The 57,671-nt window shown below is 40.8% G+C and carries 41 protein-coding genes, 3 tRNA genes and 1 CRISPR repeat array (1 of these 45 running past the window's edge); of the genes, 22 read left to right on the plus strand and 22 right to left on the minus strand.

The features are described from left to right. Positions 1–156: 156 nt before the first annotated feature. From VF06_RS23945 to VF06_RS23975, 7 genes are all read right to left on the minus strand, one after another. Positions 157–1,047 carry a DUF928 domain-containing protein gene (locus VF06_RS23945; RefSeq protein ID WP_099084283.1) on the minus strand — a complete coding sequence of 297 codons (891 nt, stop codon included), beginning with the start codon at positions 1,045–1,047 and terminating at the stop codon, positions 157–159. A 12-nt stretch (positions 1,048–1,059) separates the two neighbouring features. Beyond that, positions 1,060–3,384: a CHASE2 domain-containing protein gene (locus tag VF06_RS23950; protein ID WP_099068193.1), complete on the minus strand. Its 2,325-nt coding sequence runs from the start codon at positions 3,382–3,384 to the stop codon at positions 1,060–1,062. 153 nt (positions 3,385–3,537) lie between these two features. Continuing rightward, positions 3,538–4,785, minus strand: a complete 1,248-nt coding sequence (locus VF06_RS23955; RefSeq protein WP_099068194.1) for a DUF1822 family protein — start codon at positions 4,783–4,785, stop codon at positions 3,538–3,540. A gap of 13 nt (positions 4,786–4,798) precedes the next feature. Next, positions 4,799–6,442: a sigma-70 family RNA polymerase sigma factor gene (locus VF06_RS23960; protein ID WP_099068195.1), complete on the minus strand. Its 1,644-nt coding sequence runs from the start codon at positions 6,440–6,442 to the stop codon at positions 4,799–4,801. A gap of 174 nt (positions 6,443–6,616) precedes the next feature. Continuing rightward, positions 6,617–9,364, minus strand: a complete 2,748-nt coding sequence (locus VF06_RS23965) for a CHAT domain-containing protein (RefSeq protein WP_099068196.1) — start codon at positions 9,362–9,364, stop codon at positions 6,617–6,619. A 219-nt stretch (positions 9,365–9,583) separates the two neighbouring features. Further along, entirely contained in the window at positions 9,584–11,716 is a 2,133-nt protein-coding gene (locus VF06_RS23970) for an NHLP family bacteriocin export ABC transporter peptidase/permease/ATPase subunit (protein WP_244918245.1), read from the minus strand. 129 nt (positions 11,717–11,845) lie between these two features. Beyond that, a complete protein-coding gene (locus VF06_RS23975; RefSeq protein ID WP_099068198.1) occupies positions 11,846–13,285 on the minus strand; it encodes an NHLP bacteriocin system secretion protein in 1,440 nt (479 codons plus the stop codon). 359 nt (positions 13,286–13,644) lie between these two features. Here VF06_RS23975 and VF06_RS23980 point away from each other — a divergent pair, with 359 nt between their 5' ends. Both VF06_RS23980 and VF06_RS23985 read left to right on the plus strand, forming a co-directional pair. Continuing rightward, the gene (locus tag VF06_RS23980; RefSeq protein ID WP_099068199.1) at positions 13,645–14,256 is read left to right on the plus strand and encodes an NHLP leader peptide family RiPP precursor; all 612 of its coding nucleotides are present in this window, start codon (positions 13,645–13,647) and stop codon (positions 14,254–14,256) included. Positions 14,257–14,582: 326 nt separating this feature from the next. Further along, positions 14,583–15,155, plus strand: coding sequence for a calcium-binding protein (locus VF06_RS23985; RefSeq protein ID WP_099068200.1), 573 nt, complete (start codon positions 14,583–14,585; stop codon positions 15,153–15,155). 501 nt (positions 15,156–15,656) lie between these two features. Here VF06_RS23985 and VF06_RS23990 read toward each other — a convergent pair. Next, positions 15,657–16,073 carry a helix-turn-helix domain-containing protein gene (locus tag VF06_RS23990; protein ID WP_099068201.1) on the minus strand — a complete coding sequence of 139 codons (417 nt, stop codon included), beginning with the start codon at positions 16,071–16,073 and terminating at the stop codon, positions 15,657–15,659. Next, on the minus strand, positions 16,054–16,356 hold the full coding sequence (locus tag VF06_RS23995) for a type II toxin-antitoxin system HigB family toxin (protein WP_099068202.1): 303 nt from the start codon (positions 16,354–16,356) through the stop codon (positions 16,054–16,056). Before VF06_RS23995 ends, VF06_RS23990 begins: the two co-directional genes overlap by 20 nt. Before the next feature lie 848 nt (positions 16,357–17,204). Here VF06_RS23995 and VF06_RS24000 point away from each other — a divergent pair. The 3 genes from VF06_RS24000 to VF06_RS24010 all read left to right on the plus strand — a co-directional run bounded on the left by VF06_RS24000 (position 17,205) and on the right by VF06_RS24010 (position 23,900). Continuing rightward, complete coding sequence (locus tag VF06_RS24000; RefSeq protein ID WP_099068203.1) at positions 17,205–18,197, plus strand: phytanoyl-CoA dioxygenase family protein; 993 nt, start codon at positions 17,205–17,207, stop codon at positions 18,195–18,197. 85 nt (positions 18,198–18,282) lie between these two features. Further along, positions 18,283–20,520 carry a prenyltransferase/squalene oxidase repeat-containing protein gene (locus VF06_RS24005; protein WP_099068204.1) on the plus strand — a complete coding sequence of 746 codons (2,238 nt, stop codon included), beginning with the start codon at positions 18,283–18,285 and terminating at the stop codon, positions 20,518–20,520. An 11-nt stretch (positions 20,521–20,531) separates the two neighbouring features. Continuing rightward, complete coding sequence (locus VF06_RS24010; RefSeq protein WP_099068205.1) at positions 20,532–23,900, plus strand: type 2 lanthipeptide synthetase LanM family protein; 3,369 nt, start codon at positions 20,532–20,534, stop codon at positions 23,898–23,900. Positions 23,901–24,170: 270 nt separating this feature from the next. On the opposite strand, the gene VF06_RS24015 is transcribed toward VF06_RS24010, so the two are convergent. Both VF06_RS24015 and VF06_RS24020 read right to left on the minus strand, forming a co-directional pair. After that, positions 24,171–24,614, minus strand: coding sequence for a type II toxin-antitoxin system VapC family toxin (locus VF06_RS24015; RefSeq protein ID WP_099068206.1), 444 nt, complete (start codon positions 24,612–24,614; stop codon positions 24,171–24,173). 8 nt (positions 24,615–24,622) lie between these two features. Continuing rightward, positions 24,623–24,862, minus strand: coding sequence for a hypothetical protein (locus tag VF06_RS24020; protein ID WP_099068207.1), 240 nt, complete (start codon positions 24,860–24,862; stop codon positions 24,623–24,625). Between the two features lie 413 nt (positions 24,863–25,275). On the opposite strand from VF06_RS24020, the gene VF06_RS24025 reads away from it, so the two are divergent. Then, the gene (locus VF06_RS24025; RefSeq protein WP_099068208.1) at positions 25,276–28,980 is read left to right on the plus strand and encodes a two-partner secretion domain-containing protein; all 3,705 of its coding nucleotides are present in this window, start codon (positions 25,276–25,278) and stop codon (positions 28,978–28,980) included. An 89-nt stretch (positions 28,981–29,069) separates the two neighbouring features. Beyond that, on the plus strand, positions 29,070–29,774 hold the full coding sequence (locus VF06_RS24030; protein WP_099068209.1) for a Crp/Fnr family transcriptional regulator: 705 nt from the start codon (positions 29,070–29,072) through the stop codon (positions 29,772–29,774). 87 nt (positions 29,775–29,861) lie between these two features. Then, a CRISPR array of direct repeats spans positions 29,862–31,263; the repeat unit is 37 nt; unit sequence GTTTCAATCCCTAATAGGGATTAAGAAAAATTGTAAC. Positions 31,264–31,343: 80 nt separating this feature from the next. Here the strand turns inward: VF06_RS24030 and VF06_RS41195 are convergent. Next, positions 31,344–31,490, minus strand: coding sequence for a hypothetical protein (locus tag VF06_RS41195; protein ID WP_180267381.1), 147 nt, complete (start codon positions 31,488–31,490; stop codon positions 31,344–31,346). Positions 31,491–32,767: 1,277 nt separating this feature from the next. On the opposite strand from VF06_RS41195, the gene nifB reads away from it, so the two are divergent. The 8 genes from nifB (at position 32,768) to nifD (ending at position 40,760) form a co-directional block, all read left to right on the plus strand. Next, positions 32,768–34,201, plus strand: a complete 1,434-nt coding sequence (gene nifB, locus VF06_RS24035; protein ID WP_099068210.1) for a nitrogenase cofactor biosynthesis protein NifB — start codon at positions 32,768–32,770, stop codon at positions 34,199–34,201. A gap of 214 nt (positions 34,202–34,415) precedes the next feature. Then, entirely contained in the window at positions 34,416–34,769 is a 354-nt protein-coding gene (locus tag VF06_RS24040) for a 4Fe-4S binding protein (RefSeq protein ID WP_099068211.1), read from the plus strand. Between the two features lie 169 nt (positions 34,770–34,938). Next, positions 34,939–36,147: a cysteine desulfurase NifS gene (gene nifS / locus VF06_RS24045; RefSeq protein ID WP_099068212.1), complete on the plus strand. Its 1,209-nt coding sequence runs from the start codon at positions 34,939–34,941 to the stop codon at positions 36,145–36,147. Positions 36,148–36,313: 166 nt separating this feature from the next. Next, a complete protein-coding gene (nifU, locus tag VF06_RS24050) occupies positions 36,314–37,213 on the plus strand; it encodes a Fe-S cluster assembly protein NifU (RefSeq protein ID WP_099068213.1) in 900 nt (299 codons plus the stop codon). Between the two features lie 281 nt (positions 37,214–37,494). Continuing rightward, a complete protein-coding gene (locus VF06_RS24055; protein ID WP_099068214.1) occupies positions 37,495–37,851 on the plus strand; it encodes a group I truncated hemoglobin in 357 nt (118 codons plus the stop codon). Positions 37,852–38,036: 185 nt separating this feature from the next. Then, a complete protein-coding gene (locus VF06_RS24060; protein ID WP_099068215.1) occupies positions 38,037–38,258 on the plus strand; it encodes a hypothetical protein in 222 nt (73 codons plus the stop codon). Continuing rightward, complete coding sequence (nifH, locus tag VF06_RS24065; protein WP_099068216.1) at positions 38,251–39,144, plus strand: nitrogenase iron protein; 894 nt, start codon at positions 38,251–38,253, stop codon at positions 39,142–39,144. The genes VF06_RS24060 and nifH overlap by 8 nt, the downstream gene beginning before the upstream one ends. Positions 39,145–39,305: 161 nt before the next feature. After that, positions 39,306–40,760 carry a nitrogenase molybdenum-iron protein alpha chain gene (nifD, locus tag VF06_RS24070; protein WP_244918148.1) on the plus strand — a complete coding sequence of 485 codons (1,455 nt, stop codon included), beginning with the start codon at positions 39,306–39,308 and terminating at the stop codon, positions 40,758–40,760. Between the two features lie 283 nt (positions 40,761–41,043). Here nifD and VF06_RS24075 read toward each other — a convergent pair whose 3' ends face one another. Next, positions 41,044–41,376, minus strand: coding sequence for an immunity protein TriTu family protein (locus VF06_RS24075; RefSeq protein ID WP_099068217.1), 333 nt, complete (start codon positions 41,374–41,376; stop codon positions 41,044–41,046). Positions 41,377–41,466: 90 nt separating this feature from the next. Between VF06_RS24075 and VF06_RS24080 the strand changes: the two genes are divergently transcribed. Together VF06_RS24080 and VF06_RS24085 are read left to right on the plus strand one after the other, a co-directional pair. Beyond that, on the plus strand, positions 41,467–42,129 hold the full coding sequence (locus VF06_RS24080; RefSeq protein ID WP_099068218.1) for a type II restriction-modification system restriction endonuclease: 663 nt from the start codon (positions 41,467–41,469) through the stop codon (positions 42,127–42,129). Next, positions 42,126–43,568, plus strand: coding sequence for a class I SAM-dependent methyltransferase (locus VF06_RS24085; protein ID WP_099068219.1), 1,443 nt, complete (start codon positions 42,126–42,128; stop codon positions 43,566–43,568). Before VF06_RS24080 ends, VF06_RS24085 begins: the two co-directional genes overlap by 4 nt. A 124-nt stretch (positions 43,569–43,692) precedes the next feature. On the opposite strand, the gene VF06_RS24090 is transcribed toward VF06_RS24085, so the two are convergent. From VF06_RS24090 to VF06_RS24115, 6 genes are all read right to left on the minus strand, one after another. Continuing rightward, positions 43,693–45,219: an SPFH domain-containing protein gene (locus VF06_RS24090; protein ID WP_180267382.1), complete on the minus strand. Its 1,527-nt coding sequence runs from the start codon at positions 45,217–45,219 to the stop codon at positions 43,693–43,695. A gap of 520 nt (positions 45,220–45,739) precedes the next feature. Then, positions 45,740–45,815: transfer RNA gene (locus VF06_RS24095), tRNA-Ile, on the minus strand. A 170-nt stretch (positions 45,816–45,985) separates the two neighbouring features. After that, the gene (locus VF06_RS24100; RefSeq protein WP_244918149.1) at positions 45,986–47,038 is read right to left on the minus strand and encodes a reverse transcriptase family protein; all 1,053 of its coding nucleotides are present in this window, start codon (positions 47,036–47,038) and stop codon (positions 45,986–45,988) included. Between the two features lie 382 nt (positions 47,039–47,420). After that, a tRNA-Met gene (locus tag VF06_RS24105) sits at positions 47,421–47,496 on the minus strand. 1 nt (position 47,497) lies between these two features. Beyond that, a tRNA-Met gene (locus VF06_RS24110) sits at positions 47,498–47,573 on the minus strand. 419 nt (positions 47,574–47,992) lie between these two features. Further along, positions 47,993–48,571, minus strand: coding sequence for an Alr1449 family protein (locus VF06_RS24115; protein WP_099068222.1), 579 nt, complete (start codon positions 48,569–48,571; stop codon positions 47,993–47,995). Positions 48,572–48,594: 23 nt separating this feature from the next. On the opposite strand from VF06_RS24115, the gene VF06_RS41200 reads away from it, so the two are divergent. Next, the gene (locus VF06_RS41200; RefSeq protein ID WP_180267383.1) at positions 48,595–48,759 is read left to right on the plus strand and encodes a hypothetical protein; all 165 of its coding nucleotides are present in this window, start codon (positions 48,595–48,597) and stop codon (positions 48,757–48,759) included. 568 nt (positions 48,760–49,327) lie between these two features. After that, positions 49,328–49,978: a TraX family protein gene (locus VF06_RS24125; RefSeq protein ID WP_099068224.1), complete on the plus strand. Its 651-nt coding sequence runs from the start codon at positions 49,328–49,330 to the stop codon at positions 49,976–49,978. Between the two features lie 187 nt (positions 49,979–50,165). Here VF06_RS24125 and VF06_RS24130 read toward each other — a convergent pair whose 3' ends face one another. After that, positions 50,166–50,675: a DUF6653 family protein gene (locus VF06_RS24130; protein WP_099068225.1), complete on the minus strand. Its 510-nt coding sequence runs from the start codon at positions 50,673–50,675 to the stop codon at positions 50,166–50,168. A 475-nt stretch (positions 50,676–51,150) separates the two neighbouring features. Between VF06_RS24130 and VF06_RS24135 the strand changes: the two genes are divergently transcribed. After that, entirely contained in the window at positions 51,151–51,576 is a 426-nt protein-coding gene (locus tag VF06_RS24135; RefSeq protein WP_099068226.1) for a hypothetical protein, read from the plus strand. 73 nt (positions 51,577–51,649) lie between these two features. Here VF06_RS24135 and VF06_RS24140 read toward each other — a convergent pair whose 3' ends face one another. Further along, positions 51,650–52,837 (minus strand): calcium-binding protein, encoded by a 1,188-nt coding sequence (locus VF06_RS24140; protein WP_099068227.1) that lies wholly within the window; start codon positions 52,835–52,837, stop codon positions 51,650–51,652. Positions 52,838–53,162: 325 nt separating this feature from the next. Between VF06_RS24140 and VF06_RS24145 the strand changes: the two genes are divergently transcribed. Then, positions 53,163–55,361, plus strand: coding sequence for a sensor histidine kinase (locus VF06_RS24145; RefSeq protein WP_099068228.1), 2,199 nt, complete (start codon positions 53,163–53,165; stop codon positions 55,359–55,361). Between the two features lie 28 nt (positions 55,362–55,389). Here VF06_RS24145 and VF06_RS24150 read toward each other — a convergent pair whose 3' ends face one another. Next, entirely contained in the window at positions 55,390–55,569 is a 180-nt protein-coding gene (locus VF06_RS24150; RefSeq protein WP_099068229.1) for a hypothetical protein, read from the minus strand. Between the two features lie 459 nt (positions 55,570–56,028). On the opposite strand from VF06_RS24150, the gene VF06_RS24155 reads away from it, so the two are divergent. Next, positions 56,029–57,671, plus strand: partial view of a DUF4912 domain-containing protein gene (locus VF06_RS24155; protein WP_099068230.1) — the 5' portion only. The gene runs 760 nt beyond the window's last position; only the first 1,643 of its 2,403 coding nucleotides appear in the window; the start codon lies at positions 56,029–56,031; the stop codon falls past the right edge of the window.

Genomic DNA, 57,671 nt, shown 5'->3' on the forward strand with positions numbered 1-57,671 from the left:
GCATTGCCTTGCACGTTTGTTGCATTGCCTTGCACGTTTGTTGCATCGCCTTGCACCTTTGTTGCATTGCCTTGCACCTTTGATGTATCGAAGAGCAAAAATTAATTTTCTGTGTCTTAGGGAATTCCAAAAAATAAATTATTCCAATTTCTAGACTCAACGCGACTGTTCTTTCCCCCTGCCCCCTGCCCCCTGCCCCCCTGCCTTCATTGGAGTACAGCACTGTGTAATAGTTTCGCTGGCAACGTCTTCCAAGCCAACGGACTTTAACAGGTCTTGCCAGTCAGAAGCTAGGGCGGTATCTTTTGGTTTAGCAAGGCGGAGTTCGCTTAAAAGTGTCAGTGCGTCTTGCCAGATGCCCGCTTGAGCATAAAGGGCGACACGTTCTTGCGGTGTTGCTGTTCCTAAGCGACGGACTAAATCGGGGTTCGGTTGTATTCGTTGTACTAACCCTTCGACAGCAATATCTTCTGATTCTTCAGAGGAGGTTTGTGATTTGCAATCAACTAAGAAATACCAATGATAATATTTACCAATTTCTAATGGTTTTTCTGTTGTGGGAACGCGAACGCTAATTACTCCGGGCGTTCCTGATAACTTAATTAACAGAGGCTCTTTGGTGATGGAATTATTATTTTCATCTAGTACTACAAACTTGACAACATCAATATCTTTAATTTGGTAAGGAACGTAAAACCAAAAGGTAGGATATTCAGCAGTTGTTAATCCTAAAACAAATTTTGATAAGGGTTTGTCTGTGGTTGTTTGTTGCTTTAAACTCAAAGTTCTTGGTATCAAGGGTACTAATGCAGTTAGAGGTTTGCTAACATTTGGACAATCACCACGCGTTCCTGCTCCTTGGCGATCGCCAGGCGCACCCCGGTTTTCTGGTTCCTTTTCTAAAGTTGGCTGAATAAAGCGAATTTTAGTACTATTCGAGTTATTGTTAGGTGGTTGTTGGGGCTGTGCGGGTTGTGTAAGATTAACTGCTATAAAAGTAAGACTAAACGCTAATATCTGCGGAAATCGAAAATTTATTCTAGTCATAATCGAGTTTATTTAAGTATTTGGTTGATAAACTTTAGTAGAAAGACGAATTCCAAAAGCAGTTGTTATAAAAGCAAAAACAGTAGGAACAAACGGCACCCAACCACCAAATAGTAAGAGGATAAAGCAGCAGCCGTACAAGGTAATTAGTGCAACACAAATTATTGCTGCTAGTTGCGATCGCGGCCAACGATACACAGCGATTATTCCTCCTATTAATGACCAACTGCACAGCCAGAGAACTTCACCCCATGCAGGCCATACCCATAACAATGGTCGGCGATTCATAACGGCACTAAGTATCTGGCTAACCATGTGGGCGTGAATTACTATACCTGGTATTTCTTGGTAAGGCCTAGTTTTTGTACTGTAAGGTGTGAAGAAAGAATCTTTAACACTGTCAGCATCAACACCAATTAGCACAATCCGATTTCTTACCCAATCGGGATTTAATTGACCTTTGAGAACTTGTGCGAGAGTAACTTGTGGAGCAACCTGCTGTGAGGCGCGATAATTGAGTAGTAATTGGTGACCTCCGGCATCAAATTGTTGATAACCACCCGTAGGAATATCTATAGGTTTGAAGACAATTTTGCCAAGTTGCAAATATCCTTGATTGTTAATTTGGAATTGAATACCCTCTTTTGCTAGATAGTGACTTGCCAGTTGCCAACTTAAGGAGTAGCGTGTTTTACACGGGGATTGTGGATCTGGAGTTACGGCTAATAGCTGACGGCGAACTACAAAATCACTATCTAGCACAACATCACTAAAGCCGACGCGGCCGCCTGGAATTTCTGGCGGAGGTGAAATACCAGTCGCTTGTGTGTTGCCTCCACTGAGTTTACATATAGCAAAAAACTTGTCGCTTTTATGCAAGCGAGTTGCTAAATCTTTGTATTGAGGTTCTACTGTAAAATCACGATAGAGATCCAAACCGATCGCTCTTGGTTGGTATAATTCCAATTTCTGCATTAACTGTTGCAATACCTCATCTGATAACGAGGATTTTTGCCGCTGCTTTTGAGCTTGAATGTCTGCTTCTGTGATTTTAACTATTAATAGGCGTTGGTCTGGGCCTTCATCTGGTCTAATCTGCATCATCGAATCGAAAGCCGATAGTTCCCATTGCTGCATTATTCCTAGCGATCGCAGGGTTGTTGTTGCAAGTGCGATCGCTATACTTGCCACAAATGCTGTTTGCAGTTTCTTTTTTTTGAACCAAGGGGAAGATATCGCTGGTGTTTGTCCGCGTAACCCGTTCCATGTTAGCGGTTCTGCTGCTGGGTTTTGGTAAATCAATGGTAACCAAGAAGCAGTAGGAAATTCATCTTCTAGACCTTGTAATCTTTCTCGTGCGTAACGTGCTGCCAAATAGTAAGATTGACCTCCTGCTAAAGCTGAAAGGAAATTCTTTAAAAACTCTTGAGCAACAAAATCCGGCACATTTTCTCGCATGATAATCACTTCGGGAATGTGCAAATCGGCTAACTGCCATGCCAATCCCAAACCATCGCAGGAGTTAAAAATAGCAAGTTTTAGACCCTGTGCAACTGCATATTTTAAAGCGTTTTTTAATTCGGGTATGGTTAAACTGCTAGTTTGGTTAATATGTATTAAACCTGTATCTTCTTGACTTTGGCTATGCCCTGCAAAAAATAAAATATCCCAGCCTTGTTTATCCCATAACCACTTATCTAATTCTTGCCGTGAAGGTTCTACCAAAAATATTGTTGAGGCATGAGGTAATTGTTTGAGTAATGTTTGGTCTTTCTGGATATCAATACCTGTACTATTACCTAATATCGCCAAAATTCTAACTTGTCTATGATTTTTTTTCGGTAATACTTTCACTCGCTCATAACTTGGAGGAGTTAAAGCTACTTCTGCTTTTTGGTAATCGTCAAAAAAGTTCCATAGATGCCAAGGTAGTTTTCTTAGCAGGCGATCGCTTGTTTCAATAATCACCTGAAATTCTTCATCTAAAGTCAATCTGGCTCGTAATTGTTGGTCAATTTTACGAAACGAATCTGAGTTTAACCAATTATTAATTTGCCGATCTAACTCCTGACAAATTTCAGTAAAATCAGTTTCACTAATATTAGTCAAGCCAACTGGTTCCATTTCAATAAAAGCCCGACCATGAAATCGTTGTTGGAGTGCCTGATATATTAATTGATAGCGTTTATAAAGTTCAGCAATTTGTGGGGCTGGGGGTAAACTACCTGTAAATTGCATCGGCCGAGAGTTGCTATCATCCCACAATTGCGCATTCACAATTGAGAAGCCATCGTTTAAGTTACCTTTATCTAAATTTATAACAACTAACTTACCCATCGTTAAGGGAACTCCAAAAAATAAACTATCCAATTTGTCTACTCAACTAGACTTCTTTCTTCCTTGTCCCCCTTGTCTCTCTTGTCCCTCTGCGATTGAATATTTTTTACTTGGAAGTCCCTAATTATTAAACCCTCCCCTGCCTTCTAATTATCAAACCACAAAATCTTCTGTAATACTAAAATCACCTAGAATCAATTGAATACTAAAACTAGTTTCACGCATACATTTAAAACGATTTAGTGAAATATAGTAATCTTGAGTTCTAGATTCAACTACTTGTAAAGTCTCTCCTGAACTAGAAAGTGCTAGCTTTAAATGAGGTAGCAAATACTTTTGATTACCAACAGGATGCACTTGCACTAAAACACCAATTTTTCCTTCTGCTTCTTCAGTAAGAACAACTAGCAGTACTACAGATTGTTCTCCTAATTGCATTCCCAAATCGATGAGTTTAGCCCCATTAACACCAGATATCCTAGAAGTATTAAAACTTCTGGTAGCAAACGCTAAATTTCCCAACTGTGACGTATTGATTAGCGTATCAATGGATTGCCAACCTATTTCAAACACTTTGTCAAACCATTGATTCAAATTTACTTGGATTTTGTTGGGTACAATATCGGCAACAGGTGAAACCTCACTTTGCAATAAACCTAAACGCTGATTGTAAAGTTGCTGTCGCCATTGTTCGTTACCAATTAATGCTGCCCATTGGCTAAATGATACGTCTGCATGTAAACGCGGTGAATAAATAGATGGATTAGCTAAAGTTCTTAACAAATCTTGAGCTTCAACTGTTGATAAAGTTGCTAAAGGTGGCACTTCTGCTCGAAAATTCAGTCCTAGTGTAGCCAACAGTATGGTAAAATTTTCGGTTAACTCATCAACTGCTAAAGAATAAGTGCGATCGCTTTGATTATATCTAGCTTCATTCTTCAATTGACGATGAGTTGCAAAGCCACGTACCGCCATCCAACACTCATCTTCATCATCCAAATTTACCTGTACTGCTAAGTAATAGTCAGCTACCCAACTGGGAATATCTACCCACTCCTGCGGTACAGATAATTCTTCTAAATCTGTGGTTTCAGTTGGTAATAGTATTAATCGTGTTTCACCTAATTGAATAGCTATACCATTCACTACTTCTAAAATAGTAGGTAAGGTATTTTTTCCAGGCCATACTGAGGGTTGCGGCGCGGATTCTTCTTGCAGCCAATCTTCAAGCCAACTGATAAAAGAATCCAAGCAAAGATGATTGAGATATGAATTGTAACGAGCGATAGGATTAGAATGGTGTTGCTGGCTATATTGCCACGCTCTTTTTTGCTCTGTTACTCCAATCTTTAACCAAAGATGCTTTGTGTTATTACTTGCTAATTCCATTAAGTTAAACATTGATTTCACCTACTTATATTTGTTGAGATTTAGAAAAATATGCGTCAATCACGATATTAATTGTTTCTTCTCTTTCTAATTTTTGTCCTGAATTATTTCTAGTTTTGAGAATTGATTTAATTAGAGATTTATAGTGCTTGTGTAACCATTTTTCTACATACTCTTTCACCCATACATTTATCTGTTCGAGCAAATTAACTTGTACTTTATACTTAATTTGAGAAAGCTTTTCCTTGACTTTACTTTGTTCGATACCTAATTTGTTGGCAATTTTTGTTTCACTGAATTTTTGACCGTAACAAAGTTGAAAAATTTCTTTTTCTTCCCTAGATAGTTTTTTAATTGCTGAGACTAAAGCTGCTTGAATCAAATCTGAATGTAAGGGATTAGTGTAATCTTTCTCTAACCAATTTGTCACATAATCATTGACCCATTCTTGAGATTGCGATATGCCTGCTAAAGTTTCTAGCAATGTAATTGTAGACTTTTTCAAATACCGAGAAATTGTGCTTTGATTAATTTCTAACCTAGCTGCTAACTGTTGTTGATTCAGACCAAATCCATAGTAAAGCAGCAAAAGTTTTTGAGATTCAGGTTTCATCGCTTCTAGTTGTTCGCGCAAAGACAAACTAGTTTTTTTGCTGAGAAATTGCTGACTTTCTCCTACTTCTTCTGCTGAGTCGTGCCATTCCAGTTCTAAAGTCTCTTCTTGGATATCAGATTTTGCTTCATATCCACTTGTTTGTAAGGCATCAAGAGACCATTGGGGTACTATAGATTTTGGATAGTTTTGTAATGCTGCAATAGAATTTTCCATCCAAGATTGCATCTGCTTGGCGGTAATATTACTTGAAGCAGATACTTCATGAGGTGCAGAAGACAAGACTTTCTCGGCATTATAACACTGAGCAGCTTGTTCAAAATCTTCTTTATCTGGATCTGGCCATTTCTGACCATTTTTTCTGGCAGGATTTTGAACTTTGTTAAATAAATAAACTTGTTTAAAATATTTTTTTGCAAAAATTATCTGAGAAATATTAGGTTCGCTCAATCCTGATACTTGCAGTGCTTCTTTTAATTCTTTATCACTTTTTTTACATAACATTCGCCACCGAGAAAACTTTTTAACTTGCATTTCATCTTTAATACTGTTTTCTAAGGCAGTTGTTACATAGGTATCAATATTAGATTGCTGCGAATTATATTTAGACAATATTTCTGCTAATTTCAGGGGGTCATAAATTATCACTCTGGCAAAACAGAGATATTCTTCCCAATTTTCCTGATTTTGATATTTACAGATATTTTTAACTGCCCAATAACATCTTTCTTCAAAATAACTTGCTAGATGTTCTAATGCCAATTGTTGTTTATTTACCGGTTCCCATTCTGCTAATTTTTGAGATTCTTTAAGAGCTACAGTATGCCAAAAATGCGCTAGACCATTTCCTTTATCTTGTTGCCTCGATAAACTATAAACTTTCTCATTTCTTTGTACGTATAGCTCTATGTTGCGTTTTAAATAAGGTTGATATTTCCATTGCAGTGTTAACCGACCATTTTGATGGTTAAGCATGAGATAAGTAGAAAATTTATCAGTATTGTTCTCACGCTTTGGTAGTGTTGAGATGCCATCTAAGTTAACAAAGTTTAACATCTTCGTTGCTTTTATTTACTAAGTAACAGTGTTTTGTTATTTAATTTACAAGTACAAATATCATACTTCTCCGGATTAGATTCAGATTTTAATAACTTGTTGGGATTGCAATAGTTTTCAGGTAAATAGACTATACGGTAGAAGCATTTAACTTTATGCACACTTCTACGCAATTCATAACCAATTACCAACTAAAACGTAGGGGGCCCAATAAAAAGGGTGTTCTTGGTAGTTTTGGAAAATGAACTCCTGGGCACGGCGCAGGGCTTCTGATTTGCTTAAGGCAGGGTTATTTTTTAACTGGCGATAAAACTCACTCATCAACATTGCAGTGGATTTGTCGTCTACTTGCCACAAAGAAGCGAGGGTAGTACGTGCGCCAGAACGCACAGCGACACCAGCCAATCCCAAAGCAGCGCGTTTATCTCCGGTAGCTGTTTCGCAGGCACTTAAAACGAGTAATTCGATGGGAGAAGGTACTTGAGATGCACGTCCTACAACTGGCTCTCTAGTTTGCAATACCTCACGCAATTCTTTAACATTAATTTTGCCATTCCAGGTAAGAATAAATGTATCTTCCTGTTGAGAACTGAATTTGCCGTGAGTTGCTAAGTGTACCACAGGGTAAGAAAGAGAACTGACTTCCTTTTCAATGGTTTTATTGGTAAAGGCTTGGTTGATGAATTCTTTAGAGGGAATAACTGCTTGAATTTCCTTGAATTCATCGGCGACATTTGGTAGAGAACTAAAACCGAAGCGCGATTGAGTTAGTCCGCCGATTAAAGCCTCAAATCGTTTTGGTTTTGATTTGGGTTCTAGCAGTTGCAAACCAGGAGATAAGGCAACGCTGTATTTTTCTATAAGATATTGCTTGCCATTGTAGAGGGCTGCCATCGGAATATTCCGTAAGGAACCATCTAATACAAACACTAAGGTTTTGATTTGGTTTTGAGCCAAGTCTGCCTCTAAAGGCTGGATTAACCAATTGTATACTTGTTGAGAAAGCGCCTGGCGATCGCTAAATGTATAACGTTGTTTGAGTTTTTTCTGTAACTGTTCTAGTACTGTCTCTACTTCGCTTTTTGGTTTATCAGTTCTATAGTGATGAAGTTGCTCGATACGCGGCAACTTAACAATCACCTCTATACGGTCTGCCAAAATAATAGGGTAGATGACTGCTGTGGCAGGGTTAGCATTATCAACCACTTCATCAATTGAGGTTGGCTGAACAATCGAACAAGCATCTCGAAAAAAGTTGTCTAGTTGAGCTAACTGTAACGCTTCAATGACATCACGAGCTTGCTTTAAGTTTTGCAGACTCGGTTTCTCAGGTTGTAATAATAAACCAACTAACTGCCGATATACTGGTTCTACGCGATCGCGCAAATCAAACTGAATATCAGAATTAAGAGACACCAAATCAGTACGTAAAGACTTGAGAGTGGTGACTGCTTCAGTGTAAGCTGCCACTGCTGCTTGGGAATTTCCCTGTGCCAAGAGTAAACGACCCAACTGCCATTGCCATTGAAAAGCAATATCCGATGCATCAATTACCTGTGCCAGGTTCAAGGCTTGTTCGGTGTATTGTCGAGCCAGGGATAATTGTTTAGTCTGTTCGTATAGCTGACCCAAATTACCTAATGCATAAGACTCAGACCTCTGGTCTTGCAGGTCTTGGGCTTGTTGCACAGCTTTTGTTAATATCTGAGAAATTTTATCTACATTGAAGGTAGAATTTTCTTTTATTTTTTGGCTTGCTTCATTGATACATACTAAACTCCGGGTAAAGTTTACCTGAGCATAGACTACAGCTCGACTTGGGGTAAGTTCTGCTAAATTGAATTGTAATAATTCTAACTCTTCATTTGAGAGATTTTGCCCAAGAGATAGTAATACAGTTAGCCGATTTAGTTGGGCTTGAATTTTAGCGATCGCTGATGTAGATTTACTCGCACTTTTATAGTACAAGTCTGCGGCATTTTGATAATAGGTTTTAGCATTTTCTGAAATCACACCGTGGTTACAATCTAGTGGCAGAGGATTTTCCTCACTACTTGCATCACGTTGTAGACTTTTATTGCCAAAACTATATAAAGTATTACCTAAGCTCAACAAAGTAGCACTTTCTTCTTGAGGCAATTTCATATTTTGAGCCATTGCTAAACTTTGCTCAAGTAGCTGCTGAGACTTTTCTAAATCGCCCCTCACTCTTAAGGTATTGCCTAAACTACGTAATCCTAAAACTTTCAGTAGGGAGTCAGGCTGTGCTTGGAGATTTTGCTCTACTTGCTGCCAAATATTCATCATTCGGGTAGAAAATCCCAAAGATTCCAAGGCTGTCGTTTGGTTAATTAAACTACCAATATTACCTGCTGTATCGTTGATTTGAGTATAGGTTTTAGCTGCTTGTTGCCATGATTCTAAAGCTAATTCAGCTTGTCCTAACGCTAGTTGTAAACTACCTTGAGTATTGAGAGCAAGAGCTAAAATTTGTTTTGCTTCCTTAGTACTGGACTTTGCTTGAGGAAGTAACTTTAAACTGCTAGAAATTGTTGCCTTTGCTTGGTTCCATAATCCTAGTTTCTGTTGTGTTAAAGATAGATAGCTTAACGCTAAAGCTTGGTTTAACTCATCTTTTTGAGATTCATATATCTGTGCAGCCTGCTGCAAACTTTGTGCCGCCTGAGTAAATTTTTCTGTTTGGTAAAAAGTTCTGCCTTGTTGTATTAGTTGTTCGGGGTTTGTTGGTGCTGAAACTTTTTGTATAGTTGACTGTTCTGAAAAACGGGTAAGTTTAGATTCAGCCGGAAGGATATGAAAAATCAAGGTGAAAATTAGCCCCAAGATAGCTAAAAGGAGAATTTGCAATCTGCGTTGCCATATTTGGCTTGTATAGAGGTATGAACGCACTTTTTTTAGCATATATTTTTCATTTAAAGCGTTGAGAATATGAATTTAGTTCACGCAGAGGCGCAGAGTCGCAGAGAGTAAGAGTTGAGAAGAGTTGTAATACCAATTCTCTATGAAAACGCACCTAATTATCTTTAAAAAACCTCTGCGAACCTTCGCGCGAACCTCCGCGTACCTTTGCGTTGAAAAAAAGTTAAGGGCGCAAAACGGTAATGACAAAATTTTCTCACTTCACCCCTCACTACGGATTAATTGCGAATAATATCCTTCAACTTGTTGCAATTCTTCATGAGTCCCGCGTTGCATAACTTTTCCGCGATCGAGGACAATAATTTCATCACAATCGCGGATAGTACTCAGCCGATGCGCCACGATAATGCAAGTACATCCCCGCTGACGTAGTTTTTGGTCAATAATTTTTTCTGTTTCAGTATCCAGGGCGCTGGTTGCTTCATCCACAATCAGAATAGAAGGGTTGTTAACCAAAGCACGAGCAATTTCCAAACGCTGTCTTTGACCGCCGCTTAAATTAGCAGCTCCTTCTAAGAGTTTACTATCATAGCCCCCAGGTAAGGAGAGGATAACATCGTGAATCGCTGCATCTTTACATGCTTGCACCAAGGAACTTTCAGATACAGTACTGTCCCAAAGAGTTAAATTGTCCCTGACACTACCAGCAAATAGTAAAATATTTTGCTCTACGAAGGCGATAGAATTGGCTATGACTTGGCGAGGAATTTGGTTTCTAGGTATGCCATCAAACTTAATTTCTCCCTGAGTTGGTTGGTACAACCCGCATATAAGTTTGGCAATGGTAGACTTACCGGAACTACTCTTACCAATTAAGGCAACTCGCTGTCCTGGTTTAATTGATAAATTGAAGTTTTCAATTATGGGAGTTTCAACTTCGCCGTAACTAAATGTCACATTCTCCAACTTGACATATCCTTGCAATTTGGGTTGAAGGTAATTAGCAAAAACTTTCTCTTGTGCTTGTTGTGTTTCCTCTGTCAACTCAGGAACTACCGGGTTTTGCAAAACATCATCCAAGCGATTTAAACTACCCTCGACTTCTTGCAGGTCGCTACCAAGACTAACGAGATTATTCACAGGTTCCATGAAACTTTGCATCAATCCTTGAAATGCAACTAGCATTCCGATACTCAGATTACCATCCATAACCCGCATTCCACCAATCACTAAAACTAGCATTGATGTAATTGCTGACAGGAACGAAGGCAAAATTCCCAAAGTCTGGTTAGTTATATTTACTTCCTGGTATGCGTTAATCGATTTAGCATAATAACCCGCCCAGCGAGCAAAGAAATCAGATTCTAAGCCAGATGCTTTCAAGGTTTCCATACTTTGAAGACCAGAAATAGCTACTCCGTTAACTTTCCCTTGTTCTTGTATTAATTTGATATTGGCATCTACGCGCCACCGAGAGATTTTGTGCAAAGTCAAAAGATTAATGACAACAAAGATAATGCCAATTGAGGTTAACACCGCGTCATATTGCAACATGACAATTGCATAAAAAATTACCATAACTGCGGCGATCGCAGTTGTAGCTAACTTCCCTGAAAGCAGATTGGCTAATCTGTCGTTTAGGTGGATGCGGCTGCTGATTTCTCCAGCAAATCTGCAATCGTAAAAACTCACAGGTAAGCGTAAAATGTGCCATAAAAATCGGCTCGACATACCCACAGATAACTTAATTCTCATCCGGCGCAGAAACTTTAACTGTAGTAATGTCAACAGTCCATTAACAATCGCTGTTAGTATCATTCCTAACAAAAGCGGTCGCAACCAATCTTGTCTGTTTTGCACCAAAACATTATCTACAAACATTTGCGAGAATATAGGTGATGCCACTCCGGGAATCACTAGTAAAAATCCAGCACAAATACAGTAAGCAAGTACTTGACCAGACCCTTGCAAACGTTCCCGCAAACCTAAAATAATGTTAGGTTTACTACCACCTTTTTTGAAATTTTCACCAGGTGTAAAAAGCAGTACAACACCTGTAAAACTTGTATCAAATTCTTCTAATGATACAGACCTCGGCCCAGTTGCGGGGTCATTGATATAAACTTCCTTGTTATTAAATCCCTCTACAACTAAGTAATGATTAAAATTCCAAAAGACGATGTAAGGGCATTGCAACTGTCGCAGTCCATCCAAGTCTGCTTTCATACCTTTGGCATTCAAGCCGTAACTTCTAGCAGCTTTGAGGATATTTACAGCTCTGCTGCCATCCCGCGATACGCCGCAATCTTGACGTAATTGCGGCAGGGGTACAATCCGACCGTAGTAACCTAAGATAATTCCCAAAGCCGCAGCACCACATTCTACCGCCTCCATCTGTAAAATAGTCGGGGTACGACGGCGAATTTTCTTATATCCAGAAGCGATCGCGCCAGAAATAGGACGGCGATTATTTTTCTTTGTAAATTTTACTTGTAGTTGTGACAGCATTTTTGTTAAGTGAGGTTAATTTACACCAGTTAAAGACTTGAGAAAAGGAAAGATAAAGCTGATAGGCGATCGTTCTTCTGTAGTAACTCTGACGCTAGTGGTGGTTCCAGAAGAAATTTTCATATCAACGCCTTTAGAAGAAGACCACTTATAACCGCTAAAGGTTGAATTGTCTGGCTGTAACTCTGCTTCAATTTGAATTTGAGGCCCTGGAGCCATTAGACTTTGCACAACCTCTGCATTACCGATGGCATTTAAAGCACCCTCTTTAGTCACAGGAAAAGCTGAAACATGGGTTACAGTGCCCACAATGCCGCCAAATCGTTCGCGCTCTACTGTAGAAGGTGTAATTTGTACCTTCATTCCCTCGTGAATTTTCTTACCATCACCAACAGAAAAGAAAGTCAAACCCATGAGTTTAGCAGATGGTTCCTCTGCTTGGATAACAGCGATGGAATTTCCTGGAGAAACAATTTGCCCAAAAGATGTACTAATTTCTAAAACCCGTCCGTTGTATTCGCTAATAATTTGACTGTTTTGATTTAGTTGCAGTTGTAATTGGGCAATATTGCGTTTGACTTCTTGAATTTGATTTTGTCGATTGGTTGCAGCGTCAAAATCTTGCTCAATTTTAGTTTTTTCGTTGGCATCAAGTTCTTGTAATTGGGATTGAAAATCATTAATTTGGCTGAAGTTTTCGCGGTAGGTTTTTTCTATTTCTACCTGTTGCACATCAAGTTGTTTGAGTTGAGCATCAATATCAGACACTTTTTTCACAGCATCTAAATATGTTTGTTGTTGCTGCAAAAGGTTTTGCTGAGAAATTCCTCCTTCTGCTTGCAGCTTTTGGAGTCCCTCATATATTTTGCGTTGGGGGGAAATCATACTGACAGCGATCGCCCGACTCTGGAGTAAGTTTTGCTGTTGTACTTGCAGAGAACTCAAACCTCTATTTCTCAAAATAGGAGTTAAGCTGGTTGCTTGTTGGAGACGTTGCTGGAGATTGAGACGTTGCTGGGCGATCGCTCTTTTTTCTTCTAGCTTGCGTTGCTCTTGGAGTAAGTTAGAACTGTAATTCTGCGATTCTAATTGAGCTAGCTTAGTACGCTGCTGTTCTAATTGACTTTGCAATTCAGCTTGATCGATGATTGCTAACACCTGTCCTTTTTTTACATAGTCACCAACATTAACATTCATCGCCAAGATTCGTCCCGAAGCCGGCGCTTGCAACGATACAACCTTACTTGGATAAACTAACACCCCCTGTCCTGAAACCGTTATCGGTATGCGGCCGACAATACTCCAAATAACTGCCGTTGCTACCAACGAACCAAGGGCAGCTAAAGACAACCAATGCATCGGTTGGATAACTGTCATCACCCGATCCAAGCGTTCCGGGGAAGATAAATTTTCTAAAGCTTTTTTTCGGAAAAGGTTATTTTGTTGTGTAACCATGTGACACCTTTTTAACAATTCAAAATTCACGTATTACAGCATTTTTCATCTATTTGAACCACAATCCCTCGTAGGGGCGAACGGTTGTTCGCCCTACAACTACAACTGATTTACCTAACTTATTGGCAACACCAAAGTTGATTTATGCAATTTTAAAAATCTTTGATATTGAATAAAATCCGCAATTGCATGATGTCACTAGCTTTCAAGCATTTTCATCAAACTGAAATATTCCTAGTTATCTCAAAGGTTGCATATTCTGATTTCAGTTCTCCCAAGGAGTGATACAGAAGGCAATCAAACAATTACCTTCAAACCAAACATCAAAAACAAACAACATCTTTATTAGGAGAGCGACAATGTTTGAAATTAAAGCACAAATGYTGACACAAGCAGTACAARATTCMCASTTCCGCAGTCGTTTGATTGCYRAYCCTCTAGCAGTTGCAGCAGAGAATGGATGGAATATTCCCACTCAAACACAAATAACTGTAGTTGAGGAAACCCCAAGTCATTACTATCTAGTAYTGCCAGCATTAGACACTCAAGATTTAGTTAATCAAACACCTGAAAATTCTGATGTYAATTCAACAGCCCACATGCTAGAAATCGAAGTGCAATTGCTAGCACRCGCCGCCCAAGATATAGACTTTCGCAATGATTTAATTGCTGACCCGAAAACTGTGATGGCACAAAAGGGATTGAATTTTCCAACCAATATCCAAGTCAGTGTATTAGAAGAAACTCCAAATCGTTACTATCTAGTGCTGCCAGCATTAGACTTCTCTGAATTAGAAGCTAACAGAGAATTATCTGATGCAGAACTGGAATTAGTCGCAGGCGGAAGCGATACGCAAAATCACAGTTGGACAGGTTGTGCTTCTGGGCAAAGTGGTTGYGTTGCCACTAAAGGCTGTGATGCTGCGGTTGCAACTGTGGGAGTAACTTTAGCMGCAACAGCAGCATTATGACAATCAAGACTGACAAAAATGCTTTTGTCAGTCATTGTCTCAGAYAAAAACAACTTTTGATTTTAAAGAGTAGAAGCTTGTCTTGGAAGTTTGATAGCTCATAACTTCTACCAAAAAAACCTACTTTCTAAAAATTATAATTTGCGMGGCTTCCGTTCAGATGGGGTMTCAATTYCCATCCGAACATTCTCCTGTRCCTCTCAATTTCTGGCGTTGCAGAATCAAAATATGAATCATGCGATCGTTTCAAGCTTGCGGATCTGACTTAATTCGCACCTTGGGCATTTTATAGCGATCGCTCTCATTCATATTTCTATTCTCAAAACATGGTGACGTTCCTCAATGACTTAAACAATAACGTCAAAGGTTTTGACAACTCCAATGATGTCATTAATGGTCAAGGCGGTAATGACACAATTGATGGTTTAAGTGGCAATGACTATCTGCGTGGTGGAGCAGGCAATGATATCCTCATCGGTGGTGCAGGCAATGATACTCTAGCTGGCGGTGCTGGTAACGATGTGCTTACGGGTGGCAATAATGCCGATTCTTTTATTTTCAACACCAATGCCACTTTCACTAACTCTGCTGTTGGTATCGACCAAATCACTGACTTCACACGTTCTCAAGGTGACAAAATAGTTTTAGATAAAACCACCTTCAGTCAAATTACCTCTGCTGCTGGAAATGGTTTTAGTAATGTGGCTGATTTTGTGGTTGTCAATTCCACCCAAATTCAACAAGGCATCACCAGCGCTGCAATTGTTTATGATGCTGTCAGTGGGGGGTTATTCTACAACGAAAATGGTAGTGCCCCTGGTTTTGGCAATGGCGGTCAATTTGCAACTCTGGCTGGTCTGCCAAATCTGTCGGCATCTGATTTTGTTATCCAAGCCTAAGACACCCAATACTCACAGCAGGGTGCAAACAGCGTTAGATCTTCATTAAGCTAAAAAACATCTAAATTGCATAATCAAAATCTAATCATCATTAGACTTCTAAGAGAAGTGGGGAAAAGGGTAAGGGGTAAAGGGGAAAGCGGCTCATAAAAACCCTTTTCCCTTTAACCGAAACGTATTGAGGGAGAGGCTGTTGGCGGCAGTCTCTCCTTTCCTCTGGGAATGACGATGGTTCAAAGAATTTGTATATTTTATTTTTTTGGAACTTCCTTAATTGAAGTGAGAAACAGCAAAGTGCTGCGGGAGCAGTGTGATACTAAATCCCAGAATTGTCCCACAATTAGGTCAAACCTCTGTAGCTGCGTTGTTGCTTGATACTCGATGCAACATTCCGCAACAAATAAACCCTAATTAAGCAACCCTTATCAATGAAAAACCCGCCCTCGAACGCGAGAAAGCGGGTTTTAAGCAGAATGGATTTGTTTTGCTTATATCAAAGAATCATTCAAGACTATTTGGGAAGAAAGCAGCAGGTGAAATATGAAAAAATTTCGCTAGTTCTTCAATGTGTCTAGTTGTTAGTTTACGCTGCTTTTTCAATATGGCCGATATAATAGATTCTGTTTTGAAAATGGGTAGTAAATCTTTTTGACGTAATCCATTTTCTTCTATCAAAACCTGAAGTAAATCTATTCCATAAATATCAGGTATAGGCTCTTGTGCTTGTTCATACTCGTAAACCAGAGTGCCTAAAATATTAAGATAATCTTTTTCATCTAATGTTAATGGGGCACTATCTATCAAAGAATTAATAACTTCTTGAGTAGCAAATAACTCCTCCTCAGTCTTGATAGGACGAGGAGGGAATGCTTGCAACAGTTCAATGTATGTAGGGCGTTTATTTAAACCAAGGGTCATTTTTCCATTTATTTGTATCGTACTCTGCATGAGTTAATACGTTGCGAATAAATACTTTTTGACTTTGATAGTCAATAAAAGTAATAAGCCGATATTTATTTCCTTGAATATTAAAAACCGTAAGTTCACCTACTGAATCGGCAGAGTTGAAAGTTTCACGAACTTCAAGTATATTTTGCCACTTGGCTGATTTTACGGCTTTGTTCCAACCACGTAAACTAGATTCAGCATCAGGATACTTTTGATAAAAAAGTTTTAATGCTGTATTGGAAATTACATGCATAGTAGATGTATTTTTTCAGAATAAATTTCATGATTTGACTTCCTTTGCAGTAGTTGAAACGACTCATAATTAATTACAACTTAGCAAATTGCTAAGTGAATGTCAACAGTTTAATGATTGGCTTTCGCTTTACCCTTATACTTCAATTAAACTCGTATACATGTTTAATGAAACAGAGAGTAGCTTTAAACCTGTATACAGGTTTCTAGACTTCATTTAAAGGATAAAGTAATTCGTAATGGTCTACGGTTTTATCGACTTCTTGACCTTAAAACCATTCAATCCAGTCCTCTATATCATCAGTTTCTACTACTCTCATTTTTACTTCATCAAAATCCTCTATTGTATAAAAAACTTTATATTTTCGGTTTATATCTAATGTGCTATCGCTCATACATTTATAAAATCTAAAACTATAAACCTGTATACAAGTATTTAATTACGCTTTTCATAATTTTATTTTTATACAAAAGTCAGTAAACTACCCTGTTTTTGAAAAAAGCAGGGGAAGCAGGGGAGGCAGGGGGAGAAGAAAGAGGGGTTATAAAAACGGATTTGGTATGAGGTAAGAAAATTAAAGTAATTTTGTCTAAATAGCTAAAACCTTCACCAGACAAGGAATCTAACCAAAATGCCAGTATGAGTGCGCCCTATTGGCGCTTGGCTGTGAGTAAATTCCAAAATTGCTTGATGTCAAAGGTTTTCAAGCATTTTGATGCAACTGAACTATTCTTCACATCTCAAGGTTGCATATTTTGATTTCAGTTCTCCCAAGAAGTAATACAGAAGGCAGTCAAACGATTACCTCAAACCAAATCAAACATCATTCTCATCTAAATCTAAAGTATATGCCTAACCCAAATTTGACAGACATTGCAAACAATCCAATTGTATATGCACCTACGCAGACTGAGCCAGCAAACAAATATGCAAATTACTCACAAGCGAGTTCAGCGTTTGATATTTCTGAGGTAGATAACTTTCCCTTGGACAGCGATTACGACCTCACAACCGAGCAAATCCATAACTTTCAGCACGATGGACATTTGCTGGTGCGCGGTGTAGTTTCTCCCAAAGAAATAGCTATCTACAAACCTGCGTTAGTAGAAACAGTTGACCGCTATGACCGAGAACAGCAAGCGATGGAAAAGACTGTTAGCGGTCAAAGTCAAGGATGGCAGTTTGTTGAAAACCTTTACCAACTCGATTTAGTTGCCCAACGCTTTGTTTTAGCTCGTCGGTTTGGCAAGATTGCTGCCGATTTATTAGGAGTTGATACTGTCCGCTTATTCCGCGACCAATCTTATTTCAAAAAACCAGGAGGCGGTAATACACCGTGGCATCAAGATGGTTACTTTATGCCCCTAGATACAACTCAAATAGTCACAATGTGGATTGCTTTGTCGGAGGTTTCCCCAGAAATGGCACCGATGACTTTTGCTAGCGGTTCCCACAAACAGGGCTATATCGGGGCTTCAATGCCGCTGGATGAGTCAATGGATGAGTTTGAGCAATCCATTATTAAATCGGGGTTTCAACTCAAAAATTATGGAGCAATGGCAGCCGGAGATGCAAGTTTCCATTCTGGCTGGACGCTGCACAGTTCGCGCAAAAACACAAGCGATCGCACCCGCGAAGCCTTAGTGATTGTTTTTTACGCCGATGGAGCCAGGGTAACGATGCCCCCTGTACCCGCCAATGCTCTACCGCAGGAGCAGTTTGCCGCTGTAATTCGCCAACGCAACTTATCTACCTGTTTGCCAGGATTGAAACCGGGAGACTTGGCTGAAACTTCCATGAATCCAATCGTTTACCGAAGAACTCTGACTTCTGAATTCTGAATTCTTCTTCATTTTCCCATCTCAAACCTAGCGAACCAGCAACCGCCGAAATTAATCCGATCGCTTACTCATCTTTGTTTCTGTCATGGTTTACCAACGCACTCATACCTGGCTCTACTCTTTAAAAGACTCTCTGCAACCCCTCAAGCCGCATCTGACCCCCCTAGTCTGCCCGCAAGCGATAGAACAACTCGACTCTGTAAGCAGTTACTTTCCAGATGCGATCGCTTCGACTTATGGCTTTGAATATCGCCTGCAACCTTCTGCTCCAGTAGTTGACTTTGCTTTTCAAATTACCGATACCGGTCGAGACATTTTAGCAGGCTTAAACCCCCATACACGTCTGTCGGAGGATTTTAACAAACATCCCGTTTGGCAACAAATTCAGAAGTTCTCCACCGAATGGGCAGATCCTTCTTCCTTACTCCATTACTTCATTAGCGATCTTTGGTTAGAGTTTGATTTAAAGCTGGATGGCGATACTAGTAGCTCGCCAAGTTCACTTGGCGGGGTAAAGGGGAAAGGGGAAAGGGGAAAGGTTTTAAATCCCTTACCCTTTACCCCTTCCCCCAGCCCTGACCCAGCATTTTTGGGTTGCCAGACTACTAATATCCCCATACCTGGGTTATTTTTCGGAGTGACTAGCCCACCAGATAATTCAGGAATCTCCTTCAACTACTCTTGGATTTGGGAACAAGCTATGCCTTTATTATTAGGCACGCCTTTGCCTCCCGCCTTAGAGAAAAAATTCATCGACTGTATCAAACGGTTGCCTCCCCGAACCAGCATTTTTCAGGTTGGGCTGATGTTTTCCCGAACCGTGGAAGCAATAAGACTCTGCCTTGTCGGTTCTCCTTCGGAATTGCTGCCATACTTGAATGAAATAGGCTGGACGGGACAGCTTGCGGAGGTAGAAAAGCTCGTCAACTCCCTTTCTGGCTGCGTTGATGGCATTATCCTCGACCTTGATATTGGCGAACAGATTTACCCGCGAATTGGCATTGAAGGAATTTTTCTCACCCGGTACCAAGCCTGCGTAAACGGACAATGGGAATCGCTGCTAGATTATCTAACTTCCCAAGGTTTATGTGCCAAAGAAACCAAAGATGCTTTGCTCAAATACTCTGGTTATAGCTTAGTAAAGCATCTGGGCGATCGCATTTACGTCCGGGGGTTGAACCATATCAAACTCATTTATCAATCAGGGCAACCCCTAGCAAGCAAAATTTATTTTGGTGCAATGCATCAACCCCTGAGTAAAATACCTGGGCGTTCTGCTGAGACGGTAAGTACAGAGGACGCAACCAAGCAAGAACGTGGCGACGGGGGGAGAGTTTCCCATATCGAATCAGCCGTTACTTTTTTGCTAACTGCACGGAATTCTGAGGGGTGGTGGATTGATTTTCACCTAGCGGCTGGCTTGAGCGATGAATGGGTGACTGGTTATGTAGGAACAATGTTAGCGAATATACCCGATTCCCGCGTTTCTAAAGCTGTTTCCACAGCTTGGAATCTGCTCAATAGTCGCCGCCATCGCGTCAATGGCAAATGGGGTTACAATCGTTTGCCCCCTGGCGATGCAGATAGTACTGGTTGGGTACTCCAGCTTGCCCGCGCTATTGGTGAGAGTAATTCAGAACGGGCGCGTCAAGCGATGCAATCCCTAGCAGATCATAAGCGGCCGGATGGAGGTATTTGCACCTATGAGAGTGAGGAATCGATTCGGGCTTTTATTCATGCTTCTCCGGAAATCGGATTTGCGGGTTGGTGCGGTTCCCATACTTGCGTGAGTGCGGCAATAGCAGCTTTGCCGGAATACCGCTTTCAGCTTCAAGATTATTTGCGATCGACTCAGCAAAATGATGGTAGCTGGCTGGCTTACTGGTGGCAAGATCCCGAATATGTAACAGCTCTAGCGGCTGAGGCGATCGCCGCTTGTTATCCAAATTCTGATTGTATTACCAACGCCGTGGCGTGGGGAATGAACCGCCTTAGTTCTCAGGGATTTGTCGCAACTAGCGATTGCCCCTCTGGTTCGCCATTTGCCACAGCTTGGTGCTTGCGACTGCTGATACTGAGACGGCAAGATACCGCAGTACAAGCAGCGATCGCCAAGGCAACTGATTGGTTATTAGCACAGCAACAGCCCAATGGTTCTTGGATTTCGTCAGCCAGGTTGCAAGTTCCATTACCGGATGACCTAAATCCCAATAAATTTAACCAGTGGATTTACCACGGCACGATTCAAGGCAGTGTAGTTTTTGACAAGTATTGTGTCTTCACCACCGCCACCGTATTACAAGCTCTACATCGTAGTTTATAAGGAAAATTAAGATGAACCCAGTTATTTCTAGTATCTCTACACAGCAGTTGCCCGCGATCGCCAACCCCGTTATTTCTACAACTCAGTTGCAAAGCATCGTTAGCCGCGCTAGCAATCTGTTTGAACGACTCGATCGCCAGATTTTCTCACCCTCCCCCGAAACTGATGAAAAACTCTTGCAATCGCGTCTTGAGACTTGGTGTCAGACAGTAGCAAAAGGAAATTTCGAGCATTTTCAACAATACTTGCAATGGGATGGGCTGAATTTAGAAACAGCAAAAAGCGCGATCGCACCTGTATGTTTGCGCCACGATGCTCCCCTACCCAACTGGGCAAAGACACTCTCATCTGTTCTCAATCTTGCCTTTTCTCAGGCAGCAACAAATCTTGATGCAAAGACCTCACATCGCTTTTTGATTCCCCAGTCTCCCCTTCCCTTTGAAGAGATTCTCGCTCCATTTGTTTTATTTGCTCAACAAGAACTAATTGCTAGAACTGGCGAGTCTTACCAGAGATTAACCGATGAGGTTCATGGTGTATTTGAACGCAGTTTGCTAGGTCAGTTAATTGACATCGCCACACAACCTTTACAGATAGCTTTTACCAGTTGGCGAGTCGCTCAACAATCCTCTTTTACTCGTCTACTGACACAGACACAAGAACTGCAAAGCCGCAACCTCTATATCCGCTTTGTTCGGGAAATGTTGCAGGGCAAACTAACTTCTTTTTTTGTAGAATATGCTGCTTTAGCAAGGTTACTGGCTACGGCAACCGAACTTTGGGTAGAATCGCAGTTAGAATTTCTGCATCACTTGGACGCAGACTGGTCAGAAATTGCAGAGAAATTTAACAACGGTTTACCTCTCGGTCAGGTGACAGCGGTGCAGCCTCTCCGATCTGACCCCCATCGCGGCAGACGCTCTGTAATTACACTGAAAATCGAGCCAAATCTGCACTTAGTATACAAACCCAAGCATTTAGGCATTGAACAGGCGTACAATCAGTTTTTGGCTTGGTTAAACGAACAGGGTTCTCCTCTGCCTCTAAAAACCTTGCAAGTAATTAACCGCGATACTCACGGCTGGGTAGAGTTTGTCACCTCCCAAGCCTGTGAAGATACAGCCCAAATAGAACGCCATTACCAACGGGCAGGGATGTTATTATGTTTGGTTTACGTGCTAGATGCTACCGATTGTCACTACGAAAATATCATTGCCTCTGGAGAATATCCAGTTCTAATTGATACCGAAGCTGTGATGCAGCATCGACCGAAAAACGAGTCATCAGCAAACCTACAGACTGCTCAACAACTCGCATTCCATCGCGTAGATAATTCCGTGATGCGTACTGCCTTATTACCTGTCTGGCATCCAGCAGCCAATGGTAACTCCGGCTTTGATTTCAGTGGCTTGGGCAGCCACAATCAAGAGACTAGGCATTATAAAGGACTCCAGTGGTCTGGCGTAAATACAGACCAGATGGCTTTAAATCAAAAGCTGCTGGCGATCGATCCATTTTTAGCTCACGTGCCAACCTTAAATGGACAACCTGCCAATTTATCAGACTGGATAGAGGCAGTGGTGGAAGGATTTGAGCAGATGTATCGCTTCCTGCAAGAGAAACAAGACGTGTTACTCTCCCCAGATAGCCCGCTGCGGACAATGGCAAAACAGCTTGTGCGCTTTGTGTTTCGCCCCACAAACACTTATTTGAGAATTTTAAGCAAGCTCCGTAGTTCAGAGTACTTGCGGGATGGAGTTGACCGCAGTATTGGACTGGAAATCCTCAAGTTAACAGCAGCAGGCGCAACTGAAAAACCAAAATTCTGGTCTCTTCTCCAGTCTGAACGCCAACAAATGGAGCAGTTGGATGTTCCTTTTTTCTCAATTTATCCTGATACAGATGTGTTGGAGTTATCCCCAGATAGTCGCGTTGAGGGATTTTTCCAAGGTTCTAGCTTTGAATTAGTACTAGAGCGCATCAACAACCTGAGCAAATCTGATTTGGCGATACAAGTTGATTTTATCCGCAGCACTCTATATTTAAGAATGGTTCCCGGTCAAGAGATAGCTGCACCGGAAAAACCTGCCAATCAAACTTCTCTAAGCGTGCAGCAATCATCTGAGGCGATGCTGGATGAGTCAGATTTGGTTGCTGAGGTCATGGCAATTGCCCGCAGATTAAAAGAGCGAGCGATTTGCGCTCCTGATGGATCTGTAACTTGGCTTGCTCCTCAGTTTATCGCTCAACAACAGCGATTCCAATTTCAACCCACAGAACTGAGCCTTTTTGATGGCAAATTAGGAATTGCATTATTTCTGGCAGCGGTAGAGCATATTAAAAAAGATGGAGAGTTTCGAGAACTGTGTTTGGGAGCGTTGCAGGAGTTTCGTCAGGCGGTAGCCAAAATTGAACAGCCAAAAGGTGAATTCTCAAACCTGAATCTTGGCTTATCAACTGGACTAGGAGGATGGATTTACAGCCTGACTAAAATCGGTCAGTTTCTCAATGACGATCGCTTGCTTGCAGATGCTCTAAATTTGGCATACTCGATAGTACCAGAGGCAATTACTAGCGATCGCAGTTTGGATATCGCCGGCGGTACAGCAGGTACGCTTTTGAGTTTATTGGCATTGTACCAGGTTGTTCGCGACCCAATTGTGCTAGAACGTGCCTGCCTGATTGGTCGTCATTTATTAGCCGAAAGTGTAATAACTTCTAAAGGCAGAGCTTGGAAAACGCTGGATGGTCGATTGTTAACGGGCTTTTCCCACGGAGCAGGCGGAATTGCCTACGCCCTGCTGAAACTGGCACAGGTGACGAATGATGCTGAGTTTCGGGCGGCTGCCGCAGAAGCGATCGCCTACGAACAAAGTATATTTTTACCAGAGGTAGGCAACTGGCCGGATCTCAGGGACTTTTCTAAATTTCTCCAAGCAAGTGCCAAATCCGAATCTTCTTCACTGATGTCTAGTTGGTGTCACGGTGCAACCGGTATCGGTTTAGCCCGCCTTGGCGGACTGCCAATGTTAGAAACTGAAGCAATCGATCGGGATATCCAAGTGGCAATCAAAACTACCCAAAAGCAACTCACCCAGAAACAAGGGATAGTAAACCAACTATGCTGCGGTCAGATGGGACAGATTGAATTTCTGCTATGTGCAGCCAGCCGATTGGGAAAACCAGATTTGTTGACAAATGCCAAAATTCATGCATTACAAATTGTGCAGCAAGCAAGACACAAAGGATATTATCTCGAACCCGCCCTACACTCAAGCGTATACGTTCCTGGTTTATTCCGTGGTGAGGTTGGTATTGGTTATACTTTGCTGCGCCTAACTCATCTGGAACAACTGCCTTCAATTCTTTTATGGGAATAGCAGCTTTTGAATTTACCGCGACGTGATGCGTAGAATCAAGTCGCGGTAAGCTGTTTGTTATTGTCACAATTAATTTTGCAGTTGTAGTCTAACTACCAAATCCCAACTTGTATATCTATAGAATATAGTGATAGCTATTGAGCCTAACACCAATTATCCTCTGCTTCTATCTGTAATTGAAAAGCAATGAGATGAGATTCAATTATATTTGCTACGTCAGTTTTTTTAATTTATCTAGCGATCGCACCTTTAATATTGCAAATAGTCTGCTCACTCCACCAACAACCCACTCACTACCAAAACCCTCAACTCCGTCACCCGCTTAAAAGCCGCATCATTAGTCAAAAACGCCTCACAACCAGCCATTAAAGCCGCCGCCACCTGCAACGCATCGGGTAACTGAAGGTTATAACGCACCCGAATTTTCGCGGCTTCTCGCGCAATAGCAGCATTAATTTCTACAAAAACTACTTGTTCTTGTTGCAACATATCGACAAAAGCCTGCTCTAAATCCACTAACCCCAGACGTATAGCACCCACCAAACACTCTGATAACGTTATTCCAGATACTACTGCTGTAATGTCAGCTTCTAACCGATCAAAAATTGGATCGACTAAATCCACAAACAACGGATTCCGTTCTACAAAATAAATTACGGGTGCTGTGTCGAGAAATAAGCGAGAAACTCCAGCTAAGGCATCACTAATCTTCATTGTTCTGTTCACAACAACCGTTCTCGATGCTCATCTCCTTCCCGTCGAGTCCGCGAAACCCATTCTTGAGCATCTTCACCTAATAATGGATAGGGAGCCATACCCTTCAAATCGCTCCACTTGCGTTTTGGTTGCGCCTGAGTGATATGTTTCTTTACACGCTCCAGCAAATGCCCCATCACTGTCAATTGCTCCTCTGGAGTCAGTTGTTCAATCTCGCTTAAAACTTTTTCAAGTGATGGACTCATCAACCTAACCCTTATCAACAGAATTAAATTGTAGCGTCTTTACTCTTCTGCTCTGGCGTAACTTTTAGATAACGTTGCAACCTTCCCTCTTCGCTCGGATCGCTACCTATGGGGTTTTCTCAGCAAAATAGATAAAAATTTCAGTAGGTCGAAAACTTTTATTAGAGGATGTTTGAAACAGTCGAAACCAGTCAAAAATCATGCTAGTCATCCGATCGTAATACGAATCATGACAAGATAAATGAATGTCTTTGAGGTTTCAGGTAGTCTTTTATAATCCTTTATTTAGATTAAAAACTTGGTGAATTTGACGAAATGATGGGGTTTCAGCCGATGATGTTGGAAAGAGCGATCGCTCTATTCGTTTATCCAATACTAGGTACTTGAAAATCAGATTTTACAGTAATTCAGTAATGGCTACCTACTTTGAGGGTGTGATGTCTAAAGTAAGTATGGGTGAAAACTGGTTTTTAAAGCTAGGGATGGTTGCGGTTAATGTCAGACATTTAGATTGGTTACTTACATTAGGAATGGCGATCGCATTTCACCCAAATATCGCCATTGCACAAATCACCCCAGATACAACATTACCCAATAATAGCAATGTAAATACACTAAATAACATTACAAATATCACTGGTGGCACACAAGCAGGAACTAATCTGTTTCACAGTTTCAGCGAATTTTCTGTTCTCAAAGATACTACAGCTTACTTTAATAATCCTCCAGATATTCAAAATATTATTAGTCGAGTTACAGGTGGTTCGCAATCAAAAATAGACGGAATTTTGCGGACGAACGCTACAGCGAATTTATTTTTAATTAATCCAAACGGCATTATTTTTGGAGAAAATGCCCGCTTAGATATTGGTGGTTCATTTATTGCTAGCACAGCAAGTAGCATCAAATTTGCTAATGGTTTTGAGTTCAGTGCTACGACTCCTGAATCTACACCTTTACTAACGATAAATACACCCATTGGCTTGCAATATGGAGTTAATCCAGCCACTATTGAGGTCAAAGGCGACGGTCAAGGTGTAAGGCTCACAGATGAATTGATTGATACAACAAATGCACTGCGAGTACCAGCCAATCAAACTTTAGCCTTGGTGGGTGGCGATATTTCCTTAGAGGGAGCAACGCTAAAGACAGCAGGGGGAAGAATAGAGTTAGGCAGTGTAGGGGATAACAGTTTAGTTAGTCTCACACCGATAACTAAAGGTTTTGCCTTGAGCTACGATGGAGTGCAAAACTTTGGCAATATTCAACTATCAAAACTTTCAGCGGTAGATGCCAGTGGCGCAGGTAGCGGTGACATCCAAATCCAGGGTCAGCGGGTTACCATAGCCGATGGTTCCCAGATAGAAGCAAGTACTCTGTTAGAAGAAAAAGGTGGGAATTTAGTAGTCAATGCTACTAATTCAGTAGAATTAATTGGTACATCTGCTGATGGTTACTTTTCCAGTGGCTTGCTTGCTTCTGCTTACTCAACCGGGGATGCCGGAGACTTGACAATTAATACTCAAAATTTGCTTGTGCTAGATGGGGCGCAAGTAAGTACAGCCACATTTGGTACGGCTAAGGGCGCTTCTTTAACTGTCAATGCTCAAGATGTGCAACTGATTGGTACTACTGCCGATGGTCTTTTTCCCAGTGGCTTGTTTGTTTCTACTCAATCAACAGGAGATGGCGGAGACTTGACAATTAATACCCAAAATTTGCTGGCGATCGATGGGGCACAGGTAGCTGTATATACATCTGGTGCAGGTAAGGCGGGTTCTTTAACTGTCAATGCTAAAGATGTGCAAATGATTGGTACTGTCAATAGTCAGTTTCCCAGTGGCTTGTTCAATTATGCTTACTCAACCGGGGATGCCGGAGACTTGAGGATTAATACCCAAAATTTGCTTGTGCGCGATGGAGCTAATGTTGCTACGCAGACATATAGTGCAGGTAAGACGGGTTCTATAACTGTCAATGCTGAAGATATACAACTAATTGGTAGGAGTCCAAATGGTGACTTTGCCAGTGACTTATCTGTTAACGCTGGTTTAGGGTCAACTGGGGATGCTGGAAATTTGACGATTAATACCCAACGTTTGCTCGTGCGGGATGGGGCATACGTTGATGCCAGCATATACGGTACAGGTAAGGGTGGTTCTTTAACTATCACTGCTAATGATATACAACTGATTGGTACTTCTACTGATGGTCGCTTTAGGAGTGGCTTGTTTACTCAAGCTTATTCAGGAATAACTGGGGATGCCGGAAACTTGACAATTAATACCCAACGTTTGCTTGTGCTAGATGGCGCACAAATAGATGCAGAGACATATGGTGCAGGTAAGGGGGGTTTTTTAACTATCACTGCTAAAGATGTACAACTGATTGGTACTTCTAGTAATGGTTACTTTCCTAGCGGCTTGTTGACTTCTACTCTCTCAACCGGAGATGCAGGAAACTTGAAAATTGATACCCAACAGTTGCTTGTGCGGGATGGGGCACTGATAAATACCAGTACATCGGGTACAGGTAAAGGAGGTTCTTTAACTGTCACTGCTAACGATGTGCAACTGATTGGTGAGTCTATTGATGGTTATCTTAAGAGCCGTTTATTTACTACTGCTGCCGTTGGAACAACTGGCAATGCAGGAGATTTGACAATTAATACTCAATATTTGCTGGTACGGGATGGTGCATTTGTTGATGCCAGTACACAAGGTACAGGTAAAGGAGGTTCTTTAACTGTCAATGCTCAAGATGTGCAACTGATTGGTGTCTCTAGTGATGGGCGTTCTGGCAGTGGTTTGAATACATCTGCTCAGTCAGGGTCAACTGGCGATGCTGGAGACTTGACAATTAATACTCAACAGTTGCTCGTGGGCGATGGGGCACAGGTGGGTGCAACCACATCGGGCGTAGGCAAGGGAGGTTCTTTAACTGTCAATGCCAAAGATGTGCAATTGATTGGTACTACTGCTGATAGTCGCTTTCCCAGTGGCTTGTTTACTACTGCTTACACAGGAGCAACTGGGGATGCAAAATTTTTGACAATTAATACCCAACAATTGCTTGTACGTGATGGGGCAAAAATCAGCGCCGGAACACAGAGTGCAGGTAAAGGGGGTTCTTTAACTGTCAATGCTCAAGATGTGCAATTGATTGGTACGTCTGCTGATGGTAGTTCTAGTAGTGGCTTGTTTGCTTCTACTGAATCAACTGGGGATGCAGGAGATTTAAAGATTAGTAGCGATAAATTACTCGTTCAAGATGGGGCGATAATCACTGTCAGAAGCTCAGGTAAAGGAATTGCAGGGAATTTAAATATTGATGCTGACTTTATCCGTTTGAACAACAAGGCTTCTGTTGATGCTAATACCCAGGCTGTCAACACTGACCCGACTCAAGAACAAGCTACTATTACTTTGCGCTCTCAAAATTTACTATTGCTTCGTAATAGTAAAATCACCACTAATGCTTCTGGAGAAAATGTCATCGGTGGCAATATCAATATTAATACTGATTTTTTAGTTGCATCTGACAATAGTGATATCAGTGCTAATTCTGCTGACTTTCGAGGTGGTCAGGTGATAATCAATGCCAAAGGAGTATTTGGTACTCAATTTCGTGATGCACTCACCCCAAATAGCGATATCACTGCTACAGGAGCTAATCAGCAGTTGAATGGTACAGTGCAACTCAATACACCACAACAAGATCCCACAAATGGTTTAGAGGAATTGCCATTAGAAGTAGTGGATGCCTCACAATTAATTAACCAAAACTTCTGTGCCAAAAGAGGTAATAGTAGCTTCACCATCGTTGGACGTGGTGGTTTACCTTCTTCCCCCAACACTGTGCTTAACAATAATACAGTTTGGGAAGATTGGCGAGTCACTGCTGTGCCAACACAAGCAGCAGAGTACACCAGTAAAAGAGATATTGAGAAAACTTCAGCACTCAGTACAGAGATTGTAGAAGCTCAGGGGTGGGTTGTGAATGCTAAAGGTGAAGTGATACTGACAGCTGCTGCACCGACTCCAAGACCCCACAGCTTGAGGAATTTACTTCAAGGGGCGACAAGCGAGTTAAAGTGCTTGCTGTATAAGCAGCATTGATAAGTGATATCAGGTTCGGTTAAAGACCCGTAGTTAGGACTGATATCATGTCCGCATAATTAGTTATGATTCCCAGGAGCATTTTGAGAATGCAAGTTACAGTTGAACAACTCAAGCAAATACCACTGCTTTCTGGGCTGGAACTACAACAGCTTTTGGCATTACAAGCTCATGCGATGGTGAAGCAATATTTCCCAGGAGAAATCATTTTACATGAGGGTGACCCTTTGCCTGGTCAACTTTTTGCCGTTCTAGGTGGCAGAATTGAAATCAAAAAAATAGCAGCTACGGGCAAAGAAACGATTCTGCGAACACTACCAGCCGGAGAAATATTTGCTGCAACGGCGCTGTTAGAAAATGGCTTTGCACCAGCAACGGTAGTAGCACAGCAAAACTGCAAAATTCTGATGCTGGAGCGTACTGCTTTACTAGCACTGATTCACCATACTCCAGAAGTGGCTTTGCGGATTATTGCAGTTTTGACAGAGCGTCTCCAGCATCTACATCAAACGGTGCATGGATTAGTTTCAGAACGCGCAATTGTGCGTTTAGCGCAATACCTGAAGTTCTCAGCACTTACAGAAGGAACGGAAGTAACTGAACAGGGAGAATTGTTGCGATCGCGTTTACCATATTATCAAATTGCTCGTAGCATTGGAATTACCTATGAAGAGTGTGTAAGATTGTTCAAGCAAATCCATTCGAGCGTCCGCTATCATCGAGGCGGAAAAATTTTGGTATTAGACCGAGCGAAGTTAGATGCTCTCGCCCAAGGTGAATATACAATTATTTAAATAATTTTTAATTGACTATGTGTGAAAGTAATTCATACTTTCAATCAGCAACGCCTTTATTTTTCATGGTTGACTTAATAATTTTAAGTTTCAATCCCTAATAGGGATTAAGAAAAATTGTAACTCTGCTTTATGTTGCCTTAACTCGCAGTAAATCAGGTTTCAATCCCTAATAGGGATTAAGGAAAATTGTAACGCAGGCATTTATGGGGTTATCACGCCTAAATGATGTTTCAATCCCTAATAGGGATTAAGAAAAATTGTAACCTGTTGTAAATATTCAACGCTATTCTCCTCATAGTTTCAATCCCTAATAGGGATTAAGAAAAATTGTAACCGACTACCCTGTATCTGGAATTTTTATTGACTGGGGTTTCAATCCCTAATAGGGATTAAGAAAAATTGTAACTCAGAAGATCCTTTACCACCGATTAATTTGAGTTGGTTTCAATCCCTAATAGGGATTAAGAAAAATTGTAACTACAACAAGTTTCTGTAAGGTGTCTTGCGTACTCTCGAAGTTTCAATCCCTAATAGGGATTAAGAAAAATTGTAACTCTAACAGTTGGTAGCACTCCATACCATCCAGTTTCAATCCCTAATAGGGATTAAGAAAAATTGTAACCAAAGGGAAAGACGCGAGCAATCGCATGGATTCTGTTTCAATCCCTAATAGGGATTAAGAAAAATTGTAACATTGGCGATGATTGGGAATATGCCTAGAATTCGTTTCAATCCCTAATAGGGATTAAGAAAAATTGTAACGCAAAGTCTAGCTGTTCATCTTCTGCAAAGTTTTCGTTTCAATCCCTAATAGGGATTAAGAAAAATTGTAACTTGTTAATCTAGTGGCGTCACGATACTTTTCTCTTGGTTTCAATCCCTAATAGGGATTAAGAAAAATTGTAACCCGGTCACTGCGGCACTTCCTAAAGTTGCTACACCAGTGTTTCAATCCCTAATAGGGATTAAGAAAAATTGTAACTTAAACTACTCTGAGTGTAATAGTCAATATCTAAGTTTCAATCCCTAATAGGGATTAAGAAAAATTGTAACTCCTTGTCGGTTGCTGGGTTTTCACCTTTTCCTATGTTTCAATCCCTAATAGGGATTAAGAAAAATTGTAACTCTTAGCTGTAGACCCATGCGAGATAGATGAAGAGTTTCAATCCCTAATAGGGATTAAGAAAAATTGTAACCACCATTTAGCAGAATTTGAATCTCACGAATCACGTTTCAATCCCTAATAGGGATTAAGAAAAATTGTAACAGTTTTATTTGGTCTTTTGATAGAGTTATGAACTCAGTTTCAATCCCTAATAGGGATTAAGAAAAATTGTAACAACTTAATTGCTTGTACTACAACTTCTTGAGGTAACGTTTCAATCCCTAATAGGGATTAAGAAAAATTGTAACACCAGTCTGAGAAACGTAAGCTTGAGCAACTTCGATGTTTCAATCCCTAATAGGGATTAAGAAAAATTGTAACCGCCAAAGCCTTAGAGCTAATGTGTATTTGGTTTTCAAGGTTCAGTTGCGCGGATGGGTCAATTGTATCACTAGAAAATTTCAATTGATTGACACTAAATCGCTGAAATGCTGTCTGGGCATGATGCGCGGGTGATTTTGATTTACTTTTGCCTGAAAGGTTTGTGCTGAGAGGAACACAGAGATTTTTGTCAAAGGTTGATTTTCTACACCTACCCATCCGCGCATTTGGATAAAAATTTTGTGGCGTTTGCTGGTCTTTTCACTTTTGACTAAGTAAGTCGGTGAAATAAAACCAAACTATGCAAAGAAAAGTAAATAAGGCTCAAACTCTTTCTCCCCCTGCTCCCTGCTCCCTGCTCCCAGCAAGAACTGCCTTATCCCAACAATAATTATTTACATCGGCCTACTTATAGCCGCCGATCTAACTTTACCTGAGGGTATGCAGTTACATGAAAAGCGATACAAAAGTTTGCAGCGAACAATTCAGAATATTTATTGCGATCGCCAAGTCATGTTAGATTAAATTTGATTGTTTCGTCAAAACACAAAATTCACAACAAATAACAATCAAAAAACTCCCTCATCTCCTTCATCCCTCTTATCTCTTCATCCTTGGAATGAAAAAAACGAGCTAAAAGTTAAATTTTTTGAAAAACATGTGCATCAACACACCCATTTTGACGAGGCTGTATGCCTTACCAGCTAAAAGTTAGAACCCTAATTGCATATCATTGCCAAAGTAAAAGTTAAAAAAATATGAATTGCATTTTTAGCCCAAAAAAAATGATATGTTGGATACAGAATTGAATTTCGCACGTATCTGGAGTAGTACGACATATTCTGCTCCAGTTTTTCCCCCAAATTCCTTAGTCTTTGTTGCTTTTGACGGGATTTGAGGAGAATTTGAGTACACATTTAAATAACTCAAACTGAGTTTCAAGTGAATTAAAATCCTTGCTGGAAGCGAGTTTTGGCTGAGTACAAAGAAATCCTGAACCCCCTTCTCTAAACACTAGAACCCCAATCCAAAAATACTAGAACCCCTACCCGAAAAAATTTTTTTTAATTCTTGTAAAGCTCAAAGAATTAGAGTTTTTCCTATTTGAGTACAAGCTTAATAAATCCAATAAATTCTATCCTAGATAGACGCGTTCCCTGGGTCAAATACGGCTGATATAAATCTTATATCGCCAATTACCTAACGCTCCTACACAAAAAGGCAGCGAAGAGTAAGTGGAGGGATGACATAGCACCATGCCCCAAATGAATAGAAGTCGTGGCTGCAAGCACAATTCTCCCAAGAACCGAACGTTGACACACACCAGCCCAAAATCACAGCCCAAAATCAAATATCTACCGCCTGCCCTACTTGATAACAAGTCGCCTAAACCTAAGCGTTTGCAGGCAGTGTACCAGCCACGACTTCAATTTCCGGGCATAGAGAGTAGCCACTGCATCTCCCACAGTGGCAGCCAAGTCCACCGATCCTTTTGCGAAATTCAATGACACCACCGTCTACACGACTCGTCACCTCCCCCGCCACGGACTCGACAACAACCCAAGCAAAATCCGGTGGTTGCGGCTGCGATAGCAGTACCACCGTGGAAATGGACGAAAAACTCCAAGAACGCATTGCTCAACATCCCTGCTACAGCGAAGACGCCCATCACCACTACGCCCGGATGCACGTTGCAGTTGCTCCTGCCTGTAACATTCAATGCAACTATTGTAACCGCAAATATGATTGTGCCAACGAAAGCCGTCCTGGAGTAGTTAGCGAGTTGCTGACACCAGAAGAAGCAGCACACAAAACTCTGGTCATTGCAGGCAAGATTCCCCAAATGACAGTTTTGGGAATTGCTGGCCCTGGCGACCCACTAGCCAACCCAGAAAAGACTTTCCGCACATTTGAGTTAATTGCACAGCAAGCACCAGATATTAAACTTTGTTTATCTACTAACGGTTTAATGCTCTCGGAATACATCGATCGCATTAAACAGTTAAATATAGATCACGTGACGATCACCATCAACATGGTAGATCCAGAAATCGGTGCTAAGATTTACCCCTGGGTTCACTACAAACGCAAACGTTACAGAGGCATCGAAGGGGCGAAACTGCTGCACGAAAAGCAGATGGAAGGATTGGAAGCCTTAAAAAAAGCTGATATCTTGTGTAAAGTCAACTCCGTAATGATTCCCGGAATTAACGACAAACACTTGATTGAAGTCAATCGCGTCATTCGTGAAAAAGGTGCATTCCTGCATAACATCATGCCCTTGATTTCTGCACCAGAACACGGCACACACTTTGGTTTAATCGGTCAACGCGGCCCCACACCCAAAGAACTTAAAGAACTCCAAGACAGCTGCTCCGGTAACATGAAAATGATGCGTCACTGTCGCCAGTGCCGTGCCGATGCAGTGGGATTATTGGGAGAAGACCGCAGCCAGGAATTTACCAAAGATAAATTCTTGGAAATGGCCCCAGAATATAACCTAGAAATGCGCCAAGAAGTTCACGAAGGTATTGAGAAATTTAAACAAGAAATTAAAGCAGCCAAAGAAAAGGCACTAGCTGGCAAAAAAGTTGCCAACAACCCCAAAATCTTAGTTGCAGTAGCAACCAAAGGTGGCGGTTTAGTTAACCAGCACTTCGGTCACGCCAAAGAATTCCAAATTTACGAAGTAGATGGTAATGAAGTTCGCTTTATCAGTCATCGCAAAATCGATCAATATTGCCAAGGTGGATACGGCGAAGAAGCTTCCTTTGAGCATATTATGAAAGCGATCGCAGATTGCAAAGCAGTTTTAGTTTCCAAAATTGGTAACTGCCCCAAAGAAAAATTGCAAGAAGCTGGTATACAGACTGTTGAAGCTTACGACGTAATTGAGAAGGTTGCTTTAGAGTTTTACGAACAATGGAGTAAGGAATAGGGCATGGCGCATGGGTCATGGGGCATAGGGAGATGAGGAAGATGACGGAGTGTGGAGAGAATAACTCCTAACTCCTAACTCCTAACTCTTAACTCTTAACTCAGCACTCACCATCCCCAATGCCCAATGCCCACTTGCCCTGAGCGAAGCCGTTCGCGTAGCGTCTCGCAGAGAAGGGATGCCCAATGCCCCATCTTCAAAAAGGAGAATAATCATGGCTTACAAAATCACTAGCCAATGTATTTCCTGTGATTTGTGTCTATCTGTATGTCCTACCGGTGCAATCAAAATAGTTGATGGCGATCGCTGGATAGATCCCGAACTTTGCACCAACTGTGTTGGTAGCATTCATACAGTGCCTCAGTGTAAAGCTGGTTGTCCCACCTGCGACGGTTGCGTGAAACAGCCTGCTGATTATTGGGAAGGCTGGTTTGCCAATTACAATCGCGTCCTTGCAAAATTAACTAATAAAGAAGATTACTGGGAACGTTGGTTTAAGTGCTATTCTCAGAAGTACTCTGAACAATTACAAAAACGTCAACCCCGCACAATGGGAGTAGAAGCCTAATAAGATAATTCGTAATTCGTAATGCAAAATTCAACTCAAAAATTACGAATTGTTGAAGCTTAAAAGTTAAAGGGTAACGGGTATCAGGTTAGAGAATCAAAAGATTGGTAATTATCCCTCATTCCCTATTCCCCACATTGGTAATTATTCTGATATCAAATTACAAACAATGGAAAAGAACTGCATCTATCTCGATAATAATGCTACTACCAAGGTAGATCCGCAAGTTGTAGAGGCAATGCTGCCTTACCTGACGGACTTTTACGGCAATCCCTCTAGTATGCATACTTTTGGCGGACAACTTGCCAAAGGCGTGAAAACAGCCAGAGAACAATTAGCAGCCTTATTGGGAGCCGATGAGTCAGAGATTGTCTACACCAGTTGCGGAACTGAGGGAGATAACGCCGCCATTCGCGCTGCATTGTTAGCGCAACCAGAAAAGCGACACATCATCACCACCCAAGTAGAACATCCAGCAGTACTGAATGTCTGCAAACAATTAGAAACCCAAGGTTACAACGTTACCTACCTTTCGGTGAACAATCGAGGGCAGTTGGATCTCAATGAACTAGAAGCTTCCTTGACTGGTAACACGGCGTTGGTAACAATTATGTACGCCAACAACGAAACCGGTACGGTTTTCCCCATTGAGCAGATTGGGTTACGAGTAAAAGAGCATGGCGCTCTCTTCCACGTTGATGCGGTGCAAGCAGTGGGTAAAATTCCCATGAATATGAAGAATAGCACCGTAGATATGTTAACTCTGTCCGGTCACAAGCTACACGCACCCAAAGGAATTGGTGCTTTGTATGTGCGACGCGGTGTGAGATTCCGTCCTTTGCTGCTTGGCGGACACCAAGAACGCGGACGCAGGGCGGGAACAGAGAATGTTCCGGGAATTATTGGCTTGGGTAAAGCTGCGGAACTAGAACTGTTACACTTGGAAGAAGCAACAAAAAGAGAAAGAAGGCTGCGCGATCGCCTAGAACAAACTTTACTCGCCACCATTCCCGATTGTGTAGTTAATGGTGACCCTACGCAGAGATTACCCAACACCACCAATATCGGCTTCAAGTACATTGAAGGTGAAGCAATTCTACTGTTATTGAACAAATTCGGTATCTGTGCCTCATCTGGTTCTGCCTGTACCTCTGGTTCGCTCGAACCTTCCCACGTCCTCCGGGCAATGGGCTTACCCTACACCACCTTGCATGGTTCCATCCGCTTCAGCCTTTCTCGCTACACCACAGAAGCTGAAATCGATAAAGTTATCGAAGTCATGCCCGGTATTGTAGAACGTCTACGCGCCCTCTCACCCTTCAAAAACGACGACGCAGGTTGGCTGCAAGGACAAGAACAAGCACTAGCGCACCGTTAGGGACTGGGAAGATGGGGAGATAGGGAGATGGGGAGATGAATTAATAACCAATGCCCCATACCCAATGACGGCAGTTGCTCCACTTGGGGAGACCCCAAGACCGCACTGCCTCCCCCATACCAAATCCCTCAATCTAAAATCCAAAATCTAAAATCTAAAATTCACCATGTGGGACTACACAGATAAAGTATTAGAACTGTTTTACAATCCCCAAAACCAGGGAGAAATCGAACAAGTCAGCGAACCTGGTGTTAAGGTTGCAACGGGGGAAGTTGGTAGCATTGCTTGTGGTGATGCTCTGAGATTGCACCTCAAGGTTGAAGTAGAATCTGATAAGATTCTGGATGCGCGCTTTCAAACCTTTGGCTGCACAAGTGCCATCGCTTCTTCTAGCGCATTAACCGAAATGGTTAAAGGTTTGACTTTAGATGAAGCTTTGAAAGTGTCCAATAAAGACATTGCAGATTACTTGGGTGGTTTACCAGAAGCTAAAATGCACTGCTCTGTCATGGGACAAGAAGCTTTAGAAGCGGCAATTTATAATTATCGTGGCATTCCTTTAGATAGCCACGATGACGATGATGAAGGCGCATTAGTTTGTAGCTGTTTTGGTATTAGCGAATCTAAGATTCGTCGCGTGATTTTAGAAAATAATCTCACTGATGCCGAACAAGTAACAAATTATGTAAAAGCTGGTGGCGGATGCGGTTCCTGTCTGGCGAATATTGATGATATTATTAAATCAGTAAGACAAGAAGCAACCGCACCGGATCTCAACAATTACGGCGTAAAAGTTGCCACAGAAATTGTTACTTCTAAGGAGCGATCGCTAACCAACGTTCAAAAAATCGCCCTCATTCAAAAAGTTCTCGACGAAGAAGTTAGACCCGTTTTAATTGCAGACGGAGGAGATGTAGAACTGTATGATGTAGAAGGCGATCGCGTGAAAGTAATTTTACAAGGTGCTTGTGGTTCTTGCTCCAGTAGCACAGCAACCTTGAAAATTGCGATCGAAGCCAGATTACAAGATCGTGTCAGCAAAAACCTTGTAGTTGAAGCAGTTTAAAAATTCCTGTAGAGTTTACGTACTCTACAAATACGCCCGAATAAGCATCAGCTAACAACAAAAAGTAGGATTGGACTTGAATAATTGTCTCCACTCAATGTTTTATACCAATTCGTCAACAGAAAGTTCCAGATTGAAATCAGCAAATCTAAATCAAATCTTACTTTCTTCATTACGAATTACGAATTGGTATCAGTCCTACTAACAACAGCATATAGGCGAAAATAGTCAAGCGCCTAATTGCAAATTCCGTCATTCAACTCGCTTCAAAGGAGACAAACATGAGTACATTGTACGAAAAAATTGGCGGAAAACCTACTATTGAGAAAGTAGTAGATGAGCTTCACAAACGCATTCTTGCAGATAACAGCCTCAAGGGTTTTTTCGCTAACACAGACATGGTAAAGCAACGTAATCATCAGATTACTTTCTTTTCTCAAATATTTGAAGGGCCAAAGGAATACGGCGGCCGTGCGATGGACAAAACCCACACAGGTATGGCACTACAACAGTCACACTTCGATGCGATCGTCAAACACCTGAGTGAATCAATGGCTGTAGCTGGAGTATCCGCAGATGATACAAAAGCTGCACTAGATAAAGTCTCGAACTTGAAACCCGCTATTTTGAACAAATAATCGGACTTAAACATCAATTGTTGACGAATATTTAGGTCAATTCCTACTAAGTTTTGGAAGCTGAGACACATGACGACGTATTTGTAAATTGCGTAATCTCTTAGTCATTAGTCAAATGACTAATGACTAGGACAAAAGACAAATTACCAATAATTATTTAAGCTTACAAGCGTCCGCATTTTTCAGTGGAATTAATCCAAAATCCAAAATCTAAAATTGCCTGTCCAAAAGAAAACAAATTTAACGAGGAAGTATATGCAGTTACTTATTTATGTTTTTACTGTGGAGCGATCGCCACCGGCGATGTTCTACAAACCCTCACAGCCATAGCTCCGACAGGCGTGAGATCCTCAAACAAAAAAGACCCACCAACCAACCAATTGCAGGAAAACAAGAACAATGACTGACGATAACATTAGACAAATAGCTTTCTACGGTAAAGGTGGTATCGGTAAATCTACCACCTCCCAAAACACCCTCGCAGCTATGGCAGAAATGGGTCAGCGCATCATGATTGTAGGTTGCGACCCCAAAGCTGACTCTACCCGTTTGATGCTCCACAGTAAAGCTCAAACCACAGTTCTTCACCTAGCTGCTGAACGTGGTGCAGTAGAAGATTTAGAACTCGAAGAAGTAATGCTCACCGGTTTCCGTGGTGTTAAGTGCGTGGAGTCTGGTGGCCCAGAACCAGGTGTAGGTTGCGCCGGTCGTGGTATCATCACCGCCATTAACTTCTTGGAAGAAGCTGGTGCTTACCAAGACCTAGACTTCGTATCTTACGACGTATTGGGTGACGTTGTGTGCGGTGGTTTTGCTATGCCTATCCGTGAAGGTAAAGCACAAGAAATCTACATCGTTACATCTGGTGAAATGATGGCGATGTACGCTGCTAACAACATCGCTCGTGGTATTTTGAAATATGCTCACTCCGGCGGCGTGCGTTTGGGTGGTTTGATTTGTAACAGCCGTAAAGTTGACCGGGAAATCGAATTGATCGAAACTTTGGCTGAACGTTTGAACACTCAAATGATTCACTTCGTACCCCGCGACAACATCGTTCAACACGCAGAATTACGCCGGATGACTGTTAACGAATACGCACCCGACAGCGCACAAGGTAACGAATACCGCGCCCTAGCTAAGAAGATCATCAACAACGACAAGCTCACAATCCCCACACCAATCGAAATGGATGAGCTAGAAGCATTGTTGGTTGAATTCGGTATTCTTGATGACGATACCAAGCACGCAGACATCATCGGTAAAACTGCTGCTGAAGCACCTGTTAAGTAAACTCTGATGTAGGAAAAGGGAAAGGAAACAATTGCATAATTTACCTTTTACCTTGTTTCTACCGATTACCTGTATCCCCCAAGGGGACTGCAAGTCCCCAACCCCACAGGGGACGAAGTTCCCCTTCCTATCCCCGTTCCTTAGGAGCTAGAGAGGCAAAAATGACTCCTCCAGAAAATCAAAACATCATCGAAGAAAGAAAAGAACTAATTAAGGAAGTACTAAGCGCTTATCCCGAAAAAGCAGCTAAAAAACGGGAAAAGCACCTAAACGTATACGAAGAAGGTAAGAGCGATTGCGGCGTTAAATCTAACATCAAATCTCTTCCTGGTGTAATGACCGCTCGTGGTTGTGCTTACGCCGGTTCAAAAGGTGTGGTTTGGGGCCCTATTAAGGACATGATCCACATCAGCCACGGGCCTGTAGGTTGCGGTTACTGGTCTTGGTCTGGTCGTCGTAACTACTACATTGGTACTACAGGTGTAGACACCTTTGGTACCATGCACTTCACCTCTGACTTCCAAGAACGGGATATCGTTTTCGGTGGTGACAAAAAACTCACCAAACTCATCCAAGAATTGGAAGTTCTTTTCCCTCTCAACCGTGGTGTTTCCATTCAATCTGAATGTCCCATCGGTCTAATCGGGGATGACATCGAAGCAGTAGCTCGGAACACATCCAAAGAAATTGGCAAGCCAGTTGTTCCCGTTCGTTGCGAAGGTTTCCGCGGTGTTTCTCAGTCCTTGGGTCACCACATCGCTAACGACATGGTGCGTGACTGGGTGTTCACCAGAGCCGACAAAGAGAAAAAAGAAGGCAAATTACAATTCGAGTCTACTCCTTACGACGTAGCAATCATCGGTGACTACAACATCGGTGGTGATGCTTGGGCTAGCCGGATTCTGTTAGAAGAACTGGGCTTGCGCGTAGTTGCTCAGTGGTCTGGTGATGGTACAATCAACGAAATGTTGATGACACCGAACGTGAAGATGAACTTGATTCACTGCTACCGTTCGATGAACTACATCAGCCGTCACATGGAAGAAGCTTATGGTATACCCTGGTTGGAGTACAATTTCTTCGGCCCCACCAAGATTGCTGAATCCTTACGGGAAATCGCTTCTAAATTTGACTCCAAGATCCAAGAAAACGCTGAGAAGATCATCGCTAAGTATCAGCCCACAATGGATGCGATCGTTAACAAGTATCGCCCCCGTTTGGAAGGTAAGACCGTTGCGATGATGGTTGGTGGTTTGCGTCCTCGCCACGTTGTACCCGCTTTCCAAGATTTGGGTATGAAGATGGTCGGTACAGGTTATGAGTTCGCTCACAACGACGACTACAAACGTACCACCCACTACATCGAAAACGGCACCATCGTTTACGATGACGTAACTGCTTATGAATTCGAGGAATTTGTAAAAGCACTCAAGCCAGACTTAATTGCTTCTGGTGTGAAAGAGAAGTACGTCTTCCAAAAGATGGGTCTACCCTTCCGTCAAATGCACTCCTGGGATTACTCCGAACCTAGCGATGCCTTCTCTTTCAGAGACGCTACCGCGAACGGCGGGCTTCGCCAACGCACTTACAAGTCAATTAAATCAATATTTTTTTAGCTATCGGAGAAAAAAGAGCCTATTTCTAGCCTAAATCCAAATTACAAGCTTATTCATTAACAATCTGTTTTAATACTTCAGACAGTATAACTCTTATGTAATCTGGTTTTTAGATTTGAAAAGCATTTTGCTCCAAGAAAAACTGTTAAATAAAAGACTATTTTAGATGACGATTTTTTAGATTAAATGGCTAAATTTTTTTGTGTAGCACAAAGACGCAAATAAGAATGCAAAAATTCTGAATTTTTCTAAAGTGTAAGGTAATACTATATGCTGGTCTAACTTAAACTCGCAATGCATCACGCATAAAAATCACTAATTTTGGAAGTGCCTGAAAAAATTCCTTTTCGTTATTGAATTGGTGAGTTTCAAGAAAGACATTGTTACTTGTAGATATTTCAATAATTTCCATTACACAAGCTCCTGACTCCCAAACTGTTACTCTACCAAGATGTAATAAACTCTCAAAATCAAGACACATAGCTGAATTATCACTAGGTTGACAGTAGGTCAGCGTGTATTTCAGCTGATAAGCAGCAAAACGTGACTTTAATCCTGATTGAAATCTGTCAAAACCTCGTTCTGAGATTAGTTTTGTTAGTGGATTGATACTCATTTATGATTATAGAAGTTTTCATTTGCTGTGACTATACATTAGTAGCTTCAAGTTAGAATATGATACTTTACACCAATTTTTACTTTATCCATGACAATTTTGATCGTAGAAACTCTATGCTCCGAAGCTGCTATATTTTCAGCAACCGAGTCTTTACATCCAGAACCTTTGCTATATGGTGTGACTGATGGTAAGGCTGTCGGGACATACTTGGAACAAAAATTTAGACTTTATCTCAAACAGCGATATGAATTTGTAGAGGGTAATTCTGCAAGCAGTATTGACTTTCCAGGGTTACTTGTAGATGTGAAGGTAACAAGCATTCGACAACCACAATCATCATGTCCTTTCAAATCTGCACGTCAAAAGATATTTGGGCTTGGGTATTCGCTGCTGATTTTCGTCTACGATAAAACAGACAATAGTACGAACCGCACAGCAACCCTAAATATTTTGCATACTATTTATGTAAGCGCCGAAAGAACCGCAGATTTTCAGATGACTCGTGCAATTCGCAATATCATAGCAAACGAAGGTAATAAAGATGATTTAATTGCCTTCATGCTCGATCGCAATTTACCCGTTGATGAAATTGAGGCAAGCAACATTGCCGATGAAATTATGAGCAATCCACCGGTACAGGGTTTTCTGACTATTTCCAACGCTTTGCAATGGCGACTCCAGTATGGAAGAGTAATAGAACGTGCTGGTCAAGAAGATGGTATAATTCCTGTTTACAAAATTAATCAATGACTCATACTGCACATAAAACAAAGATAGAGTACGGAGATTTCCAGACACCATTAGAATTAGCTAATAAAGTATGTAAAAAGCTAGTTGCACTCGGCATAACACCAGATATTATAGTTGAGCCAACGTGTGGAGTTGGTAATTTTATTGAAGCAGCTTTAGATTCATTTCAATCAGTAAATAAAATTTTTGGAGTTGAAATCAATCCCGATTATTTAAATCAAGCTCAAACAAAAGCTAAATTTGTTAATCATAAAAGAATTGAAATTATATATGGAAATTTTTTTAAATTTGATTGGTCATCAATTATAGAAAAATCAAATCATCAAATATTAGTAATTGGTAATTTACCTTGGGTAACAAACTCGCAGCAAGGTAGCATTGATGGAAAGAATTTACCAAATAAGAGTAATTTCCAAAACTATTCTGGTTTAGATGCAATTACAGGTAAGAGTAATTTTGATATATCTGAATGGATGTTAATTCAAGTTGTGCAATGGCTACAAAAGCGTGAAGGTTATCTAGCGATTTTATGTAAGAGTTCTGTTGCTAGGAAAATATTAACGTATATTAGTTCTCAAAAATTACATCTTGCTTACTGTGCAACTTACAAAATAGATACAAAAAAATATTTTGATGCTACTGTTGACGCGTGTTTACTGTTATGTAGATTTGAGTCAAATTCCAAAAATTATTTCTGTGATGTATTCAGTAGCCTTGAAACTTCTAATTATTATCGAATAGGTTATTGGAATAATGTACTTGTCAGAGATATTATTACATTTGAAAAACTACAAAATCTATACGATAAAAAATCAAAAATAAAATGGCGCTCTGGTATTAAGCATGATTGCGCCAGTGTGATGGAGTTTCGCAAAATTAACAACACTCTGATTAATGGATTGGGAGAAGCTGTTGGTATTGAAGAAACATATCTGTTTCCTTTGCTTAAAGGTTCCTATGTTGCTCAAAATAAAACAAAGGTTACTGATAGATATGTTTTAGTAACTCAAAGATTTGTGGGTGAATCTATCGAACATATTAAAAATTACGCTCCTAAAACTTGGAACTATCTAGAAGCATATTCACAATACCTCGACAAAAGAAAAAGTAAGATTTATCAAAATAACCCTCGATTTTCTATTTTTGGTGTAGGTTCGTATACTTTTGCACCTTGGAAAATTGCAATTTGTGGACTTTACAAAAAATTGGACTTTAGATTGATAGGTAAGATAGAAGAAAAACCTACTGTTTTTGATGATACAGTTTACTTTATTAGCTTTGATGATGAGAAAATTGCATATAAAACTTTTGAACTTTTGACTTCTTCAATAGCAAAAGAATTTTATTCGTCTCTAATTTTTTGGGATGAAAAGCGCCCAATCAAGTCTAGTATTTTAAATAAATTAAACTTGGCAGCTTTGGCAGAAGTATTAATTTGATTATCTAACAAAATTAGATGAAATCATCGGGTAAGAAAGGGTGGCTTCGAGAACATAGATAAAGGCGATCGCAACTGAGAAATTGCTGCATTCTCACGGTGTACGATCGCCATCAATCGCTAAATCACTGCCCGTTAATCCGAATCAAGTCTGTCAAAATATTATCCAAACTGCCGTTAACTTGAATGCGATCGATTTTCTCTGCAATGCGTTCTAAAACTTCGAGTTCCTTGAGACGCAAAGCTACAGGGTTATCTTCCATCACTTTGGCAGTGTTTAACATACTGCGGGTGGCGGCGGTTTCTTCTCTGCGTCTGACTACGTTTGCTTGAGCAGCTTTTTCGGCTTCGACTACTTTGCTCAAGATTGTCTTAATCTCGCCGGGTAAGATAATATCTTTGACGCCTACAGAATCTACTTCGATTCCATAGTCGGCGGTTTTTTGGCGGATATATTCAGATATGCTTGTGTCAATTGCACCTTTATCTTCTAATAAGGCATCTAAGTTGCGTTCGCCGATCGCACCACGCAATGCAAATTGTAATTCTTTGTATAAGAAGCCGGCAATATCTGACAAGCCGCTTTTTGCTCTCAAGGGATCGAGGATGCGGAAGCCAGCTGTCAAATTTAACCGCAGAGGTACTTTATCCTTAGAAAGGATATCTTGACCTGATACTTCCATGTTTTGCAGTCTCAAGTCGATGGTTTCGGTTTGAAAGGAGCGTCCAAATAACCACCAAGCGTGTATACCTGGCGATCGCTGTCCTTGAAACTCTTGATTAATATACAGTAGTCCGGTGTGCTGTGCGGGTACTTGGCATGTATGCAAACAGTTGCGACTGAGCAATTTCACTTCTGCCGAACCTTCAACCAACTCAGCAACTAAGCGAGGCTCTAACTGAGCATCAGTGCTGATGTCGATAATTTCCACCTCAACACCTTGCCAAAACAGCTTGCGACTTGTGGGTGGTAAAATAGAAATCGCTTTACCTCGATACCGCACAATTGCAACTTGCCAATTCAGTAATTGTACTGTTTGGCAGTAAGCAGCAATAAAATCTGGATGTTTTTCAATTAGAACATCTTCTAGAGGAAAGTCTGGGTTAGGAACAATTCGGCTAAGAGTCCGTACTGTAACATCCCGATCCACTGACCAAAAAGCATATTCTCCAGGTTCTAGAGGTCGCACAAAATCATTTTGTACATACAGTAAACCAATCTCATACTCCGAAATTTGGAACTTTTTCACTCCATTCAAGCTGATTTTACGTAGTTGCTGCACAAAAGAACTAGGCAATTCTAAACTTTCTTCTAAGTTGAAGACATAAGATTCTACCTCAATAAAACCACGCCAAAAAGCTACCAATTGATTTGGTGCAACGCTTACCCAATTCTGGCCGTAGCGTACTAAAGCGGCTTGGTTGTATGCGGTTCTGATAATCAGTAAATGTTGTTGCAGTTCAGTCTGATGATTTCGCAACAACAGCTCCAGGTTTTCAATTTGAGCTTGTGGCTGGTTGAGGTCATAAGTTTTTACTTGCCAATGACGACCAAAATAAGTATGTGTACCAGGCTGTAAAATTTTCTGGAAGTCGCTGCGGTGATATAAAATACCGATTTCGTTAGGTTTTATATAAAATGTTTTCCACATAGTAATTTGCATAGATAATTTGACCAGATTTAATCAAAACATTTATAACCTCGCTGGAAACTAAATACCACCTATAATTCTGGAGTTGACAAACCTATAAATAAAGGTTGAAGGATTTGTTTGAGGTTTTGTAGTATTATATTACATTTTACTCTGCCGGCGCAGGTGTTTATAGTTTGGGATGCGGGCAAAAGCTTCTCCAGAACTGGATTAAGATTGCTGTTAGTTTTAATAGACGGCTCAAAGGCAATCTAGAAAAACAGAACCGCGCTCAAATATGCCGATCGCTTTGCCAATCTAGAATTTCCGAAGTCAAAGCAGATATAGGAAAACGAAGGTACATACTCAAGTTGGGGAGAGATTACAGTTGCGCTGGCTCCTTTACTGTTACGAACACCTGCATGACAGAGTACAAAAAACAAAAAGTTTTTTCACTGGGTTTTTTTGAATCGCCCAATACATCTAGCTGTGACACTGCCTTGTCCCTAACAAGGTGCCCGTACCCAGGGCAGGGGTTTTTTGGCTGAAAGTATAGGAATCGAACCTATAATGAATCGGCGATACACCGATCGCTCTACCAAATGAGCTAACTTTCATGGTGAAATAGTTGGAAGCATTAAGCGGTATACGCTATTACCAGAGGTTGGCGCACCAGTCGGGTATACAGAACCCAAACTATAGCTTTGTGGCTTTGTCGCTATCTCGCTTCAAATTTAGCACAGGAAAAAAATATTACAAGGGAACGGGGAAATCGAGGAATTATCGGCTATTCTTGCGATTCATATTTTTCTTTGATGCGTTCCACACGCGATCGCAGTTCTGCACCTTTGTTGGGGTTAATCATTGCTACATAATTTGCAAACCCAGTAATTGCAGCAATTATATTAGGTGAATTGCCCCAATGTTTGCCTGACAAGCCTTCTTGTTCGATTTGATATAAAGTTGCACGAAAAGCTTTTAATGTCTTTTTAGATATATTTAATTGTGTATTTACAACAACACCTGTTACTTGTTGTTGCACAGATTTACCTAAAATATTGGTTTTATGAGAATTAACAGTAAAACCTTCACTATTAATAATTAATTTCGCATTTTTAATTAACTTATATCTTCTCTCCGATGCCTGTCCAGAAGCAGAAAATGTTAAATCATCAGCATAGCGTGTATAGGAAAATTCCAGATTTTCAGCCATTTTTACCATCCGCCGATCGAGATGATAGCAAATTAAATTTGAAATAACAGGACTGGTAGGCGAACCTTGAGGTAAGTGACGATTTTCTATACTAATATTGTGAGCTTGTTCATGTATTTCTATTTCCGAAGTAGTACAGATCAGTGCAAAAATATTCGCTGCAATTCCTGAATAACCACACCCAGAAAATAATTCTTTGACACGTTTGTAGGTAATTGATTGAAAAAAGTTTTGTAAATCAATGTGAACTATGACATCAGCACCAACATGAGGTTGAGCGTTGGTGACTATGGAACGATTTTTACAAAAACCATGTGCTGCATGATGAACTTCTAATTTTTCTAAAATATTTTCTAAAATCCACCTTTGAGCAGCCTTAAGATGGGGTTTGGGTGCAGAAATTAGTCTTTCTCCACCAGTCTTTTTTGAAATTTTGAAATGGACGTAATGTTTAACTTCAGAACCAGGAAAACTAGATGTCAAAAAACGCAGTTGTCCTGGGTTTATCCCCATTGCACAGGCTATTTCTGCGGCAGAATGATATTCAGCTAAACCATGCGATCGCAATACTGCTGAATTACCCTCAATTGCTAGCGGGGTGGTGGTTAAATTTGTGGCGTACATCATAGCAAAAGATTTTTGGACTCTGCTAATGCAAGTGTTTACAGTTGAGGTGCGGGCAAAAGTTTCTCCAGAACTGGATTAAGATTGCTGTCACTTTCCCCTGGTGGAAAAAGATAACTGCGCTCAAATACACCGTTCTATTTGCCAATTCAAAATCTCCTTAGAGAAATCGATTGTGGAAAACGAAGGGACATACTCAAGTTAAGGAGAAATACAATTGCGCTGGCTCCTTGACTGTAGCCATCAAACATCACCTTGGGAGTGATGAGCGACAGCAAAACACTTGCACCGCAGAGTTGAGAAAATGAGAGTCTCGAATCTTTTGGGATTCGTACCATATTGGCTACCTTAAAAGGGTAGTGTCTTTTAACCCGGACAGGGTTTTTGGCAGAAAGTGTAAGAATCGAACCTACAACAAATCGATTATGAGTCGATCGCTCTTCCAATTGAGCTAACTTCCTTTGGTGTTTGATACAGGACTCGAACCTGCGACACATCGATTATGAGTCGATCGCTCTGCCAACTGAGCTAATCAAACGATGGTATAGTTTCAAGTACTCGGCGACATACGCCCATACCATAGGTAGGCGCACCAGTCAGGCACACAGAACCCGAACCATAGCTTTGTAACTTTCTTACTATTCCGCTTCAAATTTAGCACAATCAGATTGGGGTATGGAGATTAAGTACCAGTCACAGGACTTATATCATTTTGTAGTGAGTACTTAAGTCCTCAGAGACCATTTATAAAGTAAATCTTAAGTAGTAGCATGGCAAGCCCTAAATATTGCAATAGATTTTATTGTGGGATGGGTGTCCTCACCCGTCCGGGCGGGCAGGATGCCCACCCCACAAGAGTTTACTAATGCTCGATTTTAGTCTTGTCACGGCACTACATTAATTTTATTTTCGCTTTATGAATAACCTCTCAGTCAATTACGAATTACTTTAAAAACTTCAGTCCGGAAAAGCTAAACCAGTCATAGGGTCGCGAATATACAACCCTAGTGTGAGACTACGGATTGCTTCATCCCAAACGGGTATTAATTGTTCTGCTTGATCTGCCCAAAAATCGAATGTAATCAAGCACTGAACATTTGACCCCAAACCAATGCAAATCCGCGAAAAAGCTTCCCGTGGTTCTTCTTGTGTGTCAATAAACTTAATTTCTGTCCAAACAATTTTAGCGGTTTGGCGCTTAACGGTGATAATTTCTCCCTTTTCAATGGGATTGCGACTGTCGTCTTCTACAATTTTCCTCAAGGTAGATTTAAGTGGAAACTGACTCCAATCGTGGGGAGGTAATTGATTAAAAGATACTTCTAGACAGCAATCATCGTTGGGTGGTTTTTTATCGACGAATTTGAAAGATTTTTCTTGTGGCTCAAAAACCCAATCTTGAGGGACATTGAAGCGAACAGCCCCACGATTAGCAACAAATATTTTGTAGCCCGATGGAGATTCCCAGCGATGATCGGGTTTTAATTCAAGCGTTTCTTTAATCCACTGGAGATTGCTTTTTTTACGCTTTGCCATAAATAGTGTTTTTGGGATCTTTGGTGAAGAGGGCATCACCGAACAGTCTGTCACAGGGAAAAGTTGTTTTAGTAACAGCTTACGCCGCAGATGCTTTGGGTTTACCGCAGGCATCTAAACTCTTAAAGACAGACATCGCCCTTTTTGTTAATGTTATCAAATTGCTACGGAAATCTGGTTTTATTTAAAAAATTTATTTGCCTGCTGTCCTTGGCGCAGCACAAGCATTATAGGGGTTTCTCAAACCCTCAAATTCCTACACAGCCGTAACACACTCTACTGGCGTGGCAAGGCTAAAGTTATGCATTAGCTTGATTCTTGTGGGATGGGCGTCTCGCCCGTCCGGGGCGGGTTAAAGAATTTATCCATAAGAAATTTTATCAAACAGAATTCAGGAGTCAGTCGTCAGAATTCAGTTAGGTATTCTGTATGACTGGCGTCTGAATAATCGGGTTTAAGACCCCCACCAAATTTTCAATTTGGTGGTCTTTAATCAGTCGCAAGTCTGAATCCCCGACTGATTTATTCTGACTCCTGAATTCTGACTCCTGAATTCTGACTTCTGAATTCTTCTTCAATACAATATTTAAGGCTTGCTACGCCACTACACATACTTAGATTTTTTCATCAATCAAATCGAATTCCTATATAAATAGTTTTCCCAAAAGAAATTTCCGAGGAATTGGAATAACTATTATATTAAAGAAAGAATCTTTGAGAGATTTGATATTCCCAAATTAAGGAAATCTCAGTGTTGTGATTAAATTTTCAGCTTTCAGGATTAAAATTTTAGCAGCAGTATTCATGGTTATGGATCATGTGTGTTATTTGCTAATACCACAGTTGATAATTTTGCATTTAATTGGGCGATTGAGTTTTCCTCTTTTTGCATGGTTGTTGGCTGAAGGCGAAAAACACACCCAAAATATCTACCGCTATGGAAGTAGACTATTAATCACAGCAATTATATCTCAACCAATCTACACTTTTGTTTTTCGGAGCTTCTCACTTAATATTCTTTTTACGCTTCTGCTTGGGCTGGGGATGTTGCGTTTAGTCAATCGTTGTTCTCAATTATGGCAGAAATTAATAATTATTGGATTGTGTGCAGTGGTGAGTGAAATCTGGGATTTTGAGTATGGAGCCTATGGAATTGGGGTAATTTTATTAATGTCTTTAACAGACAAACTAAAGCCGAAAGTATGGTTGCTTTACTGGTGTATATTTAACTTCATTTTAGTAGTGATATCTAGAGGATATTTATATCAAAGTTTTGCAGTTTTTTCAGGATTGATTGTGTTTCAATTCAATGGTAAACAAGGTTCGCGAGCTAGATGGTTTTATTTATTTTACCCGGCTCATTTAATAATTTTAGGTATAATTTATTATTTAATACAATCCAGGTAGATTGAGGATTTGATTGGTGCGATCGCCTAAATTAAATCATGTCCTTTGAAATACTTATCATTTAGGGTGACGCGGGGATACGGAGACAAGGAGACGCCAAGAGATTTTAATCATTCTCAAATTTGTAATATTATTAACCTGCGTTGCACCCTTTTGAGAACCTCATACACTTATTTTTGATGCCACATCAATAAAGCCAGCTTTGATATTCTTGATTTACATCTTTCATATCGTTGTAAAGCCAGACCATGCGATCGATGAACCAAAGTTTACCGAGTGTAACTAAAGTATAACCCAATAGAGTAATCCAGCTGTTGAGTTCGATTAAGCCCCAAATGACTAAAATTCCACCAAAAGCAGAGATACCATTGAGAATATTAGGCACGTGATGGTGGTGGTGGGGAACAGGAATTCGATCGCGATTTAACCAAACTCGTTCGCCAAGAACACCTCTAGAAATCCAATGGTCGGTTGATTGTGGCTTAGGAAAGATGCGCGGGTTCAACCATATCCAAACAATGGCGATGGTAACAGGAATGAGTGACCACCAACCGAACCAAACACGGCTCCATGCTGCAAAAATTAGCAGTGGTAAGACAGTAATAAAACGCGTCCATCCACTCCAAGGGTTAGCATGACGTAACCAAGCATCATCGCTCATGCTAAAGGCTGCTGCTATCTTTTTTTCAAGAGTCATAGAATTAATCTTAATTTGAATTCAAAGCTTACGATCGCCTACCTCACGACTATCGTAACTGGTCATTACATTGCAAGAATATAGATAAACCTAAATTTAGTTAGCAAAAGCAGCTTTGACTTTCTCAAACCCCAGTTTACTTTCTCATTTTGGTGTTTTCCGCAAGCAAAATCAGCTTTGACTTTCTCAAACCCCAGTTTACTTTCTCATTTTGGTGTTTTCCGCAAGTAAAATCAGCTTTGACTTTCTCAAACCCCAGTTTGCTTTCTCATTTTGGTGTTTTCCGCAAGTAAAATCAACTTTGACTTTCTCAAACCCCAGTTTGCTTTCTTTTTTCAGTAGTTCGCGCATTCATGACAAATATCGCCCTTGTAGCAAAAGTTATTGCAGATTTGCCGGAATTCTCTCAAGCCGATCTATACGGAATTTTTTAAGGTAAAGAATATTAACCGTACTTAATTACAAGGTGTAGATTATGGCTCGTAGAAAAAGAACTTCCGTAGTCTTAGAAAAAGCAGTGCGTCGTGCAGCTGGTATAAACTCAATTGCTTCAAATTTAGATTTAGGCAATGGACTCACCTTACCTGCTTTCTCAAGCCTGATTGAAAAGATGCGGACTAGAGAAAATGCCTATAACAGTGCGCTTTCTAGCTTGGATAAATTGTACCGTGAAATGCTGGAAACAGAAAACGAGTTGGGAGATATGACAGAACACATGCTGATGGCAGTTGGGACTCGATATGGCAAAAGCAGTGTAGAGTACGGGATGGCGGGAGGAGTTCCTAAAAACCAGCGTCGTAAGGGACTCCGAGGCGAGTCGCCAACTTTCAAGGCTGATGAATCGTCATTTGTTGCTAGCGTACAGAGCAAGAATGGAAAAGAAACAGCAACAACAAGTTAGGATGTGGGCTATTAGCTGTATGAATCTAGATGTAGAGAGGTTGCAATGCAACGTCTCTACAAGGATTTTGATATTACACCAAATCCACTGAACCTGTGTATCCTTTGAGAATTCCCAAAGAAGCACCACATGAATTAATTAGTGTGTCATTGCCGATGTGGGTGAAGCTGGCGTTTAAGCCACTGACATTTAAGCGATCGCTGCAAGTAAAATTATAGATAATAGCAAAACCACTGCTTCCCAAAATTACTGTATCTGTTCCTTCACCCAAATAAACGTTATCATTCCCCCCGCCTTTTACCTCTACAGATGAATCAAACAGCTTTGTATCTTGACTTAAAGGTTGCGGTAAACAAACCGTTCCGCCTTTGAGATTGATGACATTATTACCACTTCCCACTCGGATAGTATCATCACCGGAACCGGCAAAAATTAAATTATCACCAGAACCAGATTGAATCATGCTATTAGTATCATTGGTAATAATTGTATCGTTGCCATCACCTGCATAAATTTTGGTAGAACTTAAGCCGGGAATACCAACAGCAACAATAAAATCTTGACCATCGCCTGTTCTAATTGTAGTTTCACCATAGGGAACAACAGCAATTTGATTGTCACCATCTCCAGCGATAATGCTTTGATCGTAAGATGGCGAACCGCTATCAAATATATAAGTCAATATTGAAACTTCACTGGTGATTACGTCATTTCCTGAGCCTGTTCTAATTCTGGCATCTCCGGCTCCTAAAAAAATTAAGTTGTTGCCTTTTCCAGCATCAATTGTTCGGTTGGCAAATCCACTTAAAGAAAAAACATCGTCTCCCGCTCCTGCCGAGGCAACTAATTTAGGAATTGCTGCTAAGCCAATGATATGATTATCAGCATCGAGCAGATAATTTCCACCATAATCATCTAAAAAGTTGTTTCCACTGCCTAAACGAATTCTGTGATTACCTGCTCCTAAACTGACGTAATCATCTCCTGCGCCAGTATAAACAATTGCCTCAAAATCATTGGTTTGGCAAGGTAAGGAGCTAGTTTGTAAAATCTCACCACTAAAAATGCTACTTTCAAAATTCAATGTTAAGTCTACTTTTCTGCTTAATAAAATAACATCATTGCCATCTCGCGTACTCAGGATATTATTGTTACCTTCAACAACAAACCAGTCTGAATTGTTAGTGCCGTTAATTCTTTGATTAGTATCTTGAATCAATTGTTGAGCATAGGTAATACCGCGAAAAATTTGGTTTGTCATACAAAATACAGATTAATGAAGCGCAAATTTATGTAGATGAGCCATTATTCTCAATAATTAGATAAAATCCGGTAAATTTACCAGAATTTTTCTGATACCGTTTGTTGATCGGGCTGCGCTAAATATCAGATTTTTCAGGAAATTTCCCTATTCCCTGTTCACTTTTAATCTTTTATAACCCTATTGCCTCTTGCCTGCCTATACAGATCGGTTCATTAATCAAATCGGACTGCTATGGAACCAAAATTTTAACTCAAGGTGACTATCTAGACATTTTGGGAACTATATAAAAGTAAATCTGATTAGCAACTTGCAATTCCCACCAATGAAGACTCGCTACTTTAGCAAAAACAAGGCGCTACCATTACAAATTTTTCTTGTTGTTCCCTTCGCAATCCAAATTTTTGCCGCAGTGAGTTTAGTGGGTTATTTGTCCTTTAAAAATGGACAAAGGGCTGTTAATGATTTAGCAGAACAGTTGATAGATCGTACTAGTGGCGTAGTGGATGAACACCTCAAGTCTTATCTTGCCATTCCCCAAACCCTGAATCAGATTAATGCAGATGTTATTCGCAGAGGAATATTAGATGTGCGCGATCGCCAAACTGTTGGTAAGTATTTCTGGGATCAAATCCAAGCCTATGACCTGACTTATATTGGTATTGGATTAACAACGGGTGAAGGAGTAGGTGCTGCTCGTTATGATGGCAAAACCATTACCATTGATGATTGGACAGCTAAGCCTCCTAACAATGTTTACACTTATGCTACTGACAATCAAGGCAATCGAACTCAAGTAAATGCCCGTTGGAATTGGAAAAATTCCCAGCAATCTTGGTACACTCAACCAATAGCCGCCGGTAAACCCATTTGGACAAAGATTTTAGTTGAAAACTTTCCCACAGGCCCCTACATCGTCACCTCTGCAAGTCGTCCAATTTATGATTCGCAAAATCGCTTGCTAGGGATGATTGGCTGCGATATTCATCTGCTGAAACTCAGCGATTTTTTACGTAGTTTGGATATTAGTCAATCTGGACGGGTGTTCCTTTTGGAACGAGATGGTAGATTAATCGCCACTTCTGGCACAGAAAAGCCTTTTACTTTGATTAATCAAAAGGCTGAGAGATTGCGGGCCGTGGACAGCACTGACCCAATAATACAGACTGTTGCTAAACACTTACAAACTTCTAATGGGTTTCAGTCCATTACCAAAGACACAGATTATAGGCTGGAGTTACAAGGAAAAAATTATTTTGTAGATATTACACCTTGGCGTGACGAGTATGGTTTAGATTGGCTATTGGTGGTGAGTGTGCCAGAAAACGCATTTATGGCGCAAATTAACGCCAACACCCAAACCGCCATCACCCTTTGTTTTGCTGCATTAATCGTTGCTTCAATTATCGGTATCTTTACCTCCCATTGGATTGTACGCCCGATTCTACGTCTAAATCGGGCAAGTAAGGCAATGGCTTCTGGTAATTTAGCTCAAACAGTAGAAACTAGCCCCATTCATGAACTCAATACCCTGTCTAACTCATTTAATTACATGGCAGGGCAATTGCATGAATCGTTTACAGCTTTAGAAAAAACCAAAGACGAACTAGAAGACAGGGTACAAGAACGTACTACTGAACTCAAAAATACATTACAGGAATTACAGCGCACTCAATCTCAAATAATTCAAACTGAAAAAATGTCCAGTCTGGGACAACTAGTTGCTGGAGTCGCACACGAAATCAATAATCCAGTGAATTTTATTCATGGCAACCTCATCCATGTGGAACAATATACCCAGGATTTATTAGCAATTTTGCAATTGTATCAGCAGCACAATTCTAATGCTGCTCCAGAAATTCAAATTGCTGCCGAAGAAATGGATTTGGAGTTTTTGCTACAAGACTTACCCAAAGTCTTATCTTCCATGAAAGTAGGCACAGATCGCATTCGCCAAATTGTACTTTCTCTGCGAAACTTTTCCCGCATGGACGAAGCGGAATTTAAACGCGTCGATATTCATGAAGGTATTGACAGTACTTTGATGATTCTGCAACATCGCCTCAAAGGTAAACCACAACAACCTGAAATTGAAGTCATCAAAGACTACGGCAATTTACCTTTAGTAGAATGCTATGCCGGACAACTAAATCAGGTGTTTATGAATATTTTAGTGAATGCCATTGATGCCTTAGAAGAAAATCATTTTCAAAGGAATCATCAGCAAAGCCAGGATAATTCTCATCAAATTATCATTCGTACATCAGTGATGAATTCAACGTGGATAAAAATAGCGATCGCTGATAACGGAGTTGGTATTTCTCAAGAATTGCAGCAACGAATATTCGATCCCTTTTTCACTACTAAACCCATTGGCAAAGGAACCGGAATGGGTATGTCTATTAGCTACCAAATTATTACAGAACAACATGGCGGCAAACTAGAGTGTTGCTCAACTTTAGGAAAAGGAACTGAGTTTATCATTCAAATCCCTGTACGCAGAAAACCTCAAACAGCAAGTTGAATTGGTAATTCATATTCGTAAAAGCTACTTAAAATTTTCTTTTGTCATCAGCAATATCTCCTTCAAAAGGTTGAACCCCGCTAGCTGGATAATCATCATCCTTGGGTGCAAAAATTCTGCTAACAGCAGTTAATATGTAGTTGATGATTTTTCCGAAAAATTCTTGAATTGAGTTGATAAATTGCCGTATTTTTGTAGAAATTTTCATAAAATAATTCCTTGCTCAGACGTTTTCCATTTAACTTTCCCGTCAACAGTCAACAATCAACACTCAACAACCACCACAATTGATTATGCTTTTTTAGCGTCCATTATTTTATACTTGCAAGCATCATATAGTAATCCGATTTGATTCCTGAAATTATCTGCGTAGGTAGGGAACAGGGAATAGGGAACAGGGAACAGAAAAGAAGGGTATAGATGTGTAATGAATCTTGTTCAAAAATCAAATAGGAGTCCTATACTTTATATACAATCAAAATAAATTATCTCTACTCCAAGAGTGAGTTTTGTGAGTAATTTAGTCAAAAGTATTAGTAATAATTTCCCTCCAAAGAAAGAATAAACTACCAAGGATGATAGCCAGAATTAGGTAGTTTAATCTAATGATTTGACAATAGTCAGTACTCTATCTGCCTCCGTTTGTGATGTGCGGGGGTCTTTTGCTATGAACAAGCAGGCTGCGAAAATTTTTTATCACCATAAATCACAGGCATCAGTAGCAAGTTTTTTTACTTTTACTGCCGTGTCTGCTCCCTTGGCAATCTCTTTGATTGCTAATCCAGTGTTGGCTCAATCATCGAATGCTAATGTTAATACTTCTTTTCCGGTTCCGCAATCCATTCCTAGTGGAACACAAGTGCGGATTAATGGTACAACCAGCATGGAAAAGATTAATCAAGCATTAGCGCAGGAGTTTCAAAGCAAGTATCCTAATACAAATGTCACCACTGGATATGATGGAACAGATGCGTCTTTGAAAGCATTGCCAAATGGACAGATTGATTTAGCGGCCATTGGTCGTTCGTTAACTGACTCGGAGAAAGCCCAAGGGCTTGCAAGTATTCCCATTACTCGGAATAAAATTGCGGTAATTGTCGGCAAGGATAATCCATATATCAACAATCTGACTTCTGAACAATTTGCTCAAATCTTTCGGGGTGATGTTAATGACTGGTCACAAGTAGGGGGTTCTGCCCACAGAATTCGCTTGATCGATCGCCCAGAAAATAGCGACTTGCGGCAAGCATTCCAGAATTATCCTGTTTTTCAAAAAGCTCCTTTTAAAACAGGTAAAAATGCGATTCAAGTTTCCGCAGACAGTACAGAAGCGGTAGTCAAAGAATTAGGGACAGATGGTATTGGATATGCGATCGCCGACGGGGTAATCAATAACCCCAATGTAAAAATTGTGGCACTACATAATGTTCTGCCCACCGATACCCGTTATCCCTTTTCTCAACCTTTGGCTTATGCCTACGATAAATTTAATCCAAGTCCTGCTGCCACGGCATTTTTAGGCTTTGCTACTGCACCGGCTAATGGGGGAATCATTGAACAAGCCAGGGTGAACAATGCCAACCAAACAGCATCCACGCCTACAGGAGCAATTCCTCCCACCACTCGGACTGTAACACAACCCCAACGTGAATCTTCATGGTGGTGGTTATTGCTGATTCCTTTACTAGGTGGATTATTATGGTGGTTAAGTCGGCGCAACGCAACTTTAACCCCCACTGGAGTTGCTACACCTGTTTTAGGGAGCGGCCAAACCTCAGAGAATCGTATCGTCCTCACACCTCGAAGTTGCAGAGATGCCTATGTTTACTGGGAAGTTTCCAATCAAGTAAAAGAAGATTTGCAACGGCAAGGTGGACGTGGTTTGAAGTTGCGTCTTTATGATGTCACTGATATTGACGACATAGACCGGCAAACACCACATAGCATGAAGGAATTTGATGTAGATGGACAAGCGCGAGATATTCACCTGCCCATCGAGCTAGATAACCGGGATTATGTTGTTGAGCTTGGTTGTTTGAGCAACAATAATCGCTGGTTAAACATCGCTCGTTCGGCGAAAGTGCGAGTTCCTGCTTGCCAACCGGTTGGCGTTATCCCTACAGTGGCAAGTGGTGTTGCGGCTGCTTCTTTAGGGGACAATAACTCCATAACTACAAAAGATGAAGGTCGTGTAATTTTAGTACCTCGTAACTCCCAAGATGTCTATGCTTATTGGGAAATTCCCGAAGCACGCAAGGCAGAACTGCAACGCCAGGGGGGAAGACAGTTGGCGCTTCGTCTTTATGACAG

It is taken from the genome of Nostoc linckia z4 (assembly GCF_002608075.1).
GTDB classification, from domain to species: Bacteria; Cyanobacteriota; Cyanobacteriia; order Cyanobacteriales; family Nostocaceae; genus Nostoc; species Nostoc linckia.

Excerpts from the sequence above, each read along its gene's own strand:
- VF06_RS23945 (WP_099084283.1), bottom strand. The coding sequence starts at position 1,047 with ATGACTAGAATAAATTTTCGATTTCCGCAGATATTAGCGTTTAGTCTT.
- VF06_RS23950 (WP_099068193.1), bottom strand. The coding sequence starts at position 3,384 with ATGGGTAAGTTAGTTGTTATAAATTTAGATAAAGGTAACTTAAACGAT.
- VF06_RS23955 (WP_099068194.1), bottom strand. The coding sequence starts at position 4,785 with ATGTTTAACTTAATGGAATTAGCAAGTAATAACACAAAGCATCTTTGG.
- VF06_RS23960 (WP_099068195.1), bottom strand. The coding sequence starts at position 6,442 with ATGTTAAACTTTGTTAACTTAGATGGCATCTCAACACTACCAAAGCGT.
- VF06_RS23965 (WP_099068196.1), bottom strand. The coding sequence starts at position 9,364 with ATGCTAAAAAAAGTGCGTTCATACCTCTATACAAGCCAAATATGGCAA.
- VF06_RS23970 (WP_244918245.1), bottom strand. The coding sequence starts at position 11,716 with ATGGAGGCGGTAGAATGTGGTGCTGCGGCTTTGGGAATTATCTTAGGT.
- VF06_RS23975 (WP_099068198.1), bottom strand. The coding sequence starts at position 13,285 with ATGGTTACACAACAAAATAACCTTTTCCGAAAAAAAGCTTTAGAAAAT.
- VF06_RS23985 (WP_099068200.1), top strand. The coding sequence starts at position 14,583 with ATGGTGACGTTCCTCAATGACTTAAACAATAACGTCAAAGGTTTTGAC.
- VF06_RS23990 (WP_099068201.1), bottom strand. The coding sequence starts at position 16,073 with ATGACCCTTGGTTTAAATAAACGCCCTACATACATTGAACTGTTGCAA.
- VF06_RS23995 (WP_099068202.1), bottom strand. The coding sequence starts at position 16,356 with ATGCATGTAATTTCCAATACAGCATTAAAACTTTTTTATCAAAAGTAT.
- VF06_RS24000 (WP_099068203.1), top strand. The coding sequence starts at position 17,205 with ATGCCTAACCCAAATTTGACAGACATTGCAAACAATCCAATTGTATAT.
- VF06_RS24005 (WP_099068204.1), top strand. The coding sequence starts at position 18,283 with ATGGTTTACCAACGCACTCATACCTGGCTCTACTCTTTAAAAGACTCT.
- VF06_RS24010 (WP_099068205.1), top strand. The coding sequence starts at position 20,532 with ATGAACCCAGTTATTTCTAGTATCTCTACACAGCAGTTGCCCGCGATC.
- VF06_RS24015 (WP_099068206.1), bottom strand. The coding sequence starts at position 24,614 with ATGAAGATTAGTGATGCCTTAGCTGGAGTTTCTCGCTTATTTCTCGAC.
- VF06_RS24020 (WP_099068207.1), bottom strand. The coding sequence starts at position 24,862 with ATGAGTCCATCACTTGAAAAAGTTTTAAGCGAGATTGAACAACTGACT.
- VF06_RS24025 (WP_099068208.1), top strand. The coding sequence starts at position 25,276 with ATGGCTACCTACTTTGAGGGTGTGATGTCTAAAGTAAGTATGGGTGAA.
- VF06_RS24030 (WP_099068209.1), top strand. The coding sequence starts at position 29,070 with ATGCAAGTTACAGTTGAACAACTCAAGCAAATACCACTGCTTTCTGGG.
- VF06_RS41195 (WP_180267381.1), bottom strand. The coding sequence starts at position 31,490 with ATGCGCGGATGGGTAGGTGTAGAAAATCAACCTTTGACAAAAATCTCT.
- nifB (WP_099068210.1), top strand. The coding sequence starts at position 32,768 with ATGACACCACCGTCTACACGACTCGTCACCTCCCCCGCCACGGACTCG.
- VF06_RS24040 (WP_099068211.1), top strand. The coding sequence starts at position 34,416 with ATGGCTTACAAAATCACTAGCCAATGTATTTCCTGTGATTTGTGTCTA.
- nifS (WP_099068212.1), top strand. The coding sequence starts at position 34,939 with ATGGAAAAGAACTGCATCTATCTCGATAATAATGCTACTACCAAGGTA.
- nifU (WP_099068213.1), top strand. The coding sequence starts at position 36,314 with ATGTGGGACTACACAGATAAAGTATTAGAACTGTTTTACAATCCCCAA.
- VF06_RS24055 (WP_099068214.1), top strand. The coding sequence starts at position 37,495 with ATGAGTACATTGTACGAAAAAATTGGCGGAAAACCTACTATTGAGAAA.
- nifH (WP_099068216.1), top strand. The coding sequence starts at position 38,251 with ATGACTGACGATAACATTAGACAAATAGCTTTCTACGGTAAAGGTGGT.
- nifD (WP_244918148.1), top strand. The coding sequence starts at position 39,306 with ATGACTCCTCCAGAAAATCAAAACATCATCGAAGAAAGAAAAGAACTA.
- VF06_RS24075 (WP_099068217.1), bottom strand. The coding sequence starts at position 41,376 with ATGAGTATCAATCCACTAACAAAACTAATCTCAGAACGAGGTTTTGAC.
- VF06_RS24080 (WP_099068218.1), top strand. The coding sequence starts at position 41,467 with ATGACAATTTTGATCGTAGAAACTCTATGCTCCGAAGCTGCTATATTT.
- VF06_RS24085 (WP_099068219.1), top strand. The coding sequence starts at position 42,126 with ATGACTCATACTGCACATAAAACAAAGATAGAGTACGGAGATTTCCAG.
- VF06_RS24090 (WP_180267382.1), bottom strand. The coding sequence starts at position 45,219 with ATGTGGAAAACATTTTATATAAAACCTAACGAAATCGGTATTTTATAT.
- VF06_RS24100 (WP_244918149.1), bottom strand. The coding sequence starts at position 47,038 with ATGATGTACGCCACAAATTTAACCACCACCCCGCTAGCAATTGAGGGT.
- VF06_RS24115 (WP_099068222.1), bottom strand. The coding sequence starts at position 48,571 with ATGGCAAAGCGTAAAAAAAGCAATCTCCAGTGGATTAAAGAAACGCTT.
- VF06_RS24130 (WP_099068225.1), bottom strand. The coding sequence starts at position 50,675 with ATGACTCTTGAAAAAAAGATAGCAGCAGCCTTTAGCATGAGCGATGAT.
- VF06_RS24135 (WP_099068226.1), top strand. The coding sequence starts at position 51,151 with ATGGCTCGTAGAAAAAGAACTTCCGTAGTCTTAGAAAAAGCAGTGCGT.
- VF06_RS24140 (WP_099068227.1), bottom strand. The coding sequence starts at position 52,837 with ATGACAAACCAAATTTTTCGCGGTATTACCTATGCTCAACAATTGATT.
- VF06_RS24145 (WP_099068228.1), top strand. The coding sequence starts at position 53,163 with ATGAAGACTCGCTACTTTAGCAAAAACAAGGCGCTACCATTACAAATT.
- VF06_RS24150 (WP_099068229.1), bottom strand. The coding sequence starts at position 55,569 with ATGAAAATTTCTACAAAAATACGGCAATTTATCAACTCAATTCAAGAA.